Below are 57671 nucleotides of genomic sequence, written 5' to 3'. Positions count from 1 at the left end.
CTATCGCGAGAAGATCTTTCTGGACAGGTACGCTCGTAAGGACCCTAACGGTACTCCCCTGGAACATTACCCCGAGGAGATGTGGCTCCGAGTGGCCAAGGCCATAGCCGCCGTGGAGCCCACGGAGGAGGCGCGGCGGGAGTGGACGCTCCGGTTCTACGATATCCTGCAGGGCTTCAGGTTCGTGCCGGGAGGCAGGATCCTCTCTGGCGCGGGCTCCGGGGCCGAGGTAACCTATTACAACTGCTTCGTTATTCCCTCACCAGAGGACTCGGTGGAAGGTATATTCAAGAACATAACCACTGCAGCGCATATAATGCGTCGCTCTGGGGGAGTGGGGGTAAACCTCTCGAGCCTGCGCCCACGCGGAGCTTACATCAAGACCGTCAACGGTACTTCCAGCGGGCCATGTTCCTGGGCGATCCTGTACTCAGACATGACGGGGAAGGTGATCATCCAGGGGGGCAGCCGCCGGGGCGCCCTGATGATCATGCTCGATGACGATCACCCCGATATCGAGGAGTTCGTGGAGTACAAGCGCAAGCACCCTGGGCATATAGACCATGCTAACCTTTCGGTGGCAGTATCCGACGCCTTCATGGAGGCCGTCAAGAAAGATCTGCCTTGGGATCTCAAGTGGCAGGGCAAGGTCTGGAAGACCATAAGGGCGCGGGATCTATGGAGGAAGATCGCGGAATCGGCCTGGGCGTACGCGGAGCCTGGCTTGGTGTTCATAGATCGCTACAACAAGCGCTCCAACACCTGGTACTTCGAGAACATCCGCTGCGTCAACCCGTGTGGCGAGCAGGGGCTGCCTCCCTGGGGCGTCTGCAACCTGGGAGCCCTCAACCTCCTGGCCTTTGTCAAGCACATAGATGGAGACACCTACTTTGACTTTGAGGATCTGGCGGACACCGCTAGGGTAGCCATCAGGTTCCTGGATAACGTCATAGACGCCACGGTGTACCCCTTCCCAGAGAATGAGGAGGCCCAAAAGTACGGGGCCAGGCGCACGGGCCTGGGCACTATGGGTCTGGCGGACGTACTGATCAAGTTGGGAGTAAAGTACGGCTCGCCCGAGGCGGAGCCCTTGGTGGAGCGCATCTACCGCACGATCCGGGACGCAGCCTACGATGCCTCCGCGGACCTGGCGGCCGAGAAGGGGCCGTTCCCCAAGTTCGATCGCGACAAGTATATGCAAGGAGAGTTCATCCGCGAGCTGCCGGAGGAGATACAGGAGAAGATCCGCAGGCAGGGCATCCGCAACGCCGTGCTCCTAACACAAGCTCCAACCGGCACGACCTCGTCCCTGGCGGGCGTCAACTCTGGAATAGAGCCCGTGTTCGCGTTCGTCACTAAGAGGCGCGACCGGCTGGGAGAGCACCTGCTGTACCATCCCCTGGCTCAGCAGTGGATGGACGCTCATCCTGGAGAGCCTCTGCCCGACTACTTCGTCTCTTCGGCCGACCTCACCCCGGAGGAGCACATCCGCATCCAGGCGCTGGTGCAAAAGTACACGGACTCCTCCATCTCCAAGACGGTCAACGGCCCCGAGACCAACACCGTGGAGGACGTGGAGAGGCTCTACATGCTGGCCTACGACACAGGGTGCAAGGGCATAACCTACTACAGGCAGGGATCTCGAGATGCAGTGCTGGAGGCCGTGGACACCAAGCCCAAGGAGAAAGGGGAGAAGTCTCAGGAAGCCCCCAAAGCATCGCATCCAGAAGTACATAGATCCACACTCAAGAAGAGGCCCGACGTCGTCTCGGGCTACACCAGGCAGATACGCGCTCCCGAGGGGAAGGTGAACATCACCCTCAACTCGGACGACGAGGGGCTGCTGGAGGTGTTCATCAACCTGGGCAAGGCGGGGTCGGACATAGCGGCGATGGCCGAGGCCCTCGGCAGGCTGATATCCTTTGCGCTGCAGATGCCGTCGCCAATGTCCCCTAACGAGCGCGCCGCCGAGATAGCTGATCAGCTGAGGGGCATAGGAGGCTCTAGATCTGTAGGTTTTGGTCCAGGCCAGGTCAAGAGCCTACCTGACGCGGTCGGGCAGGCATTACTCAAGCACCTACAATCTGAAGGTATAGCCCTAAGCAACGGAAATGGAAATGGGCATACTAATGTCGAGAGCAAAGAGCTAGTAGCAGTCGTAGCCCAAAATGGTAATCATGTAGAGGAAACCCCAGAGAGCATAGCTCAAAAGTTACTCGAGAAGACTTATCAATTGACGGGTAATCTATGTCCCAGCTGTGGTTGCAATAGCCTCATAGCCCAAGAAGGTTGTAAGAAGTGTTACACTTGTGGTTACTCCGAGTGTTAGATAAGACCCCGTTTTGGGAGGAGCGGTTAGCTCCTCCCAAAACTATTTCTTCAATGGGTGAGCAGCTAACTCTAATTTACTCTCCACTTCGCTCGTAGTGTATCCGGAATGTTCTCTGTACGCATTTATATATGGATCTACACTTAGTCTGAATCGAACATATTCTTCCTCTGCACCATCATCTACAGAAGGTACAAGGCCGATCTCATATAATCTGCGTCTCAATGATCTATAATCCTTTCTCAGATACTCTTTCACCTCTCCTTCAGAGTAATCTGACTGCCTAGAAGCCACATACACGGACCCAGCAAACATAGCTAATGCATATGTAAATGAATCTTCAAGTACCAATATTCTCGGATCATTCCAAAGTTTCCCAGCCTTCCTAGAATGGTCATACAAACCGAAGCGCAAGGCGGTTATGATTCCTCTTATTATGAGAAGTATCCTTACCAAGCTTCTATCAGGCTCTAAAGGGTGAGCGTAATACAAAGCACTGTGTACCCTGTGAGCTTCAATTACTTCTAGTAGATCCTTGTTGATGTCTGTAATTCTTGTGTACAAAGCTTCAAGACTACCTGCATCTATGTATCTAGCAATCATAGGAACAGCAGATATATCTCCCTCAACTTCCCTATTGAGAGCTGAAGCAAGGCTGCTCTTCTTGAGCAAGCTGGGATATACAGATAACAGGAAGGTAACAGACATCGTAATTACAATAAAACCACTGAAGCCTTCTGTGACTGCTACAAAACCCAATAGCGTAGAACGTGGATGAATATCCCCATAGCCTATTGTCACTAGTGTGACACCACTGAAATATAGAGCCTCCCAAAAACCCTGATGATACTGAGTTTGAGAGAAATAAACATTGTTAGAAATGAAAGGCCAGTATATAAGACAATAGCCCACTATAAGAAGACATACCCAAATCCCAATCAGCCCAGCAATCATCAGGGGAAAGCCCCATGAAAGCACGCGATGCTTAGCTCTCCCAGGAAGTGGAGAGGCAATCGCTCTTAGCAGAGACCACAAAGATCGCGTAAACAACCATTCTATTAGACTGCGCCCTTGTATATGCAGCACTGTGAGTACTATATCGGTTATCGCAAGCAGGACAATACAAACGCCTAAAACAATGCTAAAGACTTCCATAAGCATTCTAAATAACCATCAAAGTTGCATTAACAAGGAAGGCCAATCAAGCAAGCTTATCATTAAATATGATAAAATCTAAGGTAGTACCTAGGGTTTCCAGCAACCTCAAACTGAAATCACCTACGGGGGTGAATCCTTGGCTCAGTCGGAAGAGAAAATCATAACCAATTATACCGCCGACTCAATCCAGGTGCTTGAAGGGCTAGAAGCCGTCCGCAAGCGACCTGGTATGTACATCGGCAGTACCGATGTGCGCGGTCTGCACCATCTCATCTACGAGATCGTGGATAACAGCGTAGATGAGGCTATGGCGGGTTATTGTGATTTTATAGAGGTCCGTATTCATAGAGATAAATCAGTAACCGTCAAGGACAACGGTAGAGGTATACCAGTCGGTATTCATAGCAAATTGCAGAAATCAGCTCTGGAAGTGGTAATGACTGTCCTGCATGCCGGTGGCAAATTTGGCAGCGGGGGGTACAAGGTTTCCGGTGGCTTACATGGTGTTGGGGCTTCTGTAGTCAACGCTTTGTCCGAATATCTAATCGCAGAGGTGCATCGCGAGGGTAAGATTTGGAGGCAAGGTTACCAGCGTGGTGTGCCAACAACACCAGTAGAGATCATCGGCGAAACAGACAAGACGGGTACCACCATAACATTCAAGCCAGATGCCACTATATTTAGCACTCTCGACTACCAGTTTGACACGCTTGCACAGAGATTTCGTGAGATAGCTTATCTCAACAAAGGACTCAAGATCACATTCATCGACGATAGGGAGGACAGAGAGCTTACGTTCTATTTTGAAGGAGGTATAGTTTCCTTTGTAAGGCATCTAAACAAAAATCGTAATGTCCTCTCTGAGAAGCCAATTTACATACATAAACAGCTCAATGGGATCGACGTTGAGGTAGCTATTCAGTATACCGACGGCTTCAATGAATCCTTACATACCTTTGCAAATAACATTAACACGGTCGATGGCGGTACTCACCTGACCGGTTTTAGGACCGCTCTAACCCGCACGCTAAACGATTATGCAGTCAAGAACGGTCTACTTAAAGATTCTGATCCAAAACTTACAGGTGAGGATGCACGTGAAGGTCTTACGGCCGTAGTCAGCGTCAAGCTACCGGATCCTCAGTTTGAAGGACAAACCAAAAGCAAGCTAGGAACAGCCGAGGCGGAAAAAGTAGTCTCGAGCATAGTAAGGGACGGCCTATCTAGCTACTTTGATGAGAACCCCTCGGATGCTAAGAGGATAATCGAGAAGGCAATAACTGCAGCTCGTGCAAGAGAGGCTGCCAGAAAGGCAAGAGATCTAGTGGTTCGCAAAGGAGCCTTGGATGGCATGACTCTGCCCGGCAAGCTTGCCGATTGCTCTGAGAGGGATCCAAGGCATTCCGAGCTCTATATAGTCGAGGGGGACTCAGCTGGAGGTTCTGCTAAGCAGGGTAGAGATAGAAGATTCCAGGCAATACTTCCACTTAGAGGTAAGATCCTCAACGTCGAGAAGGCAAGGCTGGACAAGATGTTGTCTAGTGCTGAGATAAAGGCTTTAATTACAGCTCTTGGAACTGGTATAGGAGACTCTTTTGATATATCGAAGCTAAGGTATCATCGGGTATTCCTAATGACCGATGCTGATGTGGACGGTGCACACATCCGGACCCTGCTACTTACATTCTTTTTCAGGCATATGCCAGATCTTATCAAGAATGGACACCTGTATATAGCTATGCCTCCGCTATACAAGATACAGGTAGGAAAAGAGAAGTACTTCGTGTACTCAGATGAGGAGAGAGATAGGATCCTGGCTAGTCTAAACGGTAATAGATCCAGGGCGGTCATACAAAGGTACAAGGGTCTAGGAGAGATGAATCCAGAACAGCTTTGGGAAACTACTATGGACCCAAGCACCAGGACTGTTATGCAGGTCACGATTGAGGACGCTGTGGAGGCAGATGAGTTGTTTGACATGCTTATGGGCTCTAATGTAGCACCCCGCAAGAGGTTCATACAGTCCCACGCCAAGAGCGTAAGAAATCTAGATATATAGAAACTAAGCCTATAGAGGAAATGGATAGCCCACCTAGAATGTTTTGGTGGGCTATTCTTATTTAGCATCTCAAGCTGGATAATAGCGTTAGAAAAATTTTCATTTTAGGAGGACTATATACTTGCGAGTAGCTGTCGATGCCATGGGCGGTGATAAAGCACCCGAGGAGGTGATCGAGGGAGCCATCAGGGCATCAAACGAACTGGGTATTGATATAACCCTAGTTGGAAATCAGGATGTCATAGCTCCACTTCTGAGTAACAGGACTTTCCAGAGACACATAGAGATAGTACACACATCCGAGACCATAGCGATGGACGAACACCCTGCAACGGCGGTAAGAAAGAAGAAAGATTCGAGTATCGTACGGGGCTTGGAGCTACTCAAGAGCGGCAACGCAGATGCCTTTGTTTCAGCTGGTAATTCTGGAGCTGTGATGGCTGCTTCTCTATTCGTACTTGGAAGATGCACAGGCATAGACCGACCTGCCATAGGCACTATAATTCCCGGCAAGGAGGGACCTGTGCTACTTATAGATGCGGGAGCCAATGTAGATCCTGAACCTATACATCTCCTGCAATTCGCCTTCATGGGCAGCATCTATGCCAGAGAAGTTATGAGGGTTAGCAACCCTAAAGTGGGACTACTTAGCAACGGAGAAGAGGATACTAAGGGCAACAGGCTCACTCTACAGGCTCACAAACTACTTAAGGCTTCTCACCTGAATTTCCAGGGTAATGTAGAGGGCAGAGATGTTACCAAGGGCACGGTACATGTCATAGTAACGGATGGATTTACCGGGAACGTGGTCCTGAAAACTGTAGAGGGTGTCGCTGAGGACCTAGTCAGTATTATAAGAGAAGAGATAACATCTGGCATACTGAACAAGGTGGGTGCATTACTACTTCAGAGAGCTTTTAGAAAGGTCGCCCAAAAGCTCGATTACGCAGAATATGGTGGTGCCCCATTACTCGGAGTCAGGGGGAACGTCTTCATAGCCCATGGACGTTCTAACGCCAAGGCTATAAAAAACGCTATCAGGCTAGCGCATGAAGCAGCCTCTCACAAAATACCCAAGCTGATAGGTGAGAGTCATATAATAACTACGGGTGAGGATAGATTTCAGCAGGACTTATGATATGTCAGTAATAATTGGGTTAGCACTCTCTCTTGACTCAAGCAAGGATAGAACTCCTCGATTCTATGGTGGGCTCCAATACTTTAGAGCCATTAAAGCTGCAGGAGGCGTGCCAGTAGGGTTACCACTGCTGGATGAACATACACTACGTCAAGCATACGAAAGAATGAATGGGATACTCCTTATGGGCGGAGGAGATGTAGCACCGCAAAGGTATGGTGAGAGTCCTATTCCCGAACTAGGAGATGTCGAGGAATATCGAGACGAGCTCGAGCTAGCACTTATAAGATGGGCACGCGAGGATAATAAACCCTTGCTAGCCATATGCCGGGGCATACAAATCTTGAACGTAGCGTATGGTGGAACGCTCTATCAGGATCTAGAAGCTCAAAACCCCACAGGCTTAGATCACAGGCTATCAACCAAAACTGGGAAAAGAAATTACATCACCCACAAAATGTCGATACAAGAAGGTACAAGGCTTTATAGAAGCATCTTAGAGAAAGAGATTCCAGTGAATTCTATGCATCATCAAGCCATAAAAGAAGTAGGCAAAGGACTGACTGTTACAGGCTGGAGCGAGGATGGGATAATAGAGGCCGTTGAGGATGAGAGCAACTCTTGGATAGTAGGTATCCAATGTCATCCTGAAGAGCTATGGGAGGAACACTCATGGGCAAGGCGTCTGTTTGAGTCATTCATCAGGGAAGCTGCCTTCCAAGCTAATAGGGATGGTCCCGATGGAATAGTGGGTGCTTTAGTCCAAGATTAGCTTGCTAGTCTGGATTTATTTTCTGAGCCAAATACTCTATTAGTAAGCTCAATGCTGCAGCATTAGTAGATGCTATATTCTGAGCTCGTGTGCCTTGCCAAATCCTTCGGATATACCAGGATCCCTCAGGAGCAGATATCGCTACGTACACCAAACCTACTGGTTTTTCTTCGGTTCCTCCTTCAGGTCCGGCTATCCCAGTAGTCGATAGAGCGATATCTGTACCTATAAGTCTTCTTACGTTATCAGCCATCTCAAGCGCACAAGCTGAGGAAACAGCACCATGGATACGAATTGTACGCTCCGAAACACCAAGTATTCCAATCTTTGTGTCGTTTGAATAAGCTACAACACCACCAAGAAAAAACCTGGAACTACCTGGAATCGACACTATAGACGAAGCCAGCGATCCTCCAGTACAACTCTCAGCTACAGAGAGGGTCAAATTCCCAATCATTCGGTAAACTTGAAAAGCAAGAGATACTAAATTATCCATATCTTGCGTGTATCTTACCTCCCCATTACACTGGACTCTCAGTGTAATACCAGAAATCATCAAAATTAGGAAGGAGATCCATGGCAGTAATAGATGACTTGTACGCACTAGAGATCTTGGATTCCAGAGGTAATCCAACTATTCAAGTAACCGTAGTCCTTGACAGTGGTGCCTATGGCACAGCTGCAGTCCCATCAGGCGCATCCACTGGCGCACACGAGGCCATAGAGCTACGCGATAAAGATCCGAATCGCTTTGGTGGCAAGGGGGTACTTAAAGCTGTATCTAACGTGAACGAAGTCATAGCCGAGAGCATACTAGGAGAGAACGTTAACTCTCAAAGAGAACTAGACCAAATACTACTAGAGCTGGACGGTACCCCCAACAAATCCAATCTAGGTGCTAATGCTATTCTTGGCGTTAGCCTTGCATTTGCACATGCTATGGCAGCAGATCTTAATTTGCCTCTATATATGTATCTTGGAGGTGCCATAGCCAGAACCCTTCCAGTACCCATGATGAATATCCTCAATGGTGGTAAGCACGCTGACAATAGCACTGACATGCAGGAATTCATGATCATGCCCATTGGAGCTTCCTCCTTCTCGGAAGCGCTGAGGTGGGGTTCTGAAGTGTATCATGCCCTCAAGAAGGACCTTGATAACAGAGGTTTCAACACTAACATAGGCGATGAGGGCGGCTTTGCTCCTTCGCTGGACTCCAACAAAGCCGCTATAGAGGCTGTTCTTAGGGCGATAGAGAACGCCGGATACACTCCTGGAGAGCAAATAGTTATAGCCCTGGATCCCGCAGCTACAGAGCTGTATCAAGGTGGACAGTACCACCTCAAGAAAGAGGGCGAAGTGCTCACTAGTTCTGAAATGGTAGACTTCTGGCAGGAGTGGATAAGACAATACCCTATAGTCTCAATAGAAGACGGACTTGCTGAGGATGATTGGGAGGGCTGGACACAGCTCACTGAAGCCATAGGTAACAGTGTGCAACTAGTCGGAGATGACCTTTTCGTAACTAATACAGATCGCATCAGGGAAGGGATAACTCGCAGAGCTGCTAATAGTGTGTTGATCAAACCCAACCAGATAGGTACCCTTACCGAGACTATAGAAGCCGTGGAGCTTGCCCATAAAGCTGGCTGGACTGCTGTAATGTCTCATCGTAGCGGAGAAACTGAAGATACGACTATAGCTGATCTAGCAGTAGCTCTTGGGACAGGACAAATCAAGACTGGAGCACCTGCTAGAGGTGAAAGAACAGCCAAGTATAATCGCCTGCTCCGAATTGAGCACGAGCTTGGTGATGATGCTATTTACGCCGGATGGTCTGCTCTTCGAAGGAAGGATTTACTGTCTCGCTAGACCGCCACGGTATTAGGGAATCTCGTAATAAGAGGCCACCAATTGGTGGCCTCTTATTTACTGGTGTACGATCCTTCTCCAAAACTAGCATCATTACAAAAGACCAAGCAAAGTTAGAAGTCGTAGCATTTACTAATACTAAAAACAGAGTTGGCTCAGATCCGCCTAAGGTGAACTAATAGAGCACCTATTGGTGGCTGTTACCTGAGATATAGAAAGTCAATATACCTGCCAACAAGGCCATTGCTAGCCACAAAAGGTACAACAGGTCATGCCCCACCGATCCTGAAGTAAGTATGTAAGTCAAGCCAAGGCCGGCGAATGACACTCCTAGTATACAGGTAGCAAGAGCCGCATTGTTGTTAGCTATCTCTAGATCCAATATAAGTTTACGATAACCCAAGAGGTATCTAGCCCCACAAAAAATCAGGATTATGCCGCCTACAAGAGATATCAGAGGAGCTAAAACCAGCAGCAGATCTGTAACAGCTGTCATAAGCTTACTTTAAGAGTACAGAAACCCACTGTCGCCATACAGGTATGTCAGATCGTTCGCTCGTACCAGCTTGTTCTTCACCTGTAGTTAGCACCTTTTGTTGCCGTTTAGGTGCTTGTGGGTTCGGAACTACAAAGACTGGAATATCGCCTGGTTTCACCATACCTAGCTTTTCTCTTGCCACTCTTTCTACATATACTGAGTACTCCTTCCCAGACAGCATTTCCAGTTGTTCTTGAAGCTCCTTATTCCTAGCTTCCTGCTGTTCTAATTTGGCCCTCTCTTGAACCAGAACCTGATTCAGGGTTCTAGCCTTCCAAGCTTGTGCAACAAAGGCCAAAGCAAAGTAAGCAGCACAGAGCAGAAGGACTAATCTGGCAATCTGAGAACGTCTATCTCTTATTAGGTCTAGGTTCAGCAATCCCAGACTTCCCCTTTCTTTGTATAACCTAGTGTAAACAGGGAAAGAGACAAGTATCAACCTATGAGTAAGCCAGGATCCGCGGACGCTTCAGGTGCCACTCAGTATTCTGTTGGTAGGCATAACCTACCTTTAGTAGTATAGACTCATCAAAAGCCTTACCAAGAAGCTGGAGTCCTACTGGTAGATCATCACTGAACCCACAGGGGATGCTTAAGCCCGGTATTCCAGCCATGTTAGCGGGAATCGTAAACAGGTCAGATAGGTACATGGATAGCGGGTTCTGTAACTTGGATCCAAGCTTGAAGGCTACTGTAGGACTTGTAGGAGTTGCTATAACATCACATTCCTTGAACGCCGCATCGAACTCTGACTTAATAATAGTTCGCACCTTCTGAGCTTTGAGGTAATAGGCATCATAGTAACCAGCAGATAGTACATAAGTACCCAGCATGATACGCCTCTTAACCTCAGGGCCAAAGCCTTCCTCTCTAGTCTTCATATACATATCGATTATGTCTTCAGAGTCATGAGCTCTATGCCCATACTCCACTCCTGTATACCTGCTCAAGTTCGATGATGCCTCAGCAGGGGCAATAATATAGTATGTAGCCAGAGCGTAATCAGTGCTAGGTAGAGATATATCTACTATTTCAGCACCTAATGATTCAAGCTTGTCTATGGCCTCTCTTACAGCCCTTTCTACTCCAGGCTCCATGCCTTCAACAAAGTATTCCTTTGGAACTCCGATTCTTATACCTCTAATATCCTCACTCAATGCATCCCCATACTGAGGAACATCTATCGGAACGCTAGTAGAATCCTTAGGGTCATAACCAGCTATTACCTGTAACACATCGGCCAGATCTTCTACCGTCCTTGTGATAGGACCTATCTGATCAAGAGAACTGGCAAAAGCCACAAGACCATAGCGAGATACTCTGCCATACGTGGGTTTGAGTCCCACTACACCACAAAGCGCAGCTGGTTGCCTGACACTTCCGCCAGTATCCGAACCTAGGGTAAAAGCCGCCTCACCTGCCGCAACCGCCGAGGCGGAACCTCCGCTGCTACCGCCGGGAACAGTTGTAAGATCCCAAGGGTTTTTCGTAGGACCATAAGCAGAGTTCTCAGTGCTGCTCCCCATGGCGAACTCATCCATATTCAGCTTGCCTAACAACACACAGCCAGCAGTGCATAGCTTTTCGTAAACCGTGGCATCATACGGAGGTATATAGTTCTCAAGCATCCTAGACCCACAAGTGGTCTTTATACCCTTTGTAGATATAATGTCCTTTAGGGCCATGGGGATACCTAGCAGAGGGGATTTCTCCCCAGAAGCCAGCCTTTTATCTGCCTCTCGGGCTTGCTGAAGAGCCAAGTCCGCAGTAACAGTTAGGTAAGATCTGATCTGAGGATCGACTTGCTCTATTCTTCTAAGGTAAGCTTCTGTAAGTTCTACAGAGCTTACATGCTTATTATCAAGAAGCTTTCTAAGCTCCCTAATACTCAGATCCACCAAATCTCTATTATCTCTATGTCTCATACCCCAACACCGTTATAACTTTGAAGCAGTTTTCTTCTTTTTCTGGTGCGTTAGCCAACATCTCATCCGTGGAGTAGCTAGTTGAGGGCTCATCCTTAGCAAAGACATCTAGAAGCTCAATCACTTGAGCAGTAGGAGGAATAGCTTCTGTATCTAGCTCAGAAAGCTTATTTACATGCTCAATTATTGAGGAAAGTTGTTCGCGAAAAAGATCTACTTCAGCATCTGTAAGGCCCAAGCGAGCCAATTTAGAGATGTGTAACACCTGTTCTCGACTAAGCCCCATATATCTTCCTTAGACTTCGTTTTTGACAAGCAAATTATACCAGTCTTACAAGTTAACTTTCTTATGTCTAAGTATGATGCTTTGAAGTATCCCTTCTGCAGTGAGCAAAGTAACCAGAGAGCTACCGCCATACGATATGAATGGAAGAGGAATACCTGTTACAGGCATTAGCTGTATATTCATGCCGATGTTTACGAAGACCTGAAATAGTATGATCGCGGCTATACCTGCAGCTATCAACTCACCGTATTTGTCTCTGGCTTTGGAGGCTATCCTTATGATACGCCAAAGAAGTAGACTATAAACTACTAGCAGCGCGATCATACCAATGAATCCAAATTCTTCTCCAATCACAGACGCTATAAAATCTGTGTGTTGTACTCTCAGGTAGTGCAGCTGACTTTGAGATCCACTCATGAAACCTTGTCCCCAAAAACCACCAGATCCTACACTGATGGTCGCCTGGATAATGTTATAGCCAGAGCCAAAAGGGTTATCCTCTGGTCTCAGGAATATAGCTATACGCTCAATCTGGTAGGGCTTAAGTAGGAAACGGGCACCAATCGCAGCAAGCGGAATCGAGAGCAGGAAAAGCCTTACCAGGTATTTTAGGGGTATGCCTCCAAACAATACTAAACATACCCATGCTGCACCCAACACCATCGAGGTACCTAAATCTGGCTGCAGGAATACCAAGGCTGTTGGGGGAGCAATAATACATATGGAGATTATCAAGCGCTTTAGCTCCCGCTCACCTCTTTTCTTCTCATAAAGATATCCTGATAACACTAGAACCATTAGCAGCTTGGCCAATTCGCTAGGTTGTAATGGGAACGGGCCTAGATCTATCCACCTGGTCGATCCATATGCCGTATGACCTATAACAAACACTAAAGCGAGCAGAAAAAGCACTAGGCCGTATATTACCCATTTCCAGTTGAGCAGGAATCTATAATCTATGGTCGACATTATGCTCATAAAGAGCAAACCAACTAGCAGGTATATGAACTGTCTGATCACCAGGGGATTTAGAGTTAGCGGCCCCGGATCGCTGGTAGCACTATAGATCATTACAAGCCCAAAAGAGCTAAGAGCCAAGGTACATAACAAAAGCACCCAGTCGAATTTACGCCACCAAGGAGTTGTTATCTCCTCGCGAGAGCTCAAAGGCAACTCTCCTTACTAATTACGTGGGAAAGATGTATATTAGTCCTCTATCAGGCTATCACGGAGAACATCCAGATGCTCAAGAGCTATACCAGTTCCAATAGCAACACAATCCAGGGGATTCTCAGCTATGCAACAAGGAATCCCGGTTCTTTCAGCCAGAAGCTTATCCATACCTCTTAGCAACGCACCTCCACCGGCTAGCACCATTCCCTTGTCGATTATGTCGGACATCAACTCCGGTGGAGTCTCCTCGAGGACGACTAAGACAGCATTGACTATACTATCTAGTGGCTCAGCAATAGCTTCCGTTATCTCATCTGAGGTTACAGTTACCGTTCTTGGCAGGCCAGTAACCTGATCCCTTCCCTTGACATTCATAGTCTTCTTTTCTTCCTCCGGGAGAGGCACTGCACTTCCGATCTCAATCTTGATCTCTTCTGCAGTGCGATCGCCAATTATTAGTCCATAGCTGCGTTTCATATAGTTCATGATCTCTTCGTCTATGTGATTGCCCCCAAGGCGCACGGAGTTGCCCACTACTATACCATTGAGAGAAATAACTGCAACTTCGGTTGTACCCCCACCTATGTCTATGACCATATTGCCGCTAGGCGCAGATACCGGTATACCTGCACCCAGGGCCGCAGCTAAAGGCTCTCTGATAAGCCAAGCATGTTTGGCCCCAGCATTTAGGGCAGCATCCCTGACTGCACGCATCTCAACCGTGGTAACCCCGCCAGGCACACACACCATTACTTCTGGACCGCCCAGAGAGAATCTACCGGCAGCCTTACCTATGAAGTGTCTGAGCATCTCCTCGGTAATGACGTAATCAGCTATCACACCATCTTTCATAGGCCGCACGACTTCGATGGTTTCTGGCGTTCTACCAAGCATATCTCTTGCTTCCGCCCCAACTGCCTTTATGGAGCCATCTTTAGTACTCACCGCAACTACAGAAGGCTCCTTGATAACTATGCCTCTGCCCTTGACGTAAACCAGCACATTAGCCGTTCCCAAGTCTATTCCTATGCGCTTTGAGAATACCAAGCCTTATCCTCCACTAGACAGCTTCGCATTACTAATAGGCATAAAATCTCGATCCCGTAGGGCCGAATCTACGGGATCGAGACTATATAGTCATGAAAATTATAGCGGTAGCACAACGGCATTTTTAGGGTATAGGTTGACCAGTTCTACGGCGCCTCCTAGCGACCTTTAGACGAACTTGTGCTCTACGTAGGGCCAAATCCATGGCTGCTCTAGTTTCAGCCGAGGGTCTCTCTGCCAAGAGCCTTTGCGCCCGCTGCTGAGCTTCCTCGGCCCTAGCGATATCTATCTCTTCTGAGCGTTCGGCGGTATCAGCCAGCACAGTGACACGATCGTTGAGCACTTCCATGAAGCCCCCGCCTATAGCTATCTCATCTTCCTGATTGCCCTTTCTGTACTTGAGGGGTCCCACATCCAGCACAGCCATTAGCGGGGCATGCTTAGGCAATATACCTAAAGCGCCTTCCAACCCAGTGGCCACGACCATATCCACATCATCGGAGAAAACTACTCTTTCTGCGGTTACCACTTCTAGATGCAGCGGCATACAATAATACCTCCGCCCTGTAATTGTTCTCACATTCACAATAAAGGGGCAGGTTTCTCCTGCCCCTCACCCTCAATAAACCCATTAGGACTCTCTTGCCATCCTCTCGGCCTGTTCCACAGCTTGCTCGATGGTACCTACCATATAGAACGCTTGCTCAGGAAGATCGTCATACTTACCTTCCAAGATCTCCTTGAAGCCTCTAACGGTATCTTCTCGTCTCACGTATTGACCAGGACGGCCTGTGAACTGCTCAGCAACAAACATTGGCTGGGAGAGGAACCTCTCGATCTTACGTGCTCTCGCAACTATTAGCTTATCCTCATCAGAGAGCTCTTCAACACCTAGAATGGCGATAATATCTTGAAGGTCCTTATAACGCTGGAGAACCCTCTGCACACCTCTTGCTACTTCGTAGTGCTCCTCGCCCACGATACGAGGGTCAAGGATACGGCTCGTAGAGGCTAGTGGGTCCACGGCTGGATATATACCACGCTCCGCGATAGATCTTTCAAGAGCTATGGTTGCGTCCAAATGCGCGAAGGTCGTTGCAGGAGCAGGATCTGTGTAGTCGTCTGCAGGCACATACACAGCCTGCACACTGGTAATAGCTCCTCTCTTGGTAGATGTAATTCGTTCCTGAAGCTGTCCCATCTCTGTAGCTAGGGTTGGCTGGTAACCTACTGCCGAGGGCATTCTACCCAACAACGCTGATACCTCAGATCCTGCTTGCACGAAGCGGAAGATATTATCCATGAACAGAAGCACGTCTCTGCCCTCTACATCCCGGAAGTACTCGGCCATGGTTAGTCCCGTCAGTCCTACCCTTAACCTAGCTCCGGGCGGCTCATTCATCTGCCCAAAGACAAGCACTGTAGAGCCAAGCACTCCGGACTCAGTCATCTCCTCGTAAAGCTGGGTACCTTCCCTAGTACGCTCACCAACACCAGCAAAGACCGACACACCTGAGTGCTGCTTGGCAACGTTGTTGATGAGCTCCATGATGATAACGGTCTTGCCCACACCGGCCCCACCGAACACACCGGTCTTACCACCTCGTGTGAACGGAGCTATCAGGTCTATAACCTTAAGGCCAGTCTCGAATACTTCCGCCTCAGTTGATTGCTCCTCGAATTCTGGAGCTGGTCTGTGGATGGGCCACCTCTCATCAGCATTGACCGGACCTTTTTCGTCTACCGGTTGGCCAAGAACGTCGAATATCCTGCCCAAGGTAGCGGGGCCAACAGGAACAGCTATGGGCTCACCTGTATCGATAGCTTCCATGCCTCTATATAGGCCATCTGTGCTACGCATGGAAACGCACCTTACCCAGTCGTTTCCAAGATGCGCCTGCACTTCTAGAACTACTGGCTCACCGTCTTCTCTCTCGACTCTGACCGCATTAAGTATCTCGGGCAGATTGCCATCTGGAAACTCCACATCTACCACAGGACCTGTTATCTGGACTATTCTACCTTTAGCTTTCGCTTGCACTGCCATTTGAGTCTTTCACCCCCAAATTTACGACTGAAAAAACTAATTAACCTTCAAGAGCGGCCGCACCGCTAGCTATCTCAATGATTTCTTTGGTGATGTTAGCTTGCCTTAGCTTGTTATAAGTCAAAGTCAATTCGTCTACCAATTCATTCGCGTTGTCTGTGGCATTTCTCATAGCGACCATACGCGCTGAATGTTCGCTAGCCTTACTCTCGAGTAGAGCCTGGTACAACTGTACCTCTACGTATCTGGGAAGGAGGGCCTTCAAAAGCATAGCAGGATTAGGTTCAAAGATGTAATCAGGGACTTTATTTGATCTTCCTTCCTCTACCTCTGGAGGTTCTATTGGTAGTATCTTCAGGAGTGTTGGTCGCTGGTTGAGCGTACTTATGTACTCAGTATATGCGAGATAGACCGCATCTGTCTGTCCCGATGTAAATTCATCCATCACCATATAAGCCACAGGGGTTATAACTTCTAGTCCGGGCAAATCTCCTATGTTACTAAATTCAGCCTTAAGATCTCTCCTGCGGCGTACCATATAATCGCGTCCCTTACGACCAACAGCTATTACAGAAACCTGCTGATCTTGCCTATCCAATATGAAGTTGATAGCTGTTCTTATTATGTTCGTGTTGAAGCTACCAGCAAGCCCTCTATCGGAAGTCATAAGTATCAGCGTAACTCGGTTCTCAGGACGCCTTTCCAAGAGTGGATGCATTACTGAATCACCACCCCCAGTGGAGGCACCTAGGTCAGCCAGCACGTGCCTTATCTTTTCTGAAAAAGGCCTCGATGCTGTCACAGCCTGCTGAGCCCTCCTCATCCTAGAGGCGGCAACCATTTCCATCGCACGAGTTATCTGAGCTGTATTTCTGATGCTACGTATCCTACGTCTTATTTCCCTAGTGCTAGGCACAAGACACCTCCAGGGGTTGCCACCAGATAACTGGTGGCAACCCTATCTCTAGTTCTCGTGTATACTATGCTGGCGCGGACTGCTGTGGAGTATATCCTTGTTTGAACTCCTCAATAGCAGCTTGCAGCTTCTCAGTGAGCTCATCGCTAAGAGCCTTTTTATCAGCTATTTCCTGACCTATCTCTGGGTGGACGGAGTCCATGTACTCATAGAATCTGTTTTCGAAATCGCGGACGCTGTCAACAGGTATATCATCCAGGTATCCGTTTGTGGCCGCGAATATGATCATTACTTGTCGCTCTAGAGGCACAGGAGAGTACTGTGGCTGTTTCAGGACTTCAGTTAGCCTTTGACCTCTCTCCAATTGCGCCCTTGTCGCCTTATCAAGATCTGAGCCAAATTGAGCAAACGCCGCCAAGCTTCTGAACTGTGCTAGATCCAATCTCAGCTTACCGGCCACCTGGCGCATTGCCTTAGTCTGAGCAGCGCCACCTACCCTCGAGACTGATAGACCCACGTTAATAGCTGGCCTGATACCAGCATAGAACAGGTCACTCTCGAGGTATATCTGACCATCGGTGATCGAGATAACGTTTGTAGGGATGTAAGCAGATACGTCGTTTGCTTGAGTTTCAATAATAGGCAGGGCTGTCAGGCTACCACCACCGTACTCGTCGTTCAGACGAGCAGCACGCTCTAGCAAGCGAGAATGCAAGTAGAACACATCACCAGGGTAAGCCTCTCTCCCAGGCGGTCTCCTCAGGAGCAGGCTTATCTCGCGATAGGCGGCAGCGTGCTTGGAAAGGTCGTCGTAAACCACTAGTGCATCTCTTCCCTGCTCCATGAATTCTTCACCCATAGCACAACCAGCATATGGAGCTATGTACTGCAGGGAAGCAGGATCATCGGCGTTGGCTGCGACCACTATGGTATGTTCCATAGCGCCGTACTCTTCGAGAGTAGCTACCACTTGAGCAACCTTGGAAGTCTTCTGCCCTATTGCCACATATATACAGATTAGATCCTTACCCTTCTGGTTAATGATGGTATCGATAGCAATCGCGCTCTTACCTGTCTGCCTATCGCCGATGATTAGCTCTCTTTGTCCCCTACCTATGGGAATCATGGAGTCTATAGCCTTGATACCTGTCTGTACCGGTGTATCAACTGATTTTCTGGCAACTACACCAGGGGCTATCCTTTCGATCACCCTGCGCTTGGTAGCGTTGATAGGGCCTTTGCCGTCTATAGGCTCCCCTAGGGGATTGACGACTCTCCCTATAAGCTCATCGCCCACAGGAACGTCCACCACCCGTCCTGTAGATCTGACTTGCTGCCCTTCCTCGATATCAGTATATGGTCCCAGAATTACTATACCTACGTTATCTTCCTCAAGGTTAAGTGCAAGACCATATACGCCAGTTTCAAATTGAACCAACTCAGAAGCCTTTACACCGCTAAGCCCATATGCTCTGGCTATACCATCACCAACCTCGACTACCGTACCTACTTCAGCGGTGACTACAGGCTGACCAAAGGACTCTATCTGTTTTTTGATTATTTCAGCTATTTCTTCTGTTTTGATTGCCATGACCCATTACTCCTGAAACTACATAACTATCTCAGAGTAAGGCTTCTGTGTAGCTGATTAAGCGCAGTAGCTACACTTCCATCAACAAGTTTATCACCCACTCTTACAACTATACCCCCTATGATAGAGGGATCAACCTTGGTATGCAGCTCGATCTGTTTACCTGTTACCTGACTGAGCTGCTCAACTATTCGCTGCTTTTCATTATCGTCTACTGGAACAGCTGTAGTTACTTCTGCTACAACTATACCTCTCGCTTCACGCAGCAGTTCTTCAAACCTACCTAGTATGGCTGGAATTATGTCTACTCTGTCCCTATCCACAAGGAGCTGTAGCAGATACATGGCCTGAGGTTGTACCTTGCCCTCAAACAATCGCTTAGCCATATCCTGCTTTTCGGAAATTGACCTACGAGGATTCTTGAAGAACCTAAGAGCGCTCGCATCACTGAACACAGATGCGAGCAAAGAGAGATCAGCGTGCCATGCATCGAGGTTGCCAGATTCCTGGGCCAACTCAAATATAGCCTCAGCATAACGTCGAGCACTTGATCCAACACTAGGCAACTGGTCTGCCTCCTCTGAATTGATCAACGCTCTCAGCTAGCACCTCGTTGATCAGTGCTCTGTGAGTAGCAGGATCAAGCTCTTTACGTATTATCCTGGAAGCAGCAGCAATAGCTAGATCTGCCACTTGGCGCCGGAGCTCATCTATAGCCTCAGCCTTCATGCGATCTATATCTTCCTGTGCTCTCTGGATAATCTGGTTAGCCTGCTCACGCGCGTTATCCTGAGCTGTGCTTTGAATGCGCTCAGCTGCCTGCTGAGCTTGTTGCAGGATAGCCTGCGCTTGGCGACGAGCATCCTCAAGCATTTGCTTCGTACGCTGTTCTTGCTCAGCAGCCTCTCTTTGGATGCGCTCAGCAGTTTCTATACTCTCACGAACTCTTGCAGCGCGCTCATCTAAGATACGAGTGACAGGCCCAAAAGCAAACCGCTTGAGAACATAAACCAGAATAAGAAAAGCTACAAGTTGCCATATAAAAGGCCACAGCTGTAAACCTAGGTTCTCTAGTACTGCTGACATCTACCCTACCTTATAGTCTTCTTTCTTTATCGATGCCAGGCGGAAATCCTTCCACCTGGCACCAAACTAATAAACTTTCAGTGATTATAACCAGAAATTACAGTACTAGGTCGTAAACAGGATCAACAGCGCTGTTAGGAAGGCGTAAATAGCTACAGCCTCTGCCAGAGCAGCACCGATGATCAGAGTAGTTCGAATATCACCACTTGCCTCGGGGTTCCTACCAGTAGCCTCCATAGCGCCACGGACTGCAAGACCGATACCGAGTCCTGGCCCTAGAGCACCCACTCCAATAGCAATCGCCGAAGCAAAACCCTTGAATTGAGTCAGGTTGGCAGCTTGCTCCTGAAGTGCTGGAGCGTTCTGAGCTGCAGCAACTATAGTGTTACTTAGATCCGTCAATACACCCAAATCCAATTTCGAAAAATCCTCCTTAAGTAAATATTTTGAGATGAGAAGTTTTACTAATGATGAGTCGCTGATTCGGCATCCTCAGCATCTGCAGGATGGCCATGACCAGCAACTGCTAGCGTAATGTATATGAGCGACAGCAACGAAAATACCAAGGCTTGTATCAGACCTATAAACATTTCCAGTCCCATGAACGCCATAGGAATAACAACCGGTATTATAGCTATAGCCCCTAGGAACGACAGGGCCAACATTACCGTGAGAAGCACTTCCCCACCAAAAACATTGGCAAAAAGTCGTACGGATAGAGAGATAACACGAGCCACTTCATCTATTAGATGCATTGGATTGAGATATTCCTTGAAATGACCTCCAACACCATGTGCAGCCACACCTGCTATCTGCACAACCACTATAGTTACTATCGCCATAGCTAAGGTCATGTTCAGATCAGCGTTGGGAGCCCTAAGCAAGGGAACATCTCCATGCTCAGTATGCCAGGTAATAGTACCAACACCAGGCAGCAAAGATGCCCAGTTAGCCACGAGTATGTATATAAAAAGTGTACCTATTAGCGGGAGTATTGCCCTGCCTGCAGTTCTACCAGCAGTAGCTTGCACCAGGTTATCCAACAACTCAACTATTGCCTCTAGAAAGTTCTGGCGCTTGCTAGGGACCAATGAGAGACCTCTACTCAACCACACAGCAGCTACAGACAAGACAACAACCACTATTAAGGTCATTAGCATAGAATTGGTTACCGGGATAGGACCGATATGGAAGAGGGTCTCTGGAGCCAAAGTTGGCTGGTGGAAAGGAGTCCCCAGAAGCCCTTTGCCGTGCTCTTCTTCCTGAGCTAGTATCCTGGCTAGGCCACCGACTCTTTGTCCAGCAAGCATCAAAGGCACCTTTCTTACTCCTGATCAGAATCGTTCGATCTTTTATTACGAGATCTCCGAATCTCTCTGCTAGTCCTGAATAAGGTTAGTCTATAAAGGTTGTAACCCGCTAAAGCTAACCCCATAAATATACCAATAAGTAGGAATATTGGGGAACTATGTAGATAACGATCTAAGAAAGCCCCTCCAACTATGCAACCCACTAAAAAGATCGCTATTGAACATCCGACCTCGCTGGCCAAGGCCCAAGCTTGCAAAGTTGATCTATCGAATTTCACATTACCACCAGCCAGGCCGGATTATATCATAGCTGAACCGATAGTGAGTATACCAATTAGTGCAAGATTTCACAATTCTCCTCTACTTCATACTCCCACTTGTATTTCATCCTCTAGGCTCTGAAGGGCATCCTCCTCAAGCGGCAATTCATGCTGTTGGCCCTCAAGTAAGACTTTGCTAGCTGCCTCTATGAACCCAAGGAATAGAGGGTGAGGTCTCATTGGCCTGCTCAGGAATTCGGGATGGAACTGAGTCCCCACATACCAAGGATGATCCCTGAGCTCGACTATTTCAACTAGATTACCGTCGGGAGACAAACCACTTAGTACTAGACCATGATTTTCCATAATCTCACGATAGTTATTATTAAACTCCCATCTGTGCCTATGTCTCTCATGTATTAGCGATTTTTCATAGGCTTTGGAAACCCTAGTACCAGCAACAAGAGAGCATGGATAAGCTCCAAGTCTCATAGTTCCGCCCTTGTCAGAAAGAGACTTCTGACTTGCCATCAGGTCTATCACTGGATACTGAGTATCGGGATCTACCTCTGTTGTGTTAGCTCCAGTCAATCCACATACGTTTCTAGCGAATTCGATGGTGAGCATATGCATACCATAACATAAGCCTAGGTAGGGGATATCATTTTCACGCGCATATTTGGCTGCTGCTATCTTACCTTCCACACCCCTTGGACCAAAACCACCCGGCACAACTATGCCTGACACATGGCTTAATCTCTGATCAACATCCTCATTTTCCAGGGACTCAGAATCTATCCAGTCTATATTGATCTGGAGGTTGTGAGCTAACCCAGCATGGCGCAAGGCTTCAGCAACACTTATATAAGCGTCTCGCAACTCTGTGTATTTACCTACCAACGCTATGTTGACTGAATGATCCTTAGGAGCCTTGAGCTTGGCTACCATGTCTCTCCAGCCGGTTAGATCCGGTTCTTTTGCATTAAGGTTCAAACGGTCGACTATATACGTACCAAGTCCCGATTCCTCGAGCAATATAGGGACCTCGTATATGGTCTCAGCTGTCTCCAAGGGTATGACTGCCTCAACATCCACATCCCCAAACAAAGCTATTTTCTGTCTGATCTCAGGTGTGACTGGATAATCAGATCTACAGATCAATACATCTGGATTAATTCCAATGCGTCTGAGTTCATTCACGCTGTGCTGGGTAGGTTTGGTCTTGAGTTCTCCAGTAGCCGCTATATAGGGAAGGAAAGTTAGGTGTACATAGAATACATTTTCTCTACCTGCTTCCCTCCTCATCTGCCTTATGGCTTCAAGAAACGGCAAACCTTCTATATCTCCAACAGTGCCTCCGACCTCTACTATTACTACGTCTGCACCGCTGGTCTCAGCTACGGACCATATCCTGTTCTTAATAGTATTTGTTATATGGGGTATAACCTGTACCGTCCCCCCTAGATAATCTCCTCTCCGCTCAGCAGTCAGTACTTCGAGATATATTTGTCCAGTGGTGACATTACTATTGCGCGACAAATTGACATCTATGAATCTTTCATAGTGACCCAAATCGAGGTCGGTTTCGGCCCCATCATCAGTGACAAATACCTCTCCATGCTGGAAAGGCGACATCGTACCAGCATCAACATTTATATACGGATCCAACTTTTGAGCTGAGACCGACAACCCTCTACTTTTGAGTATCCTGCCGATAGCCGCAACAGCTATACCTTTACCTACCGAGCTAACGACTCCACCTGTTACGAAGATGAACTTGGGCACGATGTCAACCTCCTGAAACCTAGTTCGCCTTTACTCCAAGAATCTTGACTTCTGTTTGCTCGCCAAAATCAGACTTGCGAACAACAAGCTTCTCTTCAGCCTGCCAGTTAGTTAGTCCCATTTCTTTACAAAACCTCTCTATTCCTTCAAGGTTAGTCTGACCAGGTGCAGTTTTGTAGTGCATAGGAATCACAATAGAAGGCTCTATTTGGGAGATAACCTCAACTGCTTCTTCAGCATCCAGAGAGTTACCTCCGCCTACAGGAATAAGCAGTATGTCAACCTCGGACATAAGATCAGCCTGTTCCTCATCCAGCACATGTCCCAGGTCACCAAGATGCGCCAGAACCAACCCCTCGGTCTCGATAAGATAAACTGTGTTCTTACCTAGCTTCTTGCCAAGCTGCTTATCATGATACGTCCTGACGCCAGTGATAAAGAGCCCTTTGATCTCGTACTCACCCGGACCTGTTATTACTTTGAGATCATCTCCACCTTTTACAGAACTCACATTGTTATGTCCTGGATGGTCATGGCTTACAGTGACTATATCAGCCTTGGGCCTGCCCAGATCCAGCCCCTCCATCTTAGAGTATGGGTCCATGATCACGGTAGCTTCTTTTGTCCTAATCCTAAAGCAAGAATGTCCAAGCCAAGTTATCTCCAACTAGACCACTCCTAGCTTTTGTTACATGGAAAAGTTATCAAATTATCAACTAGCATCCAACCTAATAGGTCTAATTTTCTACACTTCTTTCATCTTGATCTGCATGTAATTCACGCCACAACTGTTTTATGACCTTAGATGAAGTTTCATAATCAAATCCTCTGCGGGATAAAAACCCACCCATACGTCTATAGAAGTCCTGGTATTCTAGACCAGTGTAAGACCTAAGCTTCGATCTTGCTGCTCTATAGGCTAGCTCATATTCATCTTGGCCTACCTCATCCTCTAGGACCTCGTCTACAGTATCTGACTCCACTCCTTTTTGTCGAAGCTCGAACTTTAACCTTCTAGACCCCATAGGTGAGAATTGTTCCCTGTTCTGCACCCAGAAACGCGCAAAGTCTTCGTCGTTTACGTACCCCAGAGCCCTGAGTTTATCGATTGCCTCATTTATCACGTTTTCGTCAATACCTTTACGTCTTAGCCTTTGAATAAGCTCAGACTCAGACCTAGGCCTTATAGCTAACAAGCGAACGGCAGCATCAAAAGCCTTGTCGAACTTATCCCTGTGTACCAGTTCATCGATTTCCGCCTCGGTGAGAGCCCTACCCTCCTCGATCCTGTGCTCCAGGGCTAATAATTCACTTAGGCTAAATGCGTACTTTCCATTCAGATAAACGGAAACCCTGTTTCGATTGCCTTTTTGTCGCTCTATGCCAGTAACAACAAGCTTTTTCTCGCCATTTAAAGAGGTTGGGGTTCCTTCCCGATTGTTATCGGGTATATTTGAGGAACCCCTGTCAGAAAACCCTGTTTTTCTGCTACTACACATCTATATCCGACAGACCACCGTTACTACCGATCAATACCTTATCCAGATTGCCTGCGGCCTTGATTCTACTCTCAATCTCCTCCGCAACATCCGGATTCTGCCTGAGATACTCCTTAGCGTTCTCTCGACCTTGGCCAAGGCGCTCATCATCAAGATATATAAACGAACCACTCTTACGTAGGACCCCAACAGACAGCCCAACATCTATCAGGTTACCTTCCTTAGAGATACCCTCATTAAACATGATATCGAACTCAGCAGTCCTGTAAGGCGAAGCGACCTTGTTCTTGATAACCTTGACACGCACCCGGTTACCAACAACATCCTGACCTTGCTTTATAGATTCGACCTTTCTTATCTCGAGACGCACTGAAGCATAGAACTTGAGGGCGTTTCCACCACTTGTTGTCTCCGGGTTACCAAACATCACGCCAATCTTCATTCTGATCTGGTTAATAAAGATCAGTACGGTCTTACTCTTGTTTACAGCTCCTGCAAGCTTCCTCAGAGCCTGGCTCATCAACCTAGCCTGGAGGCCAACATGACTGTCCCCCATTTCGCCCTCTATTTCTGCCCTGGGAACTAAGGCAGCCACAGAATCTATTACTACCACATCAACCGCACCACTTCTTACTAGCGTCTCTGCTATCTCCAGAGCTTGCTCACCTGTATCGGGCTGGCTGATGAGCAGATCGCTGAGCTGAACACCACACTTCTCAGCATAAGAAGGATCGAAAGCATGCTCAGCATCGATGTAGGCAGCAGTACCACCAAGCTTCTGGGCCTCAGCTATGATATGCTGCGCCAGAGTGGTTTTACCAGAAGATTCTGGTCCATAAATCTCAACTATCCTCCCCCTTGGAACTCCGCCAACGCCTAAGGCTATATCCAGGGCTATGGAGCCCGTAGGAATTGCTTCTATCTGCAGTTTAGCTCTATCACCCGTCATCCTCATGATAGAGCCTGTACCAAAAGCCCTCTCTATTTGAGCTATAGCACTCTCTAAGGCTTTATCTCGATCGCTCATGCATAAAACTCCTGTGCTTAATTCGCAGAAAAAATGTTCTATATACTAATACAATTATATTGATGGGGTTGTTTTTCTGTCAAATAACCTTGAGTACGCAAAATAGAACCATGACAAGTATAATCATCCATAACATAAGGGTATTCTACTATGAATGAAACAGCCTTTCTACTGGGTTTGACGCTGATACTTGTTGGCTTCGTGGGGATAATAATACCATTCATCCCAGGTATACCAATTATGTGGTTGGGAGCCTTAGCCTACAGCGCTATGACTGGTTTTAGAGAGCTCACTTGGCCATGGATGCTAATTATAACTCTTATAGCCTTAGCATCGATAACCCTAGATTTTATCCTATCAGCTATCATGGCCAGAAAATTCGGGGGCTCTAGATTAGCCTCCCTTGGATCCTTACTGGGAGGAATACTAGGCACGCTATACCTTGGAGCTTTTGGTGCACTCCTTGGAGCATTCGGAGGTGCCGCGCTTACGGACCTACCAGTCAACAGATCTATACGCAAGGCCCTTAGAAGTGGGGCGGGTGCCGTCGTAGGTTTTGTGTTAGCCCTGATGGTAGATCTAACTTCTGGGATAGCTATCCTGACAATATATCTATTGACGGCAATCTCCTAAGACCAGGTAAAGGGAACATGCCTCGAAGCTTATTGTCGCTCTTACTCAATCTAGAGGTAGAAAAGCTAAAGGATATCGCACATTGGTGGTGTGTAGACCTCCCAAATGGGTCTAGATCGGAACAGGCAACTACGCTTGCAAGGGAGATCCTGAGGTCCGATACATCTTTGTATATGTATTGGGAAAGAATAGGTCCTGAGTCTAGGGATCTGCTACTAAGAATCGCTGAACATTCCGAATTAAGGCTCTCACAATTGGCAATCAGTAAGGACGACCCAGCACTCAGGGGACTACTAACGTCAGGAATAGTATGGATGCTAAGCGAAGCCGATCTAAGGTCGGAAAGAGTCTATAAACGTACCCCTTCTTCCGATCCTTATCTGCTAATCCCCAGAGAGCTAACACGTATGATCACGAGACTAAAGAGAAAACTTCAAGAAGGCGACACCTCAGACAAGCCCTTAGAGTTTTACCTGGAGAGCATGGGGACTGGTGAGCTGGAAACCGTAGCGCTACATTGGGGCTTGGCAGATGAACCCGGAAGCTACACCAGAGAAGAGATAATCAAGTCCCTGCTAGAGGAACTGGGGAAGACTCCTACATCAAGAGTATTGAAAAAGCTTACTACCAACGCTCTAATGGTCTATCGATCCCTGTTAGAAGAAGGCAAAGCCTACGGATTCGAACTTACCAAGAGTCTGAACTTGTCTCTTTCAGCGATGCGAGAGGCCATAATAGAGCTGACCGAGAATATTCTTGTGCAAGAAGCTTTATACAACGACAGATGGCTGATATTCCCCACCAGAGGGTTGATACATACAACCAAGTCTAAGAACTATGTTTCCCCTCCTGAGGTTTATACACCTCGCAAGCAAGTAAAAAACCCTGATTATGCCCCAGCATGGGACATGTTACACCTACTACGTGCGTACCAATTATATGATCTACCTTATCCCAATAATGCTGAAATAGAAGAGGCACTGTTTAACAGACTAGCCAGTCTCATATTTACCAGCTCAAAGGACAAAGCTTCGCACGCCAAGTTGCTATTCCATCTAAGCTCCGACCTGGGACTAATATCCGAAAATGCAGGGATAATTACCACAACACAGGCGGTCGAGAGCTGGGTAAAGCTACCAATCGAGGTTCAAGCCAAGAGAATATTCAAAGCCTGGATAGAAACGAAATATGATGAATCTCACGGGCTTCTTAAGCAAGCCCCGGGCTACAGTGACAGCCAGGACATATTGAAAAAGGCACGTTTGGAGTTAATAGAGATACTATCTGCGTGTCATGTAGATAAGTGGTACAGCATAGAACAGGTATCCGAGATAATTAAGCAAGAGCATCCTTATATCATAAGGACCAATAACCGACTAGTTAGAGAACTAGGATTAGAGGGGGCACAGAAGGCCTTAGAAGAATGGCCAAGGTATGAAGGTCGTTGGATAACGCTCTTATTCCAAGGGCCTCTTACATGGCTACACGTAGTAGAGACATCCTCTGATGAACTCAATCCAGCATTCTCCCTTACACCGGATGGTGCATTTCTTATAGGCAAATCAAAGACTAAATACGAGTCCAGGCTTGCAAAATCGTTGTCCATCCAGAACCATAACTATGGGCTACAAATCAGAGTAACTAGACCAGAATCATCCCTCATCTGGACTTTATCTGCCTTTGCCAGACCCCACAAGTGGCAGGAGTCGGGCTTGGGAATATACGTGGCAGATCGCAGAACCGTAGCCAGGGCTAGGGGTGTAAACCTTAGTCCATCTGGAATAGTTGAGTTTCTGGAGGAGCACTCCAAAGAAAAGCTCCCTAATTCTATTATTAGTAAGTTGGGAGAATGGGGGAAAGAGCCTTATAAGGCCAGTTTTGCACAAGGATTGGTTCTTACTCTAGACAGCATAGAGGCTGTTAGAGATCTTCAAAAGCTATCTTTTATTCAGCACTTTCACCCTATGATCATAGGCGAGACTAAGGTGCTGTTATTCCTTCCCAAAGATAATTATGAGCGTGAGGTCTCGAATCTGTTGCGCAGACTGAATAAGACAGGGCTATTCGTTGTAGAAAATAATCATGGGGGATGAGCTTATCCCCCATGAACTACCAAATCGAGCTTGTCAATAGCTCTATCTATCCTGGATATAGTTCGGTCTTTACCTAAGACCTTCATCGTCTCGAATAGTCCAGGAGACGCAGTCTTGCCTGTTATAGCCACCCGAATGAGCATGAAAAGCGTTCCAGTCTTCAAGCCAAGCTCAGATGCCATAGATCTCAGCTCGGTCTCGAGTATTTCTTCTGACCAATTATCAATAGGCGATACCCTATCTTTTACTTTCTGTAAGAGCTCTTGTGCCTCCTGCAAAGTCAGCTTCTTTCCAGCAATCTCTTCTGCAGATGGGTCTGGATCTTTAAAGAAGAAGTCCGTAAGCTCTACTACATCCGGTAGAAGCTTAATCCTATCCTTTACCAGCCCTATAACTTCAAGCAAATAACCCTCATCCAACTCTTCGGCCTTCACTAGGCCAGCGTTCTCAAGGATAGGTTTGACTCTACTTGCCAGGTCATCGACACTGAGCATATGGTTTATGTAATAGGCATTCATCCACTCGAGTTTATTTGCATCAAATATCGCAGGAGAAGGACTCATTTTGTCTATGTCAAACAACTCTATCAGCTCTTCTCTTGAGAATATCTCCCTATCCGCACTGTACGAGGCACCAAGCAAAGCAAGGTAATTAAACATGGCCTCAGGAATTATCCCAATATCCCGATACTCAAGTGCTGGCAAGGCTCCATGCCTCTTGCTTAGCCTCGACCTATCAGGACCTAATATGATCGCTGTGTGAGCATATAGAGGTGGATTCCACCCAAGCGCCTCATGCAAAAGAATATCTCTAGCACCAGAGCTTATATACTCATCTCCTCTAAGTACATGGGTTATACCCATCAGATGATCGTCTACCACAACTGCAAAGTGATAAGGAGGATAACCATCACTTTTCAGAATGACGAAATCATCTATTTGATCGTTCTGGTAGGTTACAGGACCACGCAGAAGGTCAAACATGGTAGTAATACCTTCAAGCGGCGTAGCAAACCTTACCACGTATGGCTGTCCTGATTCTGCTAACCTCTTGGCCTCTTGGGGATCCAAATATCGGCACTTGCGATCGTAACGCGTAGGTAAATTATTCTTCCTTTGTTCCTCCCTTAAAGCTTCTAGCCTTTCCTGAGAACAGAAACATCTGTAAGCCTTGCCCTGGGAGATGAGCAGCTCGGCATATTCCCTGTATATCTCCTTGCGCTCAGATTGCACGTAGGGTGCATGAGGGCCACCAATATCTGGTCCCTCGTCCCAGTCGATACCTATCCAACGCAAAGTTTCATAAATTACTTCTACGGCACCAGGTACAACTCTAGCGCGATCTGTATCCTCGATTCTCAGAATAAATTTGCCACCATGATGCCTAGCTAATAGCCAGTTGAAGACGGCAGTTCTTAAGTTGCCCACATGCAAGTATCCAGTAGGACTTGGCGGGAAGCGTACCCTAACCTCGCTATTCAAAGACACCTAACCTCACCCCTACACAGAGTTTCTAATAAGTCCTCAGCCATTATAGTTACTAAGCTACACGGCCTCAAACTTGCTGAAAGTTTAGCTGTTAGACACAATAACCTAGGAGGGGCTATCTCAATGACTGTTAGTGCCCGTATTGATCTGCTGAGTAAAGGACATAGAAGTCAGTCTGAGGAGGAATACAGAAAAGCTAGTTATAAGATACTCATACTAGGAGCCGGATTTGGGGGCATACAGGCGGCCATAGAGCTCGACAAACACCTAGGTAAGAGGCAGGATGTTAGTATCCTAGTAGTGGATCGAGACAATACCCAGCTATTCCAACCCTTACTGTGGACCGTAGCCTCCGGCAAGAGCTGCCCTGATGATGCTACTGTCCCTATCAGGAAGTTTCAAAAAGGAAGAAGCTTTCACGTCATGCATTCCGTAGTCAAACATATCGACCTGCAGAACCAGGTGGTCTACTTTGACAACGGAGAGGATAGGCCATTCGATTTCTTAGTGATCGCCTTGGGTAGCGTAACTGCTATCCCGGACCTACCAGGGCTAAGAGAAAGAGCACTACTCTTTAGGAGTCCTGCAGACGCTATAGAGCTAAGAAACAAAGTAATAGATGCTCTTGAAACGGCTCATAAAGAACAAGATCCCGAAGCACGTAAGTCTTGGCTTACATTCGTGGTCGGCGGAGGTGGTGATACCGGCATTGAATTGGCTGCTACACTTAAAGAATACATATATGCGGGACTCTTTGCCGAATATCCTTGGCTAGAGAATGAGCCGGCTAGAATCGTGCTTGTAAGTAGATCCAGTAGATTAGTCCCACAAAGCAGACCACATATATCTAAGACCGTGCAGGAAGTACTTGAACACGAAGGCATAGAAATATTGACTAATGCATCTGTGGAAGCAGTAACCGAAGATGAGGTAAAAACTTCTGTAGGAACTATAAAGGCTCGTACTATTTTTTGGGCTGCCGGTATAACAGCACCAAAGATTGTAAAGGATCTGCCTGTAGAGCACGCCAAAAATGGGTCTTTGATTGTAGATAAGTTTTTGCGTGTTCCCCAATACCCAAATGTCTTTGTTGTAGGAGACTCTTCATGGGCATTCGATGCAAGAACTAACGACCCCATACCTCCCACGGCACAAGCGGCTGAGCACATGGGCAGGTACGTCGGAAGAACAATATCAAGTCTTATACAGAATAGAAGCGTAAAACCCTTTGTTTTCAGGCCTCTAGGTCATCTAGCCCTACTGGGACAACACACTGGTGTTGCAGAGGTTGGGCCGTTTACCTTTACTGGTATACCAGCTTGGTTTATCTGGCACTCATACTACTTAATGCATATACCTTCATGGCGAAACAGAATTTACTTATTCACCCACTGGCTACTATCATTGGTTCTCGGCAGAGAGACTGGTCAGCTGAGGCTATCGCCTGGCGTACTTAAGGAAGGCACACAGTAATAAAGAATCTCTACACAAAGCTCATATAGTTATGACTAGTATTCATATGGGACGCAGCAAGTGGTAATATAGTAGAAAGTACAAGTAACCTTATACGAGCGGAGGGAGTTACCTCCGCTCTATCTGTGATTGTGGAGTTGTATATTTCCAACAAGGAGCTTGAATGAGGCGCTCTACACTTTACAGCTTGATATTTATCATTATTTTGACCGCATTTGCAGTATGGGTAGACCTTCCAGGATCTAGAAACGTATTCGGACGGCAAGCAGAAGTTGTTGAAGGATTGGACCTTCAAGGAGGCTTGCAAGTACTGCTCCAAGCCCGCCATGTTGGTGGCAAGGCTCCTACAAGAGAACAGATGGAAGAAGTCAGGCAGGTTGTTGAACAACGCGTCAATAGCCTAGGATTAACCGAACCCGTAGTACAGCTCCAAGGATCAGATCGCATCGTCGTTGAACTTCCAGGAGTGAAAGATCCAGAACAGGCGATTAGAACATTCCAGGGAACTGGCTTACTTGAATTCATAGACGCTGGCGATACACCACTACAAGTGGGAACCTTGGTCAATACCACTCTAGGTCCAGCTATAACAAATGGCGGACAAAATCAAAGGTCAAACAAGAATGGCACACCCACTCCTGGAACTACACCGACTCCAGAGAGCACTCCTCAGGCCAACCAAACACCTGTAGCCGCAAATGTAACCCCTACACCGGAAGATCCACAATTTCAGCAAGCGCTACAGGCGACACCTTCAGAACAGCTACAAAGGACATATACCACAGTAATAACTGGAAACGATATAGCTAGTGCCAGGCCAGATTTCGATCCGACCACTGGAGAACCCGTAGTCTCGTTCGAGCTGAAGCCCGAGGCAGCCAAGAAGTTCGCTGATTTCACCACTCAAAACGTAGGCAAATACTTGGCAATAGCACTAGATAAGAAGATCATCAGCTCTCCTCAGATCAGAGACCCAATAACTAATGGCAGGGGGGTTATAACGGGAGTAACACGCGAGGAAGCACGCACATTGGCCATTCAGATCAGGTCTGGGTCTCTCAGCGTACCACTCGATATTATAAGCTCTAACACGGTAGGAGCCACTCTTGGCAATGATTCTGTACAGAGAAGCATCCGTGCTGGGTTAATAGGTATCGGAGCAGTCGCGCTCTTTATGATCCTCTATTACAGGCTCCCAGGATTCGTTTCTGTAGTCGCTCTAGCAATATATGCTGCAGTAGTGTTCGCGCTCTTCAAGCTTATACCTGTAACACTAACACTTGCAGGTATAGCTGGCTTCGTCCTATCCGTAGGCATGGCCGTGGATGCTAACGTCCTAATCTTTGCTAGATTAAAGGACGAGTTACGCAGAGGCAGAGGCTTGCTCCAGGCCATAGACGTGGGTTTCAAAAATGCTTGGCCCTCTATCCGGGATAGCAATATTTCCACCCTAATCACGTGCGCAATACTCATATGGTTTGGCTCCAGATTTGGAGCAAGCGTGATCAAGGGCTTCGCTATCACCTTGGCAATTGGTGTCTTAGTTAGCATGTTCACAGCTATCTTCGTTACTAGGACATTGCTACAGGTAGTATTATCATTAGTGCATACCAGAAACTTGTGGATTTGGGGTATAGGGAAGAATCAATTACCCGAGCCTGAGGGCAGAACTTTACAACCGGCTAAGGGCTCTAGAACTACGCAGGCTTAGTTAGTGGAGGGCTTTGCTAATTGATCGATATAGTTAGATGGAGATATGCTTTCTATCTGCTGTCTCTTTTGATAATCATCCCAGGCACTATATATCTATTGCTGTTCGGATTGAGACTGGGCATTGACTTTGAGGGAGGCACTTTCTGGCAGATTCAGTTCGAAAAACCTGTCAGAATTGAGGACGTTAGATCCGCATTGGCTCAGGCAGGTTACAACGAAGCCTTCGTTCAAAGTTTTGGGCAGCAATCCAATACTGCACAGGGCACTGTAACCAGAGGTGTATCCATGCGCCTCCCTGAGATAAAAGAGAACTCTACAGAAAAGGCCAAGCTCGAGCAAATATTGAAATCTAGATTCGGGAACTACGAAGAGCTGGTGTTCACGTCTGTAGGTCCGGCAGTTGGTAGGGAAATCAGGAACAGGTCCATAGTTGCAATTGCGCTAGCATCACTGGGAATTTTAGGGTACATAGCGTTTGCATTCCGTAAAGTAAGTCACCCGTTCAGGTACGGAATCTGCGCTATCATCGCAATGCTGCACGACGTGCTGGTTGTAGTAGGCATATTTGCCATTCTTGGCAAGCACTTCGGCGTGGAGATAGATGCACTATTCGTAACCGCATTGCTAACGGTGATAGGTTTCTCAGTACACGACACTATAGTTGTATTTGACAGGATTCGCGAAAATCAGCTTAGAAGATACGGTGAAAGCTTTGAGCAAATAGTCAATATCAGCCTTCTACAGACTCTAGTAAGATCTGTGAACACCTCTATGACGGTGATCTTCACCTTGCTAGCACTCTACTTCTTTGGTGGCACAACGATCAAACACTTTGTACTAGCACTTCTAATTGGCATCGTAAGTGGTACATATAGTTCTATATTTAATGCCAGCTTGTTGCTCGTCTCCTGGGAGAACAAAGACTTCCTTCGAATCTTTAGAAGAGCCGAGCCAGAAGCAGCGGCCACCTAAAAGAAAACTTGGGTTAAAATTTGGTTAGCTTAAACCAGGATCGATAACTAAATACACAGAGGACGAGGGGGTTTCATGAACAACGAGGTATTATGGGCAATACTTATATTTGGTGCTGGAGTACTAGCAGTCATCTTCGCCCTCTCAATGGCCAGGTATGTCCTTAGTCGAGACACTGGAACTCCAGAGATGAAAGCCGTGGCCGACACAATATATGAGGGGGCAATCGCTTATCTGAATCGTCAGTACACTACGATAGCAAGTATAGCGGTTATCACAGCAATTATTATCGGAGCCATTATCGCCCTAGTAGGTAGCGAGACTATGGATCTTCCGGGACCTCAGGCGGCGATAATGACTGCGATAGCTTTCCTGGCTGGGGCTCTCGCCTCGGGAGTATCTGGATACATTGCTATGCTTGTGGCAGTCAAATCTAACGTGAGGACTGCCGCCGCAGCTAGAAGAAGCCTAGGAGACGCACTACTCGTTTCCCTAAGGGGAGGTGCTGCTGGAGCATTCTTCATAATTGCGCTCTCCATAATGGGTGTCGCGGCCATATTCTACGCCTACAATGGCTTCAATCAGCCTGAGAGAGCTCCTTTTCTCATAGTAGGTTTTGGCTTCGGAGCGTCCTTTGTTGCTCTTTTCGCACAACTTGGAGGAGGTATTTACACTAAGGCTGCGGATGTGGGAGCTGACCTAGTAGGTAAGGTGGAAGCAGGAATACCTGAAGACGATCCCAGAAACCCCGCTGTTATAGCAGACCTTGTAGGCGATAACGTAGGTGACTGCGCTGGACGCGGGGCGGACCTGTTCGAATCCACCGCAGCTGAAAACATCGGAGCCATGATCCTTGGGGTATCTATCTTTCTAGCAACAGGAAGGGATAACCCAGGCTTTATATTCCTCTCGCTTGTACTTGGTGCTATGGGGCTTATAGCCTCCATGATAGGAGTACTCTCTGTAAGACCAAGTGCTAACGCAGATCCAATGGGAGCTCTGAACAGAGGCTTCGCAGTAACAGCAGTCCTGTCCATAATCGGACTCTTCATCGCCACTCTTTGGGTCCTGGACGGTAATTGGTGGCTATTTGGTTGTGGGCTCGTAGGTATTATAACATCGATACTTTTCCTGCTCATGACCCAATACTATACCTCTGAGAAGTACAGACCAGTTAGGACAATAGCCGAGGCTTCCAAGACAGGTCCAGCAACCAACATCATCTCCGGTATAGCTATCGGTTTTGAAAACACTGCTCTGCCAGCTATAGTCATCTCTTTGGCTATAGGTACAGCCTACTTCTTCGGCACTAAAACAGGCTTTAGCGACAACTCCTTCGTGAACGGAGTATACGGAACTGCTGTAGCAACCATGGGCATGCTTATGACAGTGGCCTATGTACTAGCCATGGACATCTTCGGTCCCATTACAGATAATGCCGGCGGTGTCGTAGAGATGAGCAATCAGCCCGAGGAAGTGAGAGAACGTACAGATGCCCTTGATGCAGTAGGTAACACAACCAAGGCTCTTACCAAGGGTTATGCTATAGGTTCCGCTGCCCTAGCTGCTTTCCTCTTGTTCTCAGCCTATCTCTCCGATGCAAAGCTAGAAGCTGTCAATCTAGCCCGCGTACCAGTATTCATAGGTGGCTTCCTTGGGGGCATGCTAGTGTTCCTGTTTAGCTCGCTGGCTATTAGGGCAGTAGGACGCGCAGCAGGGGATATGATCGAAGAAGTACGCCGCCAATTCAGAAGCGAACCAGGTATCATGCAAGGTACCGTACGTCCCAACTATGCAAAGGCTGTGGACATAAGCACTAGAGCTGCTCTTAGAGAGATGGTACTACCTGGTATCCTGGCGGTAGGAATGCCCGTAGTGGTTGGATTGGTACTAAGAGCAGAGGCTGTAGCAGCCCTGCTGATGGTTGGTACTATGACAGGTATATTAGTGGCCCTAGTACTCAACAACGGCGGCGGCGCCTGGGACAATGCCAAGAAACTGATAGAATCTGGTCAGCTGCTAGATGAAGAAGGCAAGCCTATAGGAAAAGGAACTGCCACTCACGCGGCAGCAGTGGTAGGTGATACTGTAGGTGATCCCTTCAAGGACACAGCTGGGCCGTCTCTACATGTGCTGATCAAGCTACTATCTACCGTGACTCTGGTACTTGCTCCTCTGTTTATTAGATAAGGTAGTAGGAACTTTGCTTAGTAAAATCTGGTTCCAAATTATAGGGGGCTATAAGCCCCCTATAATTTCTAGAGGCTATAGAAAGGATCTATAGGGGTGAGAATAGCAGTAATAGGCGGAGGTATTGCAGGGCTATCTGCCGCATACGAGCTACTTAAGGCAGGGCAAGAGGTCCATCTTTTTGAGAGATCAAACTTTCTTGGGGGCCAAGTAGTGACAATACCACTCTATGGTACTCCCATAGAGTTAGCCTATCATCATCTGTTCACTAGCGATGTAGTGATGCAGGAGCTTATGACTGAGCTCGGCATCATAGACAAGCTAGAATGGTATCCATCAAAAGTTGGATGGTTCAAAGGTGGCAAAATATATCCTTTCGTTACCCCTATGGATCTACTACGCTTCAAACCTCTAAGACCATGGAATAGACTGCGATTAGGGTTAGCAGTGCTGTTCCTACAGCGCTATAAAAATTGGAAGGCACTGGAAAAGACAACAGCCACACAATGGATGAGAAAATGGGCAGGCAATAACGCCTATGAACAAGTATGGAGACCCCTACTTAAGGGTAAGTTTGGCACCCGACACGAAGATATCTCCATGGCGTGGCTGTGGGGCAAGATACATCTTAGAACTACATCCAGATCTTCAATCAATAAGGAGGTTCTTGGTTACCCGACCGGAAGCTTCAAGGTCATAGTAGATGCGCTGGAGAAAGCTATAAAGGATATGGGAGGGCATATTCACCTCGGCGCCAACATAGAGAAGATTGAAGCGCGGACATCCCCAAGTGGAGAACTGACTGCTGTAGGCATACGTACTGGCGAAGGATTACAGGAATTTGAAAAAATTATATCCACCATTCCTTCCAATAGATTCCTAGACATTGCCCCTCCCGTCGGGAAAGAATATGAAGAGAAATTGAGATCGGGACGATACCAAGGCGCCCTTGTGATGCTGATGACCTTACACAACAAACTATCAGATTATTACTGGCTCAACATAGGAGAAGAAGGCTTTCCGTTCGTGGGACTTATCGAACACACGAATTTAGTACCTAAGGAATGGTATGGGGGAAAGCATGTCCTGTATATAAGTAACTATCTTTCTACAGAAGATTATTACTGGCAGCTAGGCAAAGAGGAGTTACTAGAAGTCTATATACCTTTCCTGCAAAGGGTTAATCCAGAGTTTGAAAGATCGTGGATCGATTCCTATCAAGTCTTTAGGGAGGCGGCAGCACAACCTATAGTACCTCCGAACTACTCACAGCGAATACCGGAGATGCAAACTCCTGTGAAGAACCTCATATTAGCTAATACCACCCAGATATATCCTCAGGACAGAGGCACTAACTATAGCGTTGATCTAGGGAAAAAGGCAGCGAGACTAGCCCTAGAATCCTGATAAAAAAATACGGCTACAAAGCTATTTAGGATATATTTACGAAAATCCATTGTTAGGTTCTCCCTGGAAATGCTTTAAGTAGAGTTACAGAATTGGTTGAAATGGGCCAAGGGGGAACCTATGACCACATACTTTTCCAAGCAAACCGAAGAGAAAAGAATCACTGACACTCACTATATCCGGGCTTATCTTGAAGAGGTACTAACACGACTCAATGCTCACGGCAGAGAGATTTCTCTTCACCTTAAAAAAGCGTTTACGGAAGAAGACAAACCAGGTGTGAGTCTTGAACAAGCAGTCGAATCCTATGGACGATTGATTATACTGGGCAGAGCTGGAGCCGGGAAAACATCCCTGGCCAAAAAAGCTGTGCTGCATGTGGCTAACAGAGCCCTACGTTCGCATTTTGGAGCAGAACCAGGAAAGAGATCTCTCTCCATCGATGATCAGCGTATACCTGTGCTGGTACAGCTCCAGTCTCTTGAATCCGTAGAGATTCACGATATGCTAGCTGGTGCATTCCAACAAGCAGGTATCACTCTCCCCGATGAGGAATTTCCACAGAGAGTCGTAGAGAACTACCCCTTACTCTTGGTACTAGATGGGTTAGACGAGATTCGACCTGATATTAGGCTCGAAGCCGCAGCTGAAATAGCTTCTATGGTTTCCAAGCCAGGTAGCGCTAATAGGTTCGTGATTACCTGCAAGGAAGACGAATTCCCCCTATACAGAGTCTGGTTTGAACGTTGCGAGATCAGATCAATAGAGCCCATCAACGAATCACAGGTAAGGCTGTTTTTGGAAGATTGTACCGATCCCAAGAGGAGAGATAGAGTTCTCTCCCACCCTAGAGCCTTTGAGGTGCTTTCCACAACAAAGGTACTTAATCTAGCCAAGCAAGAGCTTGACGACACTAGATCTAACATAAATAGCATAGGCGATCTAGTACTAGCCAGCAGCCGTAAGCTTTTGATGGAAGCTGAGAGTAAGAAAAGAAACAGCGAGGGATTCGCCGGAGCTCAAAGCCGTACCTTGATGAAGCTGCTGGCAGCATTAGCTTTTTCCCTGAAAGCAGACTCAGTCAAAGATCTTTCAAGAGATCAAGCCAGGGGCATAATATCAGCATCCTCAGGAGATAGTACATCCTCCGAACAGCTGCTCGAAGTACTCCTATCATCAGGAATCATAGAAAGCTCAGATTCCCGAAGGAGAATCAAATTCAGGGATGAACTAACCCTGGAGGTGTTTGCTGCCTATGCAATCTCACTTCATCTAGAATCTGGCGGTGACCTGAAGGACTACATAAGCGACTCAAGCAAGAGAGAGAAGTGGGGGAATGTAGTATCCCTTCTTTATGGTATTCACTTGGACAAGGAAAAGCTGCTCTCAGATATCCTGGGTGATGGTCAAAGTTTGCCCCTCGTCAGGCTAGCAGTAACCTGCATAACTCAGAACGAGCCCGAGGAGAAGTGGTCCTACATAACATCAAGAGGAGATCTGGATGCTCAAGCTCATTACTACCTAGGACGCGCTTTTGCGGACTTCGGCTTCTACGCACATGCGTCCAACGAGCTAAACAGAGCTATCGAAAAGAAGTTAGATAGCGCTGATGTACATTACCAATTGGGTAAGATTCACGAGGCCGAAGGAAAATATGAGCTAGCTTGTCAGCAGTACGAGCTAGCCGTAGAGAGAGACCCCTCTAACGTCAACTATCGCCGTAGTTTTGGGTTAGCGTTGGCACTATGCAACAAGTACGATTTAGCCGCCGCCAAGCTGAGAGAGGTGGTAGATATACTCAAGTCAGATTGTGCATTAACCCAGCACGAGCTAGGCAATATATATAAGATTCAAGGTAGGTTGCAGCAAGCCCTCGAGCAGTTTCAAGATGCAGCCACCATGTCTCCCAGTAGCGCAGTCTACCTGACCAGCTTGGGATCTGTACTGGCAGCCTGCGGAGATGATCAGGAGGCAGAAAGGGAGCTAAGGCGGGCGCTAGATCTAGATCCTAATTATGCACCTGCAGCCAACGAGCTGGCTGCAGTACTGGAAAGGCAAGGCAAACTGGACCTTGCATTGGCCAACTACCAGAAAGCAACCGAGATTCAGCCCGAAGAGCCTTTGTATCACCGCAATGCTGGAGCAATTCTTAGAAAGCTCGGCAGAGTAGAGGAGGCAGAGAGAGAGCTTGTTACCGCTATAGAATTGGACAGCAAGTATGCAGATGCTTATAACGAACTCGGTAGCCTGTATATGGATATGGGTAAGCATATAGTTGCCCTTGAGAACTTCCAGAAGGCTATCCAATACTCACCTGAACAGCCAGAATACTATCTACAGATGGGTCTGACCTACAGAGCTCTTAAGCAGCCAGCAAAAGCAATAACCGCCCTGCAGATAGCACTGTCTATGGATCCCAAAGACCTAAACAAGCGGGCTATACTTGCAGAAACCTACTACCAATCTGGACGTTTGACGGAAGCTATTGAGGAATATAGATGGGCTATAGAGCTGAGTGGTGGTATGCCTCAATACCTGCTCAACGCTGCCATAGTACAGAGAAAGGCGGGAATGCTTGAGGATGCTGAAGAATCACTCAAAAAGGTCATCCAGAATAATCCCGACTTGGCACCTGCATACTTTGAGCTTGGCATGGTTGCTGAGCAGAAAGGCGATTATATACTTGCTCTAGAGAGGTATCGGAAGGCACTGGAACTATCGCCTGATAATGAGCGCTTTATTGTTGCGGTAAGCAGGTCTGCTCGACTATCAGGCAACTTGCTTCAGGCTGACGAACTAATAAGGAATGCATTCTCCAGGATGCCTGAATCAGCACTCATATACGATGAGCTAGGAACTATTGAGTTTGTAAGAGGAAATTATCAGAAGGCAAGCGAGTGCTTCCTCAAGGCAACCAAGCTCTCTCCTGAAAGCTCAGATTTCTGGGCTCATCTTGGTAAGTCATACAGACACCTGACAAGGCTTGATGAAGCAAAAGAAGCTTGTGAGGAAGCACTAAGACTTGATTCCAGCAACCCAGCTGCTCATCACGAGATGGGTATGTTGCTGATTGCCCTGAACGAGGAAGAGGAAGCACTAAGCCATTTTCGCAAGGCAGCTAGACTTGATGCCCGAAATGCTCAATACGCGCTTGATCTGGGAGCTTGTGCTCGCAAACTCGGGAGGATCAATGAAGCTCTAACATGGTTGGAAAAGGCTCTGGCGCTTGACCCCAATAACGGTCAAGCGCATGCAGAACTGGGCATGCTCATAGGAGGCAGGGGCCAATGGGAGGAGGCACTTGCCCACTTTAGATCCTCCCTTCTTATTGATGAGCAGAACGTCGACTATATTCACATGTACGGCATAGCTTGCTTGCACACGGATGCAATAGAGGATGCTATCAAGACTTTGGAGAGAGCCCTAGCTCTGGATCCAAGAAGAGCAGATATATACGTAACCTACGCCGAAGCTCTCGAAAGAGCAGGTAAAAGAGAAGAGGCTATCCAGAACTTGCAAGAGGCAGTACGTCTGGACGGCACGAATGTGAGCTATAAGGTCAAGCTGGGGTCAATGCTTCGTAGATATGGGGAATATCAAGATGCAGAAGACCTATTGCTCAAGTGTATAGACGATCACCCACAATCTGCTCAAGCACACAGCGAACTGGGAATGCTTTACATGGATCTGGGGCTACAGGAGAAGGCGTTAAGGCACCATGAGATCGCATGCTCACTAGATGATAGGTCTCCGGAGTATAAGTATCGAATGGCGCTAGCACTTATCCATCTCAAGAGATATGCCGAAGCCATAGATACCATACTTACAGCTATACAAGCCCACCCTGAAGCAGCCGAATACTATCATGCCCTAGGCAGGGCTCACATGGGACTGAGCCAGTATGAAGAAGCTGTGCGGGCGTTCGAGAAGGCTGTAGAAATAGCCCCTAGCGTAGCACAATACCATCGCGACCTGGGAATAGCATATAGGTCCATATCCGAGTACGGCGCAGCCTGTCAGGAAATAGAAGAGGCTGTCAGGATATCTCCTGACGTCGCAGCTTGGTACAACGACCTGGGAATATGCTACGAACGTAGAGGTTGGCTACATGAAGCTGTGCAAGCGTTTGAGAAAGCAATTGAGCTTCAACCCAGAGAGCCTGTATACCTAAGTAATGCCGGTAATGTCCTCAGGCAGCAGAGAAAGCATGATTTAGCTCTCCAGCGCCTGCAAAAGGCCATCGAGCTTGACAGTAACTTTGCAGAACCATATCACCAGATGGCGCTAGTCATGCAGGACATGGGTAGATTCGATGATGCGTACGATCTCTTTCAACAGTCTATAAACCTATCTCCAGATAATCCTCGCTACCACTACAATCTTGGGATACTAATGAAATCTCAAGGAGATCTACATGGTGCCATAAACCAGGTATCCAAGGCTATAGACATACAGCCAAACAATGCCGAGTGGCATTCTACTTTGGCTGATCTCTATTTCCAAATAGGGATGTTGGATAAGGCTCGCAAAGAAGCTGAAGAGGCTTCTCGGCTTGATCCAGACAATTACAGATATCATCGTCAACTATCTGTAATTGCTAGAGAGACACAAGACTTGGATCAAGCTCTGGCAAGTGCTAGACAGGCTCTAAAGTGCGCACCGGATGAGCCCCAGGCGATCGCCGAGCTTGCAAGTGTACAGGAAGCATTAGGAGAGCTTACCAGTGCGCTCGCCCTTTACAAGCAAGCCGCTATGTTAGACCCTCTCAATGCAGATTATCATCGCAAGATAGGATCTATCTACCGTCATCTGGGCAAGACTCAAGAGTCTTCGCAATCACTGCAGAAGGCCATAGATCTTGCACCCAAAGATCCCGAATCCTTATTTGAAATGGGACAGCTCTATCTGCAGACAGACAGGTTTGACGAAGCTTGCAAGGTGCTACAGAAAGCAACTCAGCTGGCTCCGGATAATCCAACTTACAGATTCCATTATGGCTTGGCTATCATGAGGCTTAAGGAACGCGAAGATAAGCTAAGGAGCGCACGCCTGCTCGCTAGCTCATCTCAGGCAAGCTACGAACAAGCCATAGAGGAGATAGAAGCCGCACTTAGGATAGAGCACAATCATGCTGACTGGCACAACACATTGGGTGAATTGTATGAACTCGTGGACGATTATGAGGGTGCTCTGCACCACTTCAGATGGGCCTCAGATATCGACTCAGATTGTGCACTATTCCAGTACAATCAAGGCCGAATATACAAAAAGCTGAGAGATTACGATCGAGCAATTCGCGCATTTCAGATGGCAGTTCGACTAGACCCTGAATTTGCTCAGGCTTATTCAGAGCTTGGAGCCACTTATAACATGGTCGGGAACCATTCTGAGGCTTTGATCAACTATGAGAGAGCGCTACAGATTAGACCCGATGATGGGCTTACGCTGAGGAGGCTAGGATCAACTTATAGACAAATGAAGAAATTCAAAGATGCGATCTCTATTCTGCAAAAAGCTGCAGAGATCGATCCCCAAGATCCAGAGATCTATAATGAGCTAGGACTAGCCTACAGAGCCCAGGGTAAGCACAGAGAAGCGCTAGCTGAGTTTGAACACGCACTGAAGCTCAAGCCAGATAATGCTACTTATAATCGCAATGCGGCTATAGCTCATCAGGATCTCAAGCAAACCAAGCTAGCTATAGAGAAGCTGCAACACGCTGTTATGCTTGAGCCCTATCAACCAACATGGCACTTCGAGCTTGGTGCCCTGCTGGAGTCCTCTGAGCGATATGAGGAAGCGCTTGCAGAGTACAACGAAGCTATGCAGCTCAACCCAGACGGCGCCATATATGCTTTCAGAGCTGCAGAAGTGTGCGAGCGCATGGGCAAGAAAGAGGAGGCAATAGAATGCCTCAAATACGCACTCAAGCTGGAACCACGAAACTACGAATGGAGGTTCAAGCTAGGATGCATGTACTTAGACATGGAATACTTCGCGCCAGCTGCCGAGGAGCTAGCTAAGAGCCTAGAGATAGAGCCTGAATCAGCAGAGGCTCACCTTAAGCTAGGGATTGCGCTAATAAACCTCGAGCAGTACGATCAAGCTCTAGAACGTCTAATGGATGCAGCCAGAATAGAACCTAATAATTTCGACGTACATGAGCAGCTCAGCCTGGTAATGGAGAAGCTCGGTAGACCAGAGGAGGCTATCAGCCATATAGCTCAAGCTCTGCTTTTGGATAGCTCGCGAGCTGATCTCTACCGTAGAGCTGGGAAGCTATATGCCGATATGGATAGGTTGGAGGAGGCAGCACAGGCTTTAGAAAAAGCCCTGGAGCTGGATCCAGATGATGCTGAGACACACTCAGAGTTGGGGCTAATATACGAAGCTCAGGAGAAGCTTAAACTAGCTCTTGGAGAACAGAAGGAAGCTATCAGGCTAGACCCGAAGAATCCTATCTACGAGTTACGGGCAGCCTCCATCTGCCGACAGCTCAGGTGGTTCGAAGAGGCTATGGCAGCACTTGAAAGATCCCTAAACCTCGACCCAGAGAACGCCGCGGCTTACAATGAGAGAGGAATGCTTTATGAAGCTATGGGTAACCTTGATGCAGCTAGAGAACAATATGAGATCGCGGTAAGACTTCAACCAGACGAAGCCCTCTATCACCGCAATCTTGGAGTTGTATATAAGAAGCTGAAGAGGTACGATTTGGCCGCAGCAGAACTGAGACAAGCTGTCAAGCTCAAACCAGGATATGCGGATGCTTATAAAGAACTGACTACGGTAAGCACACTATCTTTCATTACCAGGGGATTTGGCAAGGAACGAGCTTCCTAAACAGAGCAGATATACAGGAGCAGCAATATGATTTTATCTGACACGATGATCATAGACGCGATAAAGACTGGATGGGTGTCCTTTGACCCACCGGTTGACATAGACATACAGGTCCAACCAGCTTCGGTTGATCTGCGGCTTGGCAACACCTTTAGGGTCTACAACTATGCGCAACAGGCAGTTATAGATCCGACCGAAGACATAGATCTTGATTCGATATCTCAGATTGTGCGACTGGAAGACAAACCATTCATATTGCACCCAGGCGCATTTGTACTGGGATCTACGATGGAATACGTAAAAATACCCCCTGATTTAGTTGGGAGGCTTGAAGGTAGAAGTAGCCTCGGTAGATTGGGTGTAGTTGTACATTCTACGGCTGGATTCATAGACCCAGGTTTTGAGGGTAACATAACTCTTGAGATCAGCAATATCGGGAAGATACCAGTTGCCCTAAGAGCTGGTATTAGAATATGCCAACTCACTCTTATGCATACAGGGCCTGTAGCTCGTCCATACGGTCCACTAAGAGGCAGCAAGTATCAGGGGCAGAGAGAACCTACTCCAAGCAGGATCAAGAACGACGTAGAATTCCTCAGAAGAGGTGAGATAAAAGTAGGGGAAAGCTAGGGTGCTCGTGAAGCACGTGGTAGCAATATGATTGCTACCACGTGCGATCTTTGTATTGCCCTTCGTACAGCTTGTGTGCTCTGGTAGGTAGTTTGAAGAATACTAACTGCACTATGCGAGCATCCTTACGTACCCAAAACCCGTGTGGATTATGTACACAGAGCATAGCTTCGCCCTTTCCCCTAAAACCCGAATCCCATAGGGCAGTTCCAACCGACACTCCCATCCTCAGAAGGCTGGATCTAGGCCTAGCAATAGCAAACCTATCCTCGGGAATAGTCACTAGCTCATTGAAACCAATCTTGTAGGAGCCATGTGGTAGCCATATCCAACCTTCTGGGTCAAACTCAAGCCTCTCAGTCCGTGGCAAGACTCTCTCGCTATTATCAAATGCCAGTTTGCCAGCTTCCAGAAAACGCTCTACCCAAGCAAGTGTAAGTTCTACACCGTTGGGCTGCGTCTGTTCCTCAAGGTCTATATAATCCCTGATAAAGTCTGCTGCGTTGATATCCACTTCCTCAGACATATCATAGCTCCACTACTATTTATTCAAGATAAAATACCTCATTGGGCATACATAATCAGCTAAACTCGTGATAACGAAAACATTTATTATGATATTGCAAAGCAAGAGGGCATGATCGCATCAATCAAGGGACATATAGAATACAAGCTGAACGATGGGTTGATCGTACAGGTCGGAGGTGTTGGCCTGAGGGTATTCACGCCATCCTCGACGGTTAGAGAGATTGGGGAGATCGGTGATGAAGTGTACCTGCATACATACCTGATGGTTAGAGAAGACGCCTTAACACTTTACGGCTTCTCCACTAGAGAACAGCTAGGATTGTTTGAGCTGCTCATATCGGTAACTGGAGTGGGCCCTAACCATGCCCTAAATATACTATCATCGGCAAGTGTCGAAGAGATACAGACGGCTATTGCTCAGGAGAACGCGCAATTCTTCTCACTCATACCAAGAATAGGCAAGAAACTAGCTGCAAGGATAATTCTAGAGCTGAAGGGCAAAGTGGAACCTTCCGGTAAGGCGGTCCAGATAATCGGGCACAAAGATGAGGAGCTGGTTTCTGCGCTCTTAGCGCTTGGCTACACACTTGGAGAGGCACAAGCAGCTGTCCGTAGTCTTCCTACAGATAAAGAGCTTCCCATGGAGGAGAAGCTTAGGCTAGCGCTCTCCTATTTCAGCACTCCTTAGGAGGAGCCTGATGCAAGACAGCATACTAGATGTAGCGGGTATTGAAGTTGGTAGCACTGAGGACCAAATTATTCGTACCGGCTGCACAGTGGTGCTGTGCAAGCAGGGAGCTACTGTAGGGGTAGATGTTAGGGGAGCTGCTCCAGCTACGAGAGAAACAGATCTATGCAGACCAGGTAATCTAGTCAGCAAAGTACATGCAATCCTCCTGACAGGTGGAAGTGCTTTTGGATTGGATTCAGCAAGCGGCGTAATGCGTTTCCTATGGGAGAGAGGTATTGGTTTTGATACTCCAGCAGCCAGAGTCCCAATAGTTCCAGCAGCTGCTATCTATGATCTAAATGTAGGTAGAGTAGGCTGGCCTCACTCCGAGATGGCATACCAAGCCTGTCGGGAAGCTACAAGCGAGGCAATGAGCAGAGGTAGAGTAGGGGCTGGAACCGGCGCCACCGTAGGGAAGATCCTTGGTCCCAAGAACTGCACTGAAGGGGGGTTAGGGTCAGCAAGTGAGCAGGTAGAAGGCTTCCGCGTAGGTGCACTAGTAGTGGTTAATGCTCTGGGAGATGTGGTTGATCCTAATAGTGGAGAGATAATAGCAGGGCCAAAAGACCCTTTAACGGGGAAATTCATAAGTACAGAGGAAGTACTTCTAAGGGGAACACCAAGCGCACTAAATGAAGGGCAAAACACTACTCTAGTCGTAGTTGCCACAGACGCACCTCTATCTAAGGAGCAAGCAAACAGGCTAGCCTCTATATCACATGATGGTCTAGCAAGGGCTATTCGCCCTGCACATACACTGGTAGATGGAGACGTGGTTTTTGCTCTATCCACAACTACAGATAACCAGGTAGTTACTACAGATCAAATGATAGCTTTAGGTGCTGGAGCTATAAGAGCCGTAGAGAGGGCAATCCTGGACGCAGTAAAAGTAAATCATTATTAGAGGCTCGAATCGAGTGCTCTCTGGCGCAATCTTTCCTGATCCAAATAGTCCTGCAACAGGACCGCAGCAGCCTCAGCATCGATAGCAAGTTTCTTTCTACTCGACCTACCAGGTTTGCGTCGCGACTCTAATAGCCTTCTCTCAGCCTCTACCGAGGTCAAACGCTCATCTACAAGCTCAACTGGTAACCCCGTAGCATTCTCTATCTGCTTTGCCAGCTCCCTAGCGCGGACTGCCTCCTCACCCTCGTACCCTGACATGTGCAGAGGCAGTCCTACTACTATCTTCTCCACATTCTCACGCTCAGCTATGCGTCTGATCTCTTCCAGATCTCTAACGGAAGTGGTCCTGTGAATAACCTTATAGGCCGTGGCCAACAAACCTGTAGGATCGCTCAAGGCTATTCCTATTCTCTTCCTGCCAGGATCTATTCCCATAATAACCATTGTGTCTCTTACTTACCTTCAAGCTGCCTTGCTAGCACCTCATCAACAGAGCCAAGAGCCTCCTCAAGCTTCTCAGGGAAACGACCTCCAGCCTCGGCCCTATCGGGTCGCCCACCTCCGCCTCCACCCACAAGAGCAGATATCTCCTTGACGAGCTTGCCAGCATGCACGCCCTTCTGGACCAGGTCCGGGGTAACTACAGCGACTATACTAGGCTTGCCCTGAAGAACAGAGCCCACCACCACCACTCCGGATCTTAGTCGATCTTTAAGTCTATCGGCGAGGTCAGACATGGCTTCCCGGCTATCGAGGCTCGTCTGAGCCACTAACAACTTGGTACCATCGACCTGACGAACGTTGCGCAGCATCTGATCTATCTCACCAGCAGCAATCCGTCTTCTAAGCTGTTCTATCTGTCTCTCCTGCTCTCTAAGTCTTTCTTGGAGCAAAGCAACCTGCCTCTCTATCTCAGAAGTGGGAACTTTTAGCTTGGATCCTAAGCGATCCAGCAGCTCCATTCTTTCTCGAGCATACCTAATTGCTCCTCTACCAGTAACAGCCTCAATTCTTCTTACCCCGCTAGCTATACTCCCCTCGCTGGTGAGGTATATCGGACCTATCTCCCCAGTATGATGCACATGCGTGCCACCACAAAGCTCGCTACCATAATCCTCTATACTTACAACCCTCACTATATCTCCATATTTCTCTCCAAACAGAGCCATAGCACCAGAAGCTATTGCCTCGGTATAAGGTCTCTCCTGTGCATAGACTTTTCTATCATCCTGGCTAACATCGTTGATTATTCTCTCGATTTCGAAGAACTCCTCATGTGATAGCTGCGAAGGATGTGTAAAGTCAAATCGTAATCTATCTGGTGCCACTAGCGAACCTGCCTGGCGAGCATGGGGACCTAGCACATCTCTCAAGGTCTTGTGCAGGATATGCGTTGCGGTATGGTTTCTCATGATATCCTGGCGTCGTCTAGCTTCTACCACCAGATCAACATTCTGCCCCACACTGATGGAACCATGTAGTACTCTACCCCTATGCAGGATATAGCCATTGACAGGTCTCTGAGTATCCAATACATGGAAATCACCCTCCGGACCTGTTATAACGCCAGTATCCCCCACTTGACCACCAGCTTCGGCATAAAAAGGTGTCCTGTCGAGGAGTATCTCAGCTTCTTGCCCCTCTTCAACCTTATCAACGATCTCACCCTCTCGGATAATGGCCACAACCCTGCCAGTATCCTCTAGAGTGGTATAGCCGGTAAATTGCGTAGGTTCACCGCTCAGAGCAGCATAAGCAGCAGGCATCTTTGCAGTGAAGGTACTTGCAGCCCTACTCTGAGCTCGCTGCCTCTCCATGGCACGTTTGAATCCCTCGATATCAACTAAGAACCCACGATCCCTGGCAAGCTCCAGAGTAAGGTCCAGTGGGAAGCCATACGTATCATAAAGACGAAACGCCTCCCCTCCAGGAATCTCCTTCTGACCACTTGCCGACAGCTTATCGATCAAATCGTCAAGTTGAGCAACCCCCCTGGCTAAAGTCCTAGAGAAATGCTCTTCTTCTGCCCTTGTAACCTTATCAATGAAACTCCATTGGTCTTCAAGCTCAGTATAATGATGCCCCATTATGTCGACTACTACTCTAGCGGTCTCGCTAAGGAAATGTCCTTCAATGCCAATCCGTCTACCAAAACGGATTGCCCTTCTGATAATCCTTCGCAGGACGTAGGATCTCCCCTCGTTACCTGGAGTAACTCCATCTGCTATCAAAAACGCAAGGGATCTACTATGGTCGGCAATAACTCTATAAGCAACTATCTCCCTTAGACGATCCTCATCAGTGTGTCCAGCTATTCGCTGGACCTCATCCATAATAGGTACAAAGAGGTCTGTCTCGAATATAGAGTCAACACCTTGCATGATTGCTGAGGTGCGCTCCAAGCCTAGGCCTGTGTCTATATTCTTCTTAGGTAGTGGAGTCCTGTTTCCTGACTCATCCTGGTAGTACTGCATAAAGACCAGGTTCCAAAACTCCCAAAACCTTCCGCAATCATGTGCGGGAGTACAGTTTGGATCTCCGCATCCCTTTTCTGGACCGCGATCATAGAATATCTCGGAATTCGGCCCACAAGGACCGACATCCGCCATCTGCCAGAAATTATCCTCATCTCCCATCCTTATTATTCTGCTCTCAGGGAGCCCAGCTACTTCCTGCCATAAGGACGCAGCTTCATCATCTGTGTAGTGCACCGTGGCCCAAAGCCTAGAAGGTTCAAGCCCCAGCACCTGAGTAACAAATTCCCAAGCGTAACCAATAGCCTCGCGTTTGAAGTAGTCCCCAAAACTAAAGTTGCCTAGCATCTCAAAAAAAGTCAGATGCCTGGCACTAGGGCCAACATTCTCCAGATCATTATGCTTGCCACCCGCCCGCATACATTTTTGGGCAGTGGTAGCTCTGGTATAAGATCGCGACTCCCTGCCTAAAAAGACATCCTTAAACTGCACCATTCCAGAGTTGGTAAACAGCAATGTGGGATCTTTGGCCGGAACTAGCGAAGAGCTAGGTACGACAGTATGGCCATGAGCTTCAAAGAATTCAAGGAACTTGGATCTAATTTCGCTACTCTTCATCCTTTTTGGAATCCTCTCAAACAAACCCCTTTGTAATCCCTGTATAAGTATGGCAGAAATAATACAAATCGATAGGCTTACGTAAACTGTAACTCACTCCTGTAATCAACACTGGTAATATGGACTTGGAAATAGCACAAAGCATACTTACAATAGGCTCTAAAATTATAGAGCAACAAGACATGTTATTATATGATTTGTTCTAACGGTTTAAAAATTGTGGTCTCGTGTAATACTTAGGGTACATGCTAACATTGACGTGTATAAAAGTTAGGAATATACTTGTCCGGCACTTGTTGCACGGTGCATATTAGGAGCGAGCTTTGGCCAAAATGGAAACACGAACAGAAAACAAAGAGCAACTCCTCGAGCTATATCGTAAGATGCTCCTCATACGACACTTCGAGGAAAGAGCGGCCCAACTCTACACACAAGCTTATATAGGTGGCTACTGTCATCTCAATGTGGGAGAAGAGGCTACAGTAGTTGGCGCTCTGACCTCAATAAGAGAAGATGATTACGTCTTCACCTATTACCGAGAGCACGGACATGCGTTGACTCTTGGTAGCGATCCTAAGGCAGTCATGGCCGAGCTATGTGGTAAGGTTACAGGACTGTCCAAAGGTCGTGGGGGGTCTATGCACCTATTTGACAAAAAGCATAGACTCTACGGAGGGTACGGTATTGTAGGTGGACACTTACCCTTAGCTGTGGGTGCTGCCATGGCGATTGAATATAAAGGTGAGGATAGTATCGTCATGTGCCTCTTTGGTGAGGGTGCAACCAATATAGGAGCATTCCATGAGGCGCTCAACTTGGCTAAGGTGTATCATCTGCCAGTGTTATTCTTCTGCGTCAATAACCAGTACGCCATGGGTGCACGTGTTGATGAGGACTCCGCAGTTCCTGAGATGTGGATGAAAGCATGTGCTTATAATATGCCAGCTGAGAAGGTAGACGGCATGGACCTCTTCGCAGTACGCGAGGTCACCCAGCGCATGGTAGAGAAGGTAAGAGAGTCCCGCGAACCGATGTTTCTTGAGGCTATAACCTATAGGTTTAGAGGTCACTCCATGGCCGATGCTGGCAGATATAGAACACAGGAAGAGGTCAAGCAGTGGATGCAAAGAGATCCAATACATTTGACTGCTCGTAGGCTCGAGGAGATGGGTGTTCTCGATAGCGAGCTTAAGGCCAAGATAGAGTCCGAAGTTGAACAGGAAATAGAAGAGGCAACCAAGTTCGCTATAGAAAGTCCTGACCCTGAGATCAGTGATCTTTACAAATACGTATATACAGAGGACGGTGAGTAATTGGCTGTCAAGACCTATCGCGAAGCGCTCAACGAAGCTCTCAGAGAGGAGATGGAACGCGATCCCAATGTCTTCATCATAGGAGAAGACGTTGGGAAGTTTGAAGGAGCATATAGAGTAACTCAAGGGCTTTTAGCTCAGTTCGGACCCAAGAGAGTCAGAGACGCTCCCATATCAGAAACAGGCTTCCTAGGGGCTGGTATAGGGGCCGCGATGCTTGGTCTGAGGCCAGTAGTGGAGTTCATGACCATAAACTTTATCCTTGTGGCCATGGATCAAGTCATCAACCACGCAGCCAAGATACGCTACATGTTCGGTGGCGAAGTATCTGTACCAATGGTTATACGTGCTCCAGGTGGTGCAGGCCAGCAGCTGACTGCCCAGCACTCACAGAGTTTCGAAGTATGGTTTGCTCACACACCAGGGTTAAAGGTCATGGCTCCATCGAGTCCCGCTGATGCAAAGGGGATGCTCAAGACAGCTATAAGAGACCCGGACCCTGTCTTCTTCCTGGAAAACCTAGCTCTCTATAACACCAGGGGCGAAGTTCCTGAGGGAGAATATACTGTACCTCTAGGCAAGGCTGACGTAAAGCGTGAAGGCACAGACGTAACTCTTATCTCCCACTCAAGAGCCGTGAACTGGTGCTTGCAAGCAGCGCAACAGCTTGAGAAAGAGGGTGTGAGCGTAGAGGTAGTAGACCTTAGATCCTTAAGACCCCTCGACATGGAGACGGTAATAGAATCCGTGAAGAAGACCAATAGAGCAGTCACAGTCGAGGAAGGATGGCTGAGCTTTGGCGTGGGGGCAGAAGTAGCTAGCAGACTAATGGAGCAGGCTTTTGACTATTTAGACGCTCCGGTACTAAGAGTTGGTGGAGCAGAGGTGCCGATGCCCTATGCTAAACCCCTGGAGAGAGCTGCCATGCCATCAGTAGACAAGATAGTTGCGAGAGTCAGAGAAGTACTCGAGTAAAGTATATTTGAGATCAGGAGTGAATTGCTGATATGAACCTAACGATGCCTAGACTTAGCGATACCATGGAGGAAGGCACCGTAGGTAAGTGGCTCAAGAAAGAAGGTGACTCCTTCAAAAAAGGTGAGGCAATAGCCGAGATACAGACCGATAAAGCTAACATGGAGCTTGAGGCCTTTCAGGATGGAGTAATTGAGAAGATACTCGTCCAGGAAGGTCAAACTGTACCTGTAGGAGAGCCAATAGCAATCATTCGCTCACCATCAGAGGCACCAGCTCCTTCTGAGGCGCCCACTACAGAAGAACCAAAGCATGAAGCTAAACCCCAAGAGCCTGTGCAGGAGCAAACTCCTCAGCCAGCTGAAAGCTCGATTCCGATTGCTCCGCGTGAAGAGGCTGGGACTGCTGCTCCTCAAAGCCGTATAAAGGCTTCACCTCTTGCTCGACGTATCGCACAGGAACTAGGTATAGACCTTGCCACCGTCAAAGGTACAGGCCCTAACGGTAGGATCAAGAGAGAAGATGTAGAGAAAGCAGCTGCATCAAGGACTCAGGTGCCCAAAGTTGAAGAAACACCTGCCGCCGCAGAGGCAGTACCACCCAGCAGAGTAGAGCCCTTTACTCGCATCCAGAGCATCATTGCTCAGAGGATGGTGCAAAGCAAGACTCAGGTACCACACATCTACATCACCATTGAATTAGACATGTCTAAGGCTATAGCTTTGCGACAGGAGATCAATCAGTTAGGTGAGCCACCTGTAAGCTTCAACGATATGGTCATAAAGGCCTGTGGCTTGGCGCTGCGCAACTATCCGTTAGCTAATGCCTCTTATGTTGATGGAGGTATAAAGTATAACGAACAAGTAAATGTGGGCTTTGCCGTAGCTACTAAAGGGGCTCTGTATGTCCCTGTAATAAGAGATGCTGACAAGAAGAACCTCAGGCAGATAGCTGCTGAAACTAGGGCCTTGATCGGCAAAGCAAGAGAGAATAAACTCAGCCCCCAGGATCTGTCTGGAGGAACATTCACCGTATCTAATCTGGGAATGTATGGTGTTGAGGAGTTTCAAGCCGTAGTTAACCAACCTGAGGCTGCGATTCTTGCAGTTGGGGCAATCACCCAGAAACCGGTTGTGCAGGATGGACAGATAGTTATAGGTAATCGTATGAGGGTAACCCTCTCAGCAGATCATCGTGTTCTGTACGGAGCCGACGCAGCAGAGTTTCTCAACGAGTTGAGGAAGTTCCTAGAAAATCCTCTGCTGCTGGCCTTCTAAGGAATATGATAAACCGGTGATGGGTGGGTAGCATGTTTGGAGGTAAATATAATGGCAACCACCCAGGATAAAATCTCCGCAACTAATTCCCAGGACCGCCACACAGAACTTGGGCTAACCGCCGAAGACTTGAAGAAGATGTACCGCCTCATGGTGCTTGCGCGCACACTCGATGAGCGCATGTGGATACTAAACAGGCAAGGCAAGGTACACTTCGTTATATCCGGGCAGGGGCAGGAAGGAGCCCAGATAGGGACAGCTTACGCTCTAAGGCCTGGCGTGGACTTTTTTGTCCCATACTACCGTGACCTGACAGTCTGCCTGTATGCTGGTGTAACGCCGAGAGAGATCATGCTGTCCCTATTTGCGCGAGCTGATGACCCAGCTAGCGGAGGCAGACAGATGCCGGGTCATTACAGCTACAAACCGCTAAAGATAGTCACAGGATCAAGCCCTATCGCCACCCAGATACCCCATGCCGTGGGCATAGCACTGGCATCCAAGATCAAGAACGAAGATGTCGTCACCGCTGTATGGTTCGGAGAGGCAGCAAGCAGCAAAGGTGATTTCCATGAAGGGCTCAACTTTGCAGGCGTGATAAAGGCCCCTGTCATATTCATATGTGAGAACAACCATTACGCTATCTCCGTACCTCAAAACAAGCAGATGGCTGTTCCCAACGTGGCAGACAAAGCTTGTGCATATGGCTTTCCAGGAGTAGTAACTGATGGCAATGACGTGTTGGACGTATACAAAGCCATGAAGGCTGCTGTCGAAAGAGCAAGGGCTGGTGAAGGGCCAACACTTATAGAATGTAAAACTTATAGGATAGTACCCCATTCCTCAGATGATGATGAGAGCCGATACAGAACCAAGGTAGAAGTTGAGGAATGGAAGAGAAAGGGACCTATCGAAAGGCTACGAACCTACATGCAGGCCCAGGGCATATGGTCCGAAGAATTCGAAAGTCAGGTAAAGAGCGAGGCGTTGTCGATCGTAGACGATGCTACTAGATTTGCAGAGCAAGCCTCCCCTCCATCTCCATCATCACTACTTAGACATGTGTTTGCTGAGGAGGCAAAATGAATGGCGACCAAAACCGTCATACAGACTATTAGAGACACCTTGTTTGAGGAGATGGAGCGTGATGAAAGAATCATAATCCTTGGTGAAGATGTCGGTCTGGCTGGTGGAGTATTCGGAGCCACGAAAGGCTTACAAGAAAGGTTTGGGGAATGGCGAGTGATCGATACCCCCCTGGCAGAATCGGCCATCATAGGTACGGCAATTGGAGCAGCCCTAAATGGTTTACTCCCCATTCCGGAAATACAGTTCGCAGACTTCATACACCCAGCTTTTGACCAGATAGTAAACGAAGCTGCTCGCATACGTTACAGATCTAATGGCGCATGGAATGTACAGATGGTTATACGTTGCCCTTGGGGTGGGGGTATTCACGGAGCACTCTATCATTCTCAGAGCGTAGAGTCCTTTTTCACTCATGTTCCAGGTCTAAAAGTCGTTGCTCCAAGCACTCCATACGACGTAGCAGGATTGCTCCGTAGCTCAATAGATGACCCAGATCCCGTGTTATTTCTAGAACACAAAAAGACCTACAGGTTGATAAAGGGAGAGGTACCTGAGGGGGATCGATTCAAAGTGCCTATAGGCAAAGCAAAAATCGTGCGTCAAGGGAATGACGTGAGCGTATTTGCATACGGGCTCATGGTTCATCAATCACTGGAAGCTGCTAACCTACTCTCGAACGAGGGCATAGAAGCAGAGGTGGTCGATCTGAGGACTTTATCCCCTCTGGATAAAGAGACTATCTTGAACTCTGTAGCCAAGACAGGTAAGGCTCTTATAGTCCACGAAGATAACATTACTGGTGGTTTCGGGGCCGAGATAGCGGCAATTATAGCTTCAGAAGGATTCGAGTATATGGACGGCCCCATCACCCGCTTAGCAGGACCAGATGTGCCTGCTATTCCGTTTGCTAGCACCCTCGAAGAAGCATTCTTACCAAACACCTATAAAATAGCGGAGGCTATTCGTAACCTTGCCAAGTACTAAACCACTAGCTTGCCTATATATGAGGAGTCAGTATGCGTATCACCATGCCACAGCTAGGGGAAAGCGTCGTAGAAGGTACTATCGGTAAGTGGTTCAAGAAGGAGGGTGAAACCGTTCAGGAGTATGAACCCCTTCTTGAGGTTATTACTGACAAGGTCAGCGCCGATTACCCCTCGCCAATCACAGGCAAAATAGTCAAGATATTGGTTCCTGAGGGTCAAACTGTGCCAGTAGGCACAGAGATAGCCGAAGTAGAAATCATATCCGAAACGAAGCCAGAAGCAGCTGCAGCTAGCATTCGCTCTGAGCCTGACGAATTGCCCCAACAGCAGGATACCCTGACTGCTCATCTAAGTAGGGAGAAGGGTAAGCCTCATAGGTATTCTCCAGCTGTAAGAAGGCTTGCTGAGGAATATAAGCTTGATCTTTCAAAGATCAAGGGATCTGGATTAGGGGGCAGGGTTACTAAGAAAGATGTCGAGTCCTATATAAATACCCTGGAAAGCATCAAGACGCATGAACCTGAAGCCGCTAAGGCCGTAGCTTACAGGCCTCAGGAGACTGCATTCAAACCATTGCATATGCTTCCAGGGGATGAGATTGTACCCCTGACTCACATGAGGCGAGCTATAGCTGATCACATGGTACAAAGCGTCTATACGGCCCCGCATGTCACGGCAGTCATAGAGGTAGATATGACCAACATCGTACGATATAGAGAAAGTATTAAAGACGCTTTCCAAAAACACGAAGGCATACCTATAACTTATTTACCCTTTGTTGTTTCTGCCGTGGCACAAAGCCTAAGAGAGCATCCAATACTCAACTCTTCCTGGAGCAACGAGGGCATAGTACTACACAAGCAGATAAACATAGGCATAGCTGTGGCTTTAGAAGATGGTCTGCTGGTACCGGTGATCAAGCAAGCTGACGAGAGAAATATCGTTGGTCTAGCAAGGACTATCTACGAGTTGTCTAATAAAGCTAGGGCAGGTAAACTATCTCCCGAGGACGTCCAGGGTGGTACGTTCACTGTAAACAACCCTGGGACATTTGGCACGATAATATCGACTCCAATTATAGTGCAGCCTCAGGCTGCTATACTGACCATGGAGGCCATAATCAAGCGTCCAGTAGTCATTAACGACGCTATAGCAATACGTTCCATGATGTATATGTGCCTATCATTCGATCACAGAATCCTAGATGGCCTACAGGCAGCTAGGTTTCTGCAAAGCGTAAAAAGGAAATTGGAAACATTCGACCCTGACAAATCAGGGATTGGCTACAGATAGTGGAGGTTTAGCATGAAGCCGGACGTAGAGCACATGAGCGATGGTAGTCCTGCCTATGAGCTGCCCAAGCCCAGCTGGATCAAGGCCAAGATACCCAGCGGCCCCAACTACCAGGAGCTCAAGGGGTTGATGAGGGGGTTGGGTTTGCACACGGTGTGCGAGGAGGCGCACTGTCCCAACATAGGGGACTGCTGGGAGAGGCGCACAGCCACCTTCATGATCC

At 47.7% G+C, this 57671-nt stretch carries 47 protein-coding genes and 1 pseudogene (1 of these 48 running past the window's edge); 23 read left to right on the top strand and 25 right to left on the bottom strand.

Annotated elements, in window-relative coordinates; translation table 11 throughout:
- Positions 1-2329 carry the 3' portion of an adenosylcobalamin-dependent ribonucleoside-diphosphate reductase gene (locus N2245_RS01665; RefSeq protein ID WP_494534992.1) on the top strand. The gene continues 107 nt to the left of window position 1, outside the view, so the window shows 2329 of its 2436 coding nt (coding positions 108-2436); its start codon lies off the left edge, out of view; its stop codon occupies positions 2327-2329.
- Between the two features lie 42 nt (positions 2330-2371).
- On the opposite strand, the gene N2245_RS01660 is transcribed toward N2245_RS01665, so the two are convergent.
- Positions 2372-3283, bottom strand: a complete 912-nt coding sequence (locus N2245_RS01660) for a potassium channel family protein (RefSeq protein WP_494535057.1) — start codon at positions 3281-3283, stop codon at positions 2372-2374.
- Between the two features lie 340 nt (positions 3284-3623).
- Between N2245_RS01660 and gyrB the strand changes: the two genes are divergently transcribed.
- The 3 genes from gyrB (at position 3624) to N2245_RS01645 (ending at position 7456) form a co-directional block, all read left to right on the top strand.
- Positions 3624-5546, top strand: a complete 1923-nt coding sequence (gene gyrB / locus N2245_RS01655) for a DNA topoisomerase (ATP-hydrolyzing) subunit B (protein WP_494534991.1) — start codon at positions 3624-3626, stop codon at positions 5544-5546.
- 121 nt (positions 5547-5667) lie between these two features.
- Positions 5668-6684, top strand: coding sequence for a phosphate acyltransferase PlsX (gene plsX / locus N2245_RS01650; RefSeq protein WP_494534990.1), 1017 nt, complete (start codon positions 5668-5670; stop codon positions 6682-6684).
- Between the two features lies 1 nt (position 6685).
- Positions 6686-7456: a gamma-glutamyl-gamma-aminobutyrate hydrolase family protein gene (locus N2245_RS01645; RefSeq protein ID WP_494534989.1), complete on the top strand. Its 771-nt coding sequence runs from the start codon at positions 6686-6688 to the stop codon at positions 7454-7456.
- A 4-nt stretch (positions 7457-7460) separates the two neighbouring features.
- On the opposite strand, the gene N2245_RS01640 is transcribed toward N2245_RS01645, so the two are convergent.
- Entirely contained in the window at positions 7461-7913 is a 453-nt protein-coding gene (locus N2245_RS01640) for a CinA family protein (RefSeq protein ID WP_494535056.1), read from the bottom strand.
- A 119-nt stretch (positions 7914-8032) separates the two neighbouring features.
- Here N2245_RS01640 and eno point away from each other — a divergent pair, with 119 nt between their 5' ends.
- Positions 8033-9328: a phosphopyruvate hydratase gene (eno, locus tag N2245_RS01635; protein ID WP_494534988.1), complete on the top strand. Its 1296-nt coding sequence runs from the start codon at positions 8033-8035 to the stop codon at positions 9326-9328.
- 187 nt (positions 9329-9515) lie between these two features.
- On the opposite strand, the gene N2245_RS01630 is transcribed toward eno, so the two are convergent.
- From N2245_RS01630 to recA, 19 genes are all read right to left on the bottom strand, one after another.
- Positions 9516-9824, bottom strand: a complete 309-nt coding sequence (locus N2245_RS01630; protein WP_494534987.1) for a hypothetical protein — start codon at positions 9822-9824, stop codon at positions 9516-9518.
- Between the two features lie 4 nt (positions 9825-9828).
- Positions 9829-10245: an FtsB family cell division protein gene (locus N2245_RS01625; protein WP_494534986.1), complete on the bottom strand. Its 417-nt coding sequence runs from the start codon at positions 10243-10245 to the stop codon at positions 9829-9831.
- A 61-nt stretch (positions 10246-10306) separates the two neighbouring features.
- Positions 10307-11791 carry an Asp-tRNA(Asn)/Glu-tRNA(Gln) amidotransferase subunit GatA gene (gatA, locus tag N2245_RS01620; protein ID WP_494534985.1) on the bottom strand — a complete coding sequence of 495 codons (1485 nt, stop codon included), beginning with the start codon at positions 11789-11791 and terminating at the stop codon, positions 10307-10309.
- Positions 11781-12077, bottom strand: a complete 297-nt coding sequence (gatC, locus tag N2245_RS01615; RefSeq protein WP_494534984.1) for an Asp-tRNA(Asn)/Glu-tRNA(Gln) amidotransferase subunit GatC — start codon at positions 12075-12077, stop codon at positions 11781-11783. The genes gatA and gatC overlap by 11 nt, the downstream gene beginning before the upstream one ends.
- A gap of 45 nt (positions 12078-12122) precedes the next feature.
- Complete coding sequence (rodA, locus tag N2245_RS01610) at positions 12123-13244, bottom strand: rod shape-determining protein RodA (protein ID WP_494534983.1); 1122 nt, start codon at positions 13242-13244, stop codon at positions 12123-12125.
- Positions 13245-13283: 39 nt separating this feature from the next.
- Entirely contained in the window at positions 13284-14297 is a 1014-nt protein-coding gene (locus tag N2245_RS01605; RefSeq protein WP_494534982.1) for a rod shape-determining protein, read from the bottom strand.
- A gap of 124 nt (positions 14298-14421) precedes the next feature.
- On the bottom strand, positions 14422-14844 hold the full coding sequence (locus tag N2245_RS01600; protein WP_012874020.1) for a F0F1 ATP synthase subunit epsilon: 423 nt from the start codon (positions 14842-14844) through the stop codon (positions 14422-14424).
- 84 nt (positions 14845-14928) lie between these two features.
- Positions 14929-16344 carry a F0F1 ATP synthase subunit beta gene (gene atpD, locus N2245_RS01595; RefSeq protein WP_012874021.1) on the bottom strand — a complete coding sequence of 472 codons (1416 nt, stop codon included), beginning with the start codon at positions 16342-16344 and terminating at the stop codon, positions 14929-14931.
- Positions 16345-16384: 40 nt separating this feature from the next.
- Entirely contained in the window at positions 16385-17260 is an 876-nt protein-coding gene (locus tag N2245_RS01590) for a F0F1 ATP synthase subunit gamma (RefSeq protein WP_494534981.1), read from the bottom strand.
- A 64-nt stretch (positions 17261-17324) separates the two neighbouring features.
- The gene (atpA, locus tag N2245_RS01585; protein ID WP_494534980.1) at positions 17325-18851 is read right to left on the bottom strand and encodes a F0F1 ATP synthase subunit alpha; all 1527 of its coding nucleotides are present in this window, start codon (positions 18849-18851) and stop codon (positions 17325-17327) included.
- Positions 18852-18877: 26 nt separating this feature from the next.
- Positions 18878-19417, bottom strand: a complete 540-nt coding sequence (locus N2245_RS01580; RefSeq protein ID WP_494534979.1) for a F0F1 ATP synthase subunit delta — start codon at positions 19415-19417, stop codon at positions 18878-18880.
- On the bottom strand, positions 19410-19937 hold the full coding sequence (gene atpF / locus N2245_RS01575; RefSeq protein WP_012874025.1) for a F0F1 ATP synthase subunit B: 528 nt from the start codon (positions 19935-19937) through the stop codon (positions 19410-19412). The genes N2245_RS01580 and atpF overlap by 8 nt, the downstream gene beginning before the upstream one ends.
- Before the next feature lie 105 nt (positions 19938-20042).
- On the bottom strand, positions 20043-20354 hold the full coding sequence (atpE, locus tag N2245_RS01570; RefSeq protein WP_012874026.1) for an ATP synthase F0 subunit C: 312 nt from the start codon (positions 20352-20354) through the stop codon (positions 20043-20045).
- 47 nt (positions 20355-20401) lie between these two features.
- On the bottom strand, positions 20402-21247 hold the full coding sequence (gene atpB, locus N2245_RS01565; protein ID WP_494535055.1) for a F0F1 ATP synthase subunit A: 846 nt from the start codon (positions 21245-21247) through the stop codon (positions 20402-20404).
- A 14-nt stretch (positions 21248-21261) separates the two neighbouring features.
- Entirely contained in the window at positions 21262-21525 is a 264-nt protein-coding gene (locus tag N2245_RS01560) for an AtpZ/AtpI family protein (RefSeq protein ID WP_494534978.1), read from the bottom strand.
- Between the two features lie 87 nt (positions 21526-21612).
- Complete coding sequence (pyrG, locus tag N2245_RS01555; RefSeq protein WP_494534977.1) at positions 21613-23292, bottom strand: CTP synthase; 1680 nt, start codon at positions 23290-23292, stop codon at positions 21613-21615.
- 19 nt (positions 23293-23311) lie between these two features.
- Complete coding sequence (locus tag N2245_RS01550) at positions 23312-23959, bottom strand: MBL fold metallo-hydrolase (protein WP_494534976.1); 648 nt, start codon at positions 23957-23959, stop codon at positions 23312-23314.
- Between the two features lie 70 nt (positions 23960-24029).
- Positions 24030-24791 (bottom strand): regulatory protein RecX, encoded by a 762-nt coding sequence (locus N2245_RS01545; RefSeq protein ID WP_494534975.1) that lies wholly within the window; start codon positions 24789-24791, stop codon positions 24030-24032.
- Entirely contained in the window at positions 24784-25818 is a 1035-nt protein-coding gene (gene recA / locus N2245_RS01540; RefSeq protein WP_494534974.1) for a recombinase RecA, read from the bottom strand. The genes N2245_RS01545 and recA overlap by 8 nt, the downstream gene beginning before the upstream one ends.
- 150 nt (positions 25819-25968) lie before the next feature.
- On the opposite strand from recA, the gene N2245_RS01535 reads away from it, so the two are divergent.
- Both N2245_RS01535 and N2245_RS01530 read left to right on the top strand, forming a co-directional pair.
- Entirely contained in the window at positions 25969-26451 is a 483-nt protein-coding gene (locus N2245_RS01535; RefSeq protein ID WP_494534973.1) for a DUF456 domain-containing protein, read from the top strand.
- 407 nt (positions 26452-26858) lie between these two features.
- Positions 26859-28544 (top strand): hypothetical protein, encoded by a 1686-nt coding sequence (locus tag N2245_RS01530; RefSeq protein WP_494534972.1) that lies wholly within the window; start codon positions 26859-26861, stop codon positions 28542-28544.
- A gap of 2 nt (positions 28545-28546) precedes the next feature.
- Here N2245_RS01530 and gltX read toward each other — a convergent pair whose 3' ends face one another.
- The gene (gene gltX, locus N2245_RS01525) at positions 28547-30025 is read right to left on the bottom strand and encodes a glutamate--tRNA ligase (protein WP_494535054.1); all 1479 of its coding nucleotides are present in this window, start codon (positions 30023-30025) and stop codon (positions 28547-28549) included.
- 129 nt (positions 30026-30154) lie between these two features.
- On the opposite strand from gltX, the gene N2245_RS01520 reads away from it, so the two are divergent.
- The 7 genes from N2245_RS01520 (at position 30155) to dcd (ending at position 45259) form a co-directional block, all read left to right on the top strand.
- The gene (locus N2245_RS01520) at positions 30155-31504 is read left to right on the top strand and encodes an NAD(P)/FAD-dependent oxidoreductase (RefSeq protein ID WP_494534971.1); all 1350 of its coding nucleotides are present in this window, start codon (positions 30155-30157) and stop codon (positions 31502-31504) included.
- A 163-nt stretch (positions 31505-31667) separates the two neighbouring features.
- Entirely contained in the window at positions 31668-33215 is a 1548-nt protein-coding gene (secD, locus tag N2245_RS01515) for a protein translocase subunit SecD (protein WP_494534970.1), read from the top strand.
- Between the two features lie 20 nt (positions 33216-33235).
- Complete coding sequence (gene secF / locus N2245_RS01510) at positions 33236-34189, top strand: protein translocase subunit SecF (protein WP_494534969.1); 954 nt, start codon at positions 33236-33238, stop codon at positions 34187-34189.
- A 75-nt stretch (positions 34190-34264) separates the two neighbouring features.
- The gene (locus N2245_RS01505) at positions 34265-36379 is read left to right on the top strand and encodes a sodium-translocating pyrophosphatase (protein WP_494534968.1); all 2115 of its coding nucleotides are present in this window, start codon (positions 34265-34267) and stop codon (positions 36377-36379) included.
- A 96-nt stretch (positions 36380-36475) separates the two neighbouring features.
- Positions 36476-37786, top strand: coding sequence for an NAD(P)/FAD-dependent oxidoreductase (locus N2245_RS01500; RefSeq protein ID WP_494534967.1), 1311 nt, complete (start codon positions 36476-36478; stop codon positions 37784-37786).
- Between the two features lie 120 nt (positions 37787-37906).
- Positions 37907-44629, top strand: coding sequence for a tetratricopeptide repeat protein (locus N2245_RS01495; RefSeq protein ID WP_494534966.1), 6723 nt, complete (start codon positions 37907-37909; stop codon positions 44627-44629).
- Positions 44630-44656: 27 nt separating this feature from the next.
- Positions 44657-45259, top strand: a complete 603-nt coding sequence (dcd, locus tag N2245_RS01490; RefSeq protein WP_012874041.1) for a dCTP deaminase — start codon at positions 44657-44659, stop codon at positions 45257-45259.
- Positions 45260-45293: 34 nt separating this feature from the next.
- Here the strand turns inward: dcd and N2245_RS01485 are convergent, their stop codons facing one another.
- Positions 45294-45785 carry a deoxyuridine 5'-triphosphate nucleotidohydrolase gene (locus N2245_RS01485; RefSeq protein ID WP_494534965.1) on the bottom strand — a complete coding sequence of 164 codons (492 nt, stop codon included), beginning with the start codon at positions 45783-45785 and terminating at the stop codon, positions 45294-45296.
- Positions 45786-45896: 111 nt separating this feature from the next.
- Between N2245_RS01485 and ruvA the strand changes: the two genes are divergently transcribed.
- Together ruvA and N2245_RS01475 are read left to right on the top strand one after the other, a co-directional pair.
- Complete coding sequence (gene ruvA / locus N2245_RS01480) at positions 45897-46475, top strand: Holliday junction branch migration protein RuvA (protein ID WP_494534964.1); 579 nt, start codon at positions 45897-45899, stop codon at positions 46473-46475.
- A 10-nt stretch (positions 46476-46485) separates the two neighbouring features.
- On the top strand, positions 46486-47421 hold the full coding sequence (locus N2245_RS01475) for a P1 family peptidase (RefSeq protein WP_494534963.1): 936 nt from the start codon (positions 46486-46488) through the stop codon (positions 47419-47421).
- Here the strand turns inward: N2245_RS01475 and ruvX are convergent.
- Together ruvX and alaS are read right to left on the bottom strand one after the other, a co-directional pair.
- Positions 47418-47858 carry a Holliday junction resolvase RuvX gene (ruvX, locus tag N2245_RS01470; RefSeq protein WP_494534962.1) on the bottom strand — a complete coding sequence of 147 codons (441 nt, stop codon included), beginning with the start codon at positions 47856-47858 and terminating at the stop codon, positions 47418-47420. The genes N2245_RS01475 and ruvX overlap by 4 nt on opposite strands.
- 17 nt (positions 47859-47875) lie before the next feature.
- On the bottom strand, positions 47876-50515 hold the full coding sequence (gene alaS / locus N2245_RS01465; protein WP_494534961.1) for an alanine--tRNA ligase: 2640 nt from the start codon (positions 50513-50515) through the stop codon (positions 47876-47878).
- A 332-nt stretch (positions 50516-50847) separates the two neighbouring features.
- On the opposite strand from alaS, the gene pdhA reads away from it, so the two are divergent.
- The 7 genes and pseudogenes from pdhA to N2245_RS01430 all read left to right on the top strand — a co-directional run.
- Complete coding sequence (gene pdhA / locus N2245_RS01460) at positions 50848-51828, top strand: pyruvate dehydrogenase (acetyl-transferring) E1 component subunit alpha (RefSeq protein ID WP_494534960.1); 981 nt, start codon at positions 50848-50850, stop codon at positions 51826-51828.
- Positions 51829-52803 (top strand): pyruvate dehydrogenase complex E1 component subunit beta, encoded by a 975-nt coding sequence (locus N2245_RS01455; protein ID WP_494534959.1) that lies wholly within the window; start codon positions 51829-51831, stop codon positions 52801-52803.
- A 32-nt stretch (positions 52804-52835) separates the two neighbouring features.
- A complete protein-coding gene (locus N2245_RS01450) occupies positions 52836-54080 on the top strand; it encodes a dihydrolipoamide acetyltransferase family protein (protein WP_494534958.1) in 1245 nt (414 codons plus the stop codon).
- A gap of 51 nt (positions 54081-54131) precedes the next feature.
- Entirely contained in the window at positions 54132-55166 is a 1035-nt protein-coding gene (locus N2245_RS01445; RefSeq protein WP_494534957.1) for a thiamine pyrophosphate-dependent dehydrogenase E1 component subunit alpha, read from the top strand.
- Positions 55167-56153 carry an alpha-ketoacid dehydrogenase subunit beta gene (locus tag N2245_RS01440; protein ID WP_494534956.1) on the top strand — a complete coding sequence of 329 codons (987 nt, stop codon included), beginning with the start codon at positions 55167-55169 and terminating at the stop codon, positions 56151-56153.
- Positions 56154-56185: 32 nt separating this feature from the next.
- Entirely contained in the window at positions 56186-57448 is a 1263-nt protein-coding gene (locus N2245_RS01435; protein ID WP_494534955.1) for a dihydrolipoamide acetyltransferase family protein, read from the top strand.
- Between the two features lie 12 nt (positions 57449-57460).
- Positions 57461-57671, top strand: a pseudogene (locus N2245_RS01430) (lipoyl synthase); the annotation flags it as partial.

The sequence above is a fragment of the Thermobaculum sp. T2p genome (genome assembly GCF_059335935.1).
This window is presented reverse-complemented; position numbering and strand designations above follow the sequence as displayed.

Coding starts and splice junctions, on each gene's coding strand:
- N2245_RS01445 (WP_494534957.1), top strand. CDS start 54,132: ATGGCAACCACCCAGGATAAAATCTCCGCAACTAATTCCCAGGACCGC.
- pdhA (WP_494534960.1), top strand. CDS start 50,848: ATGGAAACACGAACAGAAAACAAAGAGCAACTCCTCGAGCTATATCGT.
- N2245_RS01505 (WP_494534968.1), top strand. CDS start 34,265: ATGAACAACGAGGTATTATGGGCAATACTTATATTTGGTGCTGGAGTA.
- recA (WP_494534974.1), bottom strand. CDS start 25,818: ATGAGCGATCGAGATAAAGCCTTAGAGAGTGCTATAGCTCAAATAGAG.
- secD (WP_494534970.1), top strand. CDS start 31,668: ATGAGGCGCTCTACACTTTACAGCTTGATATTTATCATTATTTTGACC.
- atpA (WP_494534980.1), bottom strand. CDS start 18,851: ATGGCAATCAAAACAGAAGAAATAGCTGAAATAATCAAAAAACAGATA.
- N2245_RS01630 (WP_494534987.1), bottom strand. CDS start 9,824: ATGACAGCTGTTACAGATCTGCTGCTGGTTTTAGCTCCTCTGATATCT.
- dcd (WP_012874041.1), top strand. CDS start 44,657: ATGATTTTATCTGACACGATGATCATAGACGCGATAAAGACTGGATGG.
- atpB (WP_494535055.1), bottom strand. CDS start 21,247: ATGCTTGCTGGACAAAGAGTCGGTGGCCTAGCCAGGATACTAGCTCAG.
- eno (WP_494534988.1), top strand. CDS start 8,033: ATGGCAGTAATAGATGACTTGTACGCACTAGAGATCTTGGATTCCAGA.
- N2245_RS01600 (WP_012874020.1), bottom strand. CDS start 14,844: ATGCCGCTGCATCTAGAAGTGGTAACCGCAGAAAGAGTAGTTTTCTCC.
- N2245_RS01530 (WP_494534972.1), top strand. CDS start 26,859: ATGATCACGAGACTAAAGAGAAAACTTCAAGAAGGCGACACCTCAGAC.
- N2245_RS01640 (WP_494535056.1), bottom strand. CDS start 7,913: ATGATTGGGAATTTGACCCTCTCTGTAGCTGAGAGTTGTACTGGAGGA.
- N2245_RS01535 (WP_494534973.1), top strand. CDS start 25,969: ATGAATGAAACAGCCTTTCTACTGGGTTTGACGCTGATACTTGTTGGC.
- N2245_RS01545 (WP_494534975.1), bottom strand. CDS start 24,791: ATGTGTAGTAGCAGAAAAACAGGGTTTTCTGACAGGGGTTCCTCAAAT.
- N2245_RS01450 (WP_494534958.1), top strand. CDS start 52,836: ATGAACCTAACGATGCCTAGACTTAGCGATACCATGGAGGAAGGCACC.
- ruvA (WP_494534964.1), top strand. CDS start 45,897: ATGATCGCATCAATCAAGGGACATATAGAATACAAGCTGAACGATGGG.
- ruvX (WP_494534962.1), bottom strand. CDS start 47,858: ATGGGAATAGATCCTGGCAGGAAGAGAATAGGAATAGCCTTGAGCGAT.
- atpF (WP_012874025.1), bottom strand. CDS start 19,937: ATGTCAGCAGTACTAGAGAACCTAGGTTTACAGCTGTGGCCTTTTATA.
- N2245_RS01645 (WP_494534989.1), top strand. CDS start 6,686: ATGTCAGTAATAATTGGGTTAGCACTCTCTCTTGACTCAAGCAAGGAT.
- N2245_RS01435 (WP_494534955.1), top strand. CDS start 56,186: ATGCGTATCACCATGCCACAGCTAGGGGAAAGCGTCGTAGAAGGTACT.
- N2245_RS01660 (WP_494535057.1), bottom strand. CDS start 3,283: ATGATTGCTGGGCTGATTGGGATTTGGGTATGTCTTCTTATAGTGGGC.
- alaS (WP_494534961.1), bottom strand. CDS start 50,515: ATGAAGAGTAGCGAAATTAGATCCAAGTTCCTTGAATTCTTTGAAGCT.
- N2245_RS01475 (WP_494534963.1), top strand. CDS start 46,486: ATGCAAGACAGCATACTAGATGTAGCGGGTATTGAAGTTGGTAGCACT.
- N2245_RS01440 (WP_494534956.1), top strand. CDS start 55,167: ATGGCGACCAAAACCGTCATACAGACTATTAGAGACACCTTGTTTGAG.
- N2245_RS01485 (WP_494534965.1), bottom strand. CDS start 45,785: ATGTCTGAGGAAGTGGATATCAACGCAGCAGACTTTATCAGGGATTAT.
- N2245_RS01495 (WP_494534966.1), top strand. CDS start 37,907: ATGACCACATACTTTTCCAAGCAAACCGAAGAGAAAAGAATCACTGAC.
- gatC (WP_494534984.1), bottom strand. CDS start 12,077: ATGGGGCTTAGTCGAGAACAGGTGTTACACATCTCTAAATTGGCTCGC.
- atpD (WP_012874021.1), bottom strand. CDS start 16,344: ATGGCAGTGCAAGCGAAAGCTAAAGGTAGAATAGTCCAGATAACAGGT.
- N2245_RS01520 (WP_494534971.1), top strand. CDS start 30,155: ATGACTGTTAGTGCCCGTATTGATCTGCTGAGTAAAGGACATAGAAGT.
- gatA (WP_494534985.1), bottom strand. CDS start 11,791: ATGAGACATAGAGATAATAGAGATTTGGTGGATCTGAGTATTAGGGAG.